Genomic DNA, 57,671 nt, shown 5'->3' with positions numbered 1-57,671 from the left:
GATCGATCTGGTCAGTGGCGAGGAGATCGCCGCGGTGGAGCAGCGCATCCGGCGGATCAATCCCACCGCCAGCATCCTGAGATCCCAGCGTTGCGACATCGACATCGCCAGCCTGCTGGACCGCAAGGCATTCGATCTCGACCGCATCCTAGAGGTTGAGCCCGGCTTTCTCGAGGAGGAACACGATCACGAGCATGATGACCACGTCACCAGCTTTTCGCTGGTCGAACGCGGGCCCATGGACCCCGGCAAGTTCCTCGACTGGTTGCAAATGACGGTCCAGGCGTTCGGCATGGACATGCTGCGGATGAAGGGGATCATCGCCTTTTCCGACGACGACGACCGGTTCGTAGTCCAGGCCGTGCACATGCTGCTGGAAGGCGACCACCAGCGACCATGGAAAGAGGGTGAGGACCGCGTCACGCGCATGGTCTTCATCGGACGCGATCTGCCCAGGGACATCATCAGTGACGGCTTTCTGAAATGCCGCGCCATTCGGCAGGCGGCCGAGTGATCAGCCCAACTCCACAAGACAGACAGTTCGTCAAGAAGGATTTCCAATGACTTCGTCGCAGACACCCAACCGCATCACCGCGGCCGCCGCCGCCATGGTGCTTCTTTTCGCTCCCGGCGCGATGGCTGACAACGATCGCGACACGAAGCAGGCCTGGCGCCTCTTCATCGCCGATCATGCGCAGCCGCTCGTTCGTGCCATCGACTTTGTCGACGGCACCGAACTCGCGCGCTACGATGTCAAGGGCCATGCGGCCCTGACCGCCAGCGCGTCGGGTCGCACCGTGTTCGCCACCCAGTCCGAGCATGACATCGTCCATGTCATCAGGACCGGGATCGACTTTTCGGATCATGGCGACCATCGCGACCTTGGCGTCTCGGACGTCGGGCTGCTGCCGCTCACCTTCGAAGGCAAGCGTCCCTTTCACGTCGTGCCGCACGATGACCATGTCATTCTCTTCTATGACCGTGGCGGCAAGGCCGACCTCATCGACGAGGCGTCGCTTCTCGAGGGCAGGGCCGTCGTGAAGACGATCAACACCACAATGCCCCATCACGGCGTGGCCGTGACGATGGGTCGTCATGTCCTGGTATCGGTGCCCGACACGGCGATCGAGACCAAGCCGGACGAACTGCCGCCCCGTGTCGGCCTTCGGGTTGTCGATGAAACCGGCCGACAGATAGGCGAGGTATCGACCTGCACAGACCTGCACGGCGAGGCCACTTCGGCGCGTCTGGTTGCTTTCGGCTGCAAGGAAGGGATCCTCGTCGCGCGGCCGGGCGGCATCGACGGACCCGAACTGGAGATGCTTGCCTACCCCGCGGAATTCCCGAAGGGCGACACCGGCACGCTTCTTGGCGGCAAGGCAATGCAGTTCTTTCTCGGCAACTACGGCGAAGACAGGGTCGTCCTTGTCGACGCGGATGCCGACGTGCCCTTCCGCCTGATCGAGCTTCCGACCCGCCGCGTCGACTTTCTCCTCGATCCGGCAACACCCCGCAATGCCTACATCCTGACCGAAGACGGCAACCTGCATGTCCTTGATGTCATCAAGGGCGCCATCGTGCGCAGCGCCAGGGTCACCGAACCCTACAGCAAGGATGGCCACTGGCGCGATCCGCGCCCGCGCCTCGCCGTCGCCGACGGGCAGGTCGCGATCACCGATCCGCGCCATTCCCTGGTCCGGATCATCGACGCCGATACCCTTGAGGAGACACGCACCATTTCGGTCGAAGGCCAGCCCTTCTCGATCGTCGCCGTCGGCGGCTCCGGCGCCGTGCACTGACGCGATGACATCCTGCTCCGGAATTGCCGCCGCGGTTCCGGAGCAGGGCGAACACCCCCCGGCGGTGGCGCAGTTCATCGGCATCCGGGGGCCTGCGCCAACTGCGATTGAGCACGACCTATCGCGCGCGCCCCGCCCATGGTCGCCTTGACCCCGACACCCCAACTGTTCACGAACAGGACCACGCGCATGAAGAAGCTCCCCGTCACCGTCCTTTCCGGCTTCCTCGGCGCCGGCAAGACGACACTGCTCAATCACATTCTCGCCAACCGCGAAGGCCTGCGGGTGGCGCTCATCGTCAACGACATGAGCGAGATCAACATCGATGCCGCGCTGGTGCGCGACGGCGATGCCAACCTGTCGCGGACAGAGGAGCAGCTCGTCGAGATGACCAATGGCTGCATCTGCTGCACCCTGCGCGACGATCTCCTGAAGGAAGTCCGGGCCCTGGCCGAGCAGGACCGCTTCGATTACCTGCTCATCGAATCCACCGGCATCGCCGAACCGCTGCCCGTGGCGGCAACCTTCGACTTCCGCGACGAGAGCGGCCGCAGCCTGGCCGACGTGTCCAGGCTCGACACGATGGTCACGGTCGTCGATGCCGCCAATCTCCTGAAGGATTACAGCTCGGCCGATTTCCTCTCGGACCGCGGTGAAACAGCGGGCGACGGCGACACCCGCACCCTTGTCGATCTCCTCGTCGAACAGATCGAGTTCGCCGACGTCGTCGTCCTCAACAAGGTGGGCACCGCCACGCCCGGTGAGCGCGATGCCGCCCGCAAGATCATCTTCGGTCTCAACCCGGACGCAAGGCTCATCGAGACCGACTTCGGCAAGGTCGACTTGAAGGAGGTTCTGGGCACCGGCCGATTCGATTTCGCAAGGGCCGAGACGCATCCGCTCTGGTTCAAGGAACTGCACGGCTTCAGGGACCACGTCCCGGAAACCGAGGACTACGGCATTCGCTCCTTCGTCTATCGCGCCAGGAAGCCGTTTGACCCGATGCGCTTTCAGGCCTTCGTCGACAGCTCCTGGCCTGGCGTGATTCGGGCCAAGGGCTTTTTCTGGCTGGCGACGCGGCCGCATCATGTGGGCGAGATCAGTCAGGCGGGCGCGTTGGTGAGAACCGGCAAGACCGGACTCTGGTGGGCTTCCATGCCGCCCGCACAATGGCCGCAGGACCAGGGATTTCTCGACATGATGCGACCGTATCTTGATCCCGTCTGGGGCGACCGCCGCCAGGAGATCGTCTTCATCGGTGCCGATCCGATGGACGAGGTCAGGATCCGCGCCGATCTCGACGCCTGCCTGATCGACAGTCCAGTCTTCACCCCCGAACTCTGGCGCGATCTGCCAGATCCCTTCGCAAGCTGGGACCGCAAGGCGGCATGACCCGGGCCTTTGCAACAGGGGATGGAATGAACCGAAATGTCGGACCGGGCGCGTCGCTGCTTGACAGACGAGCCGCACGCCTCCTAATTGCGGGTGACGGTTCCCGAGGCCAAGCCGGAGGGATTAATAGGGAACACGGTGAGGACGACCCGAATGGGGCCGAAACCGTGGCTGCCCCCGCAACTGTAAGCGGTGAGGTTCTGCCATCCATGCCACTGGTCGAAAGACCGGGAAGGCCGGCAGCACCTTCGACCCGCGAGCCAGGAGACCTGCCGTCACCAGATGCAGCAACCGGACGGGGTGTTTCGGGAAGCGTTGAGAAGCGTTCCCGCGGCCTGTCCCCTGCGCCAGCTCTCATCCTTCTCCAGCTCCGCCTGCCGAGGGGTGACATGACCGAATCAAGTTTTGCCATCGCGATCTGCAGCCGCTGCGGATCAGGCACCCGTCCGGGCGCCGAACTCGCCGCCCGCCTTGCGTCACCCGGCGCCGGCAAGGGATTCCGCGTCGAGAGCGTCGCCTGCTTCGCCGGATGCGAGCGGCCGCTTGCCGTCGCCTTCACCGCGCCGGGCAAGGCCTCCTTCCTGTTCGGCGACATCGATCCGATCGAGGATGTCCCGGCATTGCTGTCGTTCGCCGAACTGTACCGCGGGCTGGATGACGGCTGGTGCCGGGAAAGCGAAAGGCCCGCGGGACTTCGCGGCAAGACCCTGGCGCGGATTCCCTTCATCGCCGGGCTCGGCCAATGACCGTCCCCCTTCTGTCCGCAAGTGCCCTGGGGTTTTCCACCGCGGCCGGCGAGCCGATCCTCCAGGACATTTCGCTCGACATTTCCGTCGGCGACCGGCTGGCGATCATCGGGCCGAACGGCGCAGGCAAGACGACCCTGCTGCGGCTCCTGAGCGGCATGGCCCTGCCCGGCGCCGGCTCGGTCAGCCTGCTGGGCCGGCCGATCGCCGCCATGCCTCCCTCCGAGCGGGCGCGCATCGTCGCCGTTGTCGGCCAGTCCGACCAGCCTGATCGCCGCATCGAGGTGCGCGATTATGTCGAACTGGGCCGCATCCCGCATGCCGGCCGACTCTCCCGCAGCGCCCATGCCGCACTCGTTTCGGAAGCGCTGGAGCGCACCGGGCTTGTCGCCCTGGCAAACCGCGAGATGGGGTCGCTGTCGGGCGGCGAGCGCCAGCGCGCCCAGATCGCCCGGGCGCTCGCCCAGGAGCCCCGCATCCTGTTTCTCGACGAGCCGACCAATCACCTCGATCCGCGCGCCCGAGGCACGCTCCTGGAACTGGTGGCCGAACTGGACCTGACGGTGATTGCGGTGCTGCATGACCTGCACCTCGTGCCGCGTTTCGCCACCCAGGTCGCGGTGCTGCAGCATGGCGGCCTCGTCGCCTACGGGCCGGCACCCGAAGCTCTCTCGCGCGCCACCGTCCGATCCGTCTTCGGCATCGACCTGCTGCGGCTTCCCCATCCCCACGAGGACCGCGAGATCACCGTTTTTGACATTCCACTCACCACTGACATCGGAGCCAATCACCCATGAAGACCAGGATCCTTGCCTTGTTCCTTTCGCTCGGAGCCACCTCCGCCCTTGCTTTCCCGGTGACGGTCGACAATTGCGGCACGCCGCTGACCTTCGACAGCGCTCCGACGAGAGCGGTGGTCCAGGACATCAACATGTCGAAAATGGCGTTCGCGCTCGGGCTGCAGCCGTCGATGGTCGGCGTCACCGGCATCAGCGGCTGGTACAAGCTGGATGACGAATTCAAGCGTCTGCAGGGCTCCATCCCGGAACTTGCGCCGAAATACCCGACCATGGAGAACCTGCTGGCGGCCAATCCCGATTTCTTCTTCGCCGGCTGGTACTACGGCATGAAGCCCGGCGGCGACGTGACTCCCGACACGCTCGCCCCCCACGGCATCAAGACACTCGTGCTGACCGAAAGCTGCGTGCATCTCGACAAGGCCCGGCCGGCCGCTTCCATGGAGCTGCTGTTCGGCGACATCGACAAGCTCGGCAGGATCTTCGGCAGGGAAGCTGAAGCAGCAAAGCTGATCGAGGGCTGGAAGGCCGAACTCGCAAGCATTGAGGAGAAAGTGGGCAAGGACACGGGCAGCCGGGTGTTTCTCTTCGATTCGGGTGAGGACAAGCCCTTCACCGCCGGCAAGTTCGCCATTCCCACCGCCATGATCGCAGCCGCCGGCGGCCACAACATCATGGCCGACATGGAGACGAGCTGGGGGACGACCGACTGGGAGACGGTGGCGACGCGCAACCCGGAATTCCTGGTGCTTCTCGATTACCAGGACGACACCGGCTACCTGAAGCTCCTGAACTTTCTCAAGTCCCATCCGGCGATGAAGGAAACCGACGCGGTCAAGAACGAGCGCTTCGTGGCGCTGCGCTACGAGGAACTGACCCCCGGTCCGGACAATGTCGCGGCCATCGGCAAGATCGCCAGGGCCCTGCACCCGGAAGCCTTCTGAGCGTGGACCGCCGCTTTGCTCTCGGAGTCACGGCGGCCATTGCCGCCGTGACGGTTCTGGCCTGTGCCTCTGTCGCCTATGGCCCGACCGTCATTCCCCTCTCGCAGGTCGTGCAATCCATCGCCCGGGCGGTCGGCTGGATTGAGGACGGGGTGATCACCCCCGTCGACCGGATCGTCGTGGACCTCAGGCTGCCCCGCGCCATCCTGGCGATCGCCGTCGGGGCGGGCCTCGGCGTCATCGGCCTGCTGCTGCAGACGGTGACGCGCAATGACCTTGCCGATCCCTTCCTGTTCGGCCTCTCGGCGGGCGCGGCGGCCGGAGCCGTCGCCGTCATCACCCGCATCGGCGATCGCCTCGGAGTGCTCACACTGCCGATTGCCGCCTTCGCCGGCGGCATGTGCGCAACCGCGGTGGTCCTGGTCCTGATCCGCCGCGCGCAGGGCTACGGGCCCGAGCGCCTCGTGCTTGCGGGGCTTGCGGTCTCCTTTCTGTTCACCGCGCTGACCAATTACCTGGTCTTTTCCGGCGACCAGAGGGCGGCCCATTCGGTGCTGTTCTGGACGATGGGCGGGCTTGGCCTTGCCACCTGGCAGAACATCGCCATCGGCATTGTCGGCGCGGTATTCGTCATCGGCTATGCCCTGCTGCGTCACCGCCGGCTCGATGCGCTGCTCGGCGGTGAACAGACGGCCGAAAGCCTCGGCATCTCCGTCGCACGCCTTCGCAACATGACCTTCCTCGTCGCCAGCTTCTCCACCGCGCTGCTGGTCTCCATCACCGGCGTGATCGGCTTTATCGGCCTGATGATTCCGCACATGGCCCGCGCCTTCGCCGGACCGCTGCACGCCCGCCTGACGGTGGCCTGCGCACTCCTCGGCGCAGCCCTGCTGCTCGGCAGCGATCTGCTGGCCCGCACGCTGCTGCCGCCTCAGGAACTGCCTGTCGGCGTGGTGACGAGTTCCATCGGCGCGTTCTTCGTCGTCGCGACGCTCCTGCGCCGGACGCGGTAGGACGGCTCCGGACAGCGGCCCGGCAGGCGGGGCGGCTCCCTGCGCCGGACAAAGCTGTCCGTGACGGCAGTGCCGTCGCCACAGCATCTCCAGACGAAGTCAGTCCTTCATCCTAGACCTGGTTGAGCCGCCGGTAGGCGCCGTTCCGGCTCATCAGCTCCTCATGCCGGCCATCCTCGACGATGCGGCCGTTGTTGAGCACGATGATGCGGTCGGCCTTGGCGATGGTGGCGAGCCGGTGGGCGATGACCAGCGTGGTGCGCCCCTTCGACAATTCCGCGAGCGACAGCTGGATCGCCTTCTCGGTCTCGGTGTCGAGCGCCGAGGTGGCCTCATCAAGGATCAGGATCGGCGGGTTCTTGAGAAAGATGCGGGCGATTGCCAGCCGCTGCTTCTGTCCGCCCGAAAGCTTGGCGCCGCGCTCGCCGACGATGGTGTCGATGCCGTCGGGCAGCGCGGCAATGACATCCTCCAGCCGCGCCCGCCGCGCCGCCTCGACGATCTCGGCCTCCGAGGCACCGATGCGGCCATAGGCGATGTTCTCGCGCACCGAGCCCGAAAACAGGAACACGTCCTGGCTGACGATGCCGATCTGGCCGCGCAAGGAGTTCAGCGTCATGGCGCGGATGTCGGTGCCGTCGATGCGGATCGAGCCGCCGGTGACATCATAGAAGCGCGGCAGCATGGCGCAGAGAGTGGTCTTGCCCGCGCCCGAGGGACCGACAAAGGCCACCGTCTCGCCCGGCTCGATCGACAGGTCGAGATCTTCGAGAATCGACTGCCCCGCCCTGTAGCCGAAGCGCACATGGTCGTAGCGGATGGCGCCGCGGAGATCGCCGCAGGGTCGGGCGTCGGGGCCGTCGGCGATGTCGGGATGGGTGTCGAGGAACTCGACATAGCGGCGAAAGCCGGCGATGCCCTTGGGATAGCTCTCGATCACCGAGTTGATCTTGTCGACCGGCCGGAAGAAGACATTGACCAGCAGCAGGAAACCGACGAAGCCGCCGGCACTGAGCTCCTCCTGCATGACGAAATAGCTGCCGGCGACCAGCACCACCATCTGCACGAAGCGCATCGAGAGGTAGCTCAGCGTCGTCGAGGCCGCCATGATGCGGTAGGCGTCGAGCTTGGTGGAGCGGTAGCGCTGGTTGTCCAGGTCGAACAGCCCGCGCTCGTGATCCTCGTTTCCGAAGGCCTGGACGACGCGGATGCCGCCGACATTTTCCTCTATGCGCGCGTTGAAATCGCCGACCCGGCCGTAAAGGGCGTGCCAGTTGCGGGTCATGCGGCCGCCATAGCGGGTGGTCAGCCACGCCGTCAGCGGCAGCACCAGCACGGTGATCAGCGCCAGTTCGGTGTTGACCGACAGCATCAGCAGGAGCGCACCGATCAGGGTCATGATGGCGATGAACAGATCTTCCGGCCCATGGTGGGCGACTTCGCCGATCTCCTCGAGGTCCTTGGTCAGCCGGCCGACCAGGTGGCCGGTCTTCTGGTTGTCGAAGTAGCCGAAGGACAGCTTCTGCAGGTGATCGAAGGCCTTGCGGCGCATCTCGGTCTCGATGTTGATGCCGAGCATGTGGCCCCAATAGGTGACCACCGCCATCAGCCCGCCATTGACCAGATAGATCAGCATCAGCCCGGCCGACGCCATGGCCACCACGCCCCACTGGCCGGTCGGCAGCAGCACGTCGATGAACAGCTTGACCGCGATGGGAAAGCCGAGCTCCAGCAGGCCCGACGTGACCGCCGAGCCGAAGTCGAGAAGGAACAGCCGTCGGTGCGGCCGATAATAGGCAAAGAATCGGGAGACAAGCGCGCGCATCAGGTAGCTTTCATCAGGTTTGCCTGCAACGGCAGCCGGGATCAGTGCAGGCCCGGCTCGTTGGTGGTCAAGCGGCGCCAGCAGGTTGCAATCACGTGATTCTTGCCGCCGAAGCCGCGGTCCTCGCGCCGCTTCTGCCGGATCGCGGCGGCCTCGTCCCGCTCGCCGGCCATCCGGATGCCGCGGTCGTCGGGCGCGTCACGTGCGGATGACCGCTTCGAGACAGCCCGTCATACCAGCCCTCCGACTGTTGCGCGATGGCCACGCGATTGTCTGCCGCTGCAAAAAGCGGGGAGCGGCTCGCGCCGCTCCCGTTGCCCTGGTTGACTATAAGATGATTACAGGTGTCAAGTTACCATTTCTTCGACAGCTTCAGCGTGACGGTGCGGCTTTCGCCATAGCCGCATGTCAGCAGTCCCTGGCAGCCCTTGACGTAGACGGTGTCGAAGACATTGGCGACGTTGAGCGCGGCGGTCCAGTCGTTCTTTTCGAAGCGAATGGCGGCATCGACCAGCGTGGCCGACGGCACCTTGGCGGTGTTGTCGACGTCGGCCCAGGATTCGCCCTGATGGCGGATGCCCGCGCCGAGGCTGAGCCCCTCGAGATTGCCCTGGGTCACCGAATAGTCGAGCCACAGCGAGGCCTGCAGTCCGGGGATCAGCACCGGCGACTTGCCGATGAGGCTGGCGTTGGTGTCCCGGGTCACTTCCATGTCAGTGTAGGAGGCAGCAGCGAGGATCTTCCAGTTGCTCGTCAGATTGGCCTTGGCTTCCAGTTCCAGCCCCGTGGAACGGACCTCGCCGAGCTGCTCCTGGCTGGAAGGCGGCCCTGCGACCGTGACGACGACATTCTGCTTGGTGATCTGGAACGCGGATGCCGTGACCATCCCGTCGAAGCCCGACGGCTCATATTTCACCCCGGCCTCGAACTGGTGGCCGGTCTCGGGGACGAAGGCGGTGGTGGCGCTGACGCCGATGATCGGATTGAAGAAGGTGGCGGCGCTCAGATAGGGGGTCACGCCATTGTCGAATTCATAGGCCAGGCCGGCGCGGCCGCTCAGGGCTGAATCGTTGGACGTGTAGCTGACCCCAAGGCCCGGTTGCGAGTCTGATTCCGTGTCGACATAGTCATAGCGGCCGTTCAGCGTCGCCAGCCAGCCGCCGCCGAAGCGGATCTGGTCCTGGACATAGGCGCCGATCTGCTGCTGGGTCAGCGTCTGGTCGAGATAGACGAAATTGGCACCCTGCGGCTCGCCATAGACCGGGTCAGTGACACTGATCGGGGTGGCGCCGCAGCAGGCCTGGACATGGTCGAGGCGGTAGTACCTGTAGTCGATGCCGGCAAGAAGCGTGTGGCTGGTGGCGCCGAGATCGAACCCGGTCTCGGCGCGGTTGTCGACGGCAATGCTGTCGACGTCGCTTGTCGCATCGAAACCGATGCGGTTGAATTCCGTTTGCGTGTCGTCCGTGTAGCCGTAGGTGTAAGGCCCGGACTCGGTCTTGTGCAGCGTGCCGTAGCGGGCGGACTGGCTGAACTTGATGCCGTTGTCGAATTCATGCTCGAACTCGTAGCCGACCATCTTCTGGGTCACCTTGCCGCTGTCGATGTCGGGCTCGCCGTAGAAGGCGTCCCGGTCGATGCGGCCGAAACTGGCGTCGACGACAGTGCCTTCATAGGGAAAGAAGCCGTTGCCGACGTGAACCTGGTCGAGTCCCGAGAAATAGCCGTAGACGGTCAGGCTGGTGGCGGCGTCGGGCGAGTAGGTGACCTGCGGCATGACGAAGCCGCGCAGGTCCTCGGAGAAATCGCTATAGTTGTCGCCGCCGCTGACCTTGCCGGTGAGCCGGTAGGTCAGCGTGCCCTCCTCGTTGAGCCTGCCTGAGGCATCGAATCCGGTGAACGCGTTGAAATCGCTGTTGACGCCGATCTCGGTGTAGAAATAGGGCTCTCCGGAGGGCCGCTTGCGCACCATGTTGACGATGCCGCCTGGATTGGCGCCGCCATAGAGAACCGAAGCCGGGCCTTTCAGCACCTCGATGCGTTCGAGCGCCAGCGGATCGATCTGGAAGCCCCCGAAGCCGTAGCTGAAAAGGTTGAGACCATCGAGGAACACGCCGGTCTGGGTGGCGTCGAAGCCGCGGATGTAGAACCAGTCCGTGTCCGGATCGGTGCCGAAGGGCTCGGCCGTGACCCCGGGCGTGTAACGCAGCGCCTCATCGACCTTGTTGACCACGCCGCGGTCGGAGAGTTCCTCGCCGCCGACGACGGAGACCGATTGCGGCACCAGCTTGAGCGGCGTTGCCGCCTTGGAACCGGTGGCGGTGGCCTTGGCGACGTAGCCCTCGACCGGCCCGGCGCCGTCCTGCTCCGCCGCCACGCCACCCTCGACGGCAATGCGGTCAAGCCGGGTGACGCCGGCGTCCTGCGCCGCGGCCCACATGGGCAAGGCAAGCGTGGCGATTGCGACGCCGGCCATCAGCATCGCCCTCATCCGCGGTTGTGTGGTGGTTTGCTGCATTGATCTGTCTTCCCCGGCCCAAGGGTGCGAACCGCCGCAAGGCGGCCCGAACCGTGTGTCTGACTTAGAAGATGAGTATCTATGTCAAGTTTATAGCTTCGGCTTGTCGCGATCCCCGGAAATTGAACATTCTTGGCGATTCTTCGTCTTTCGGGCGTTTTTGGTAGCGCCGCCAAGACAGCGCCTTGCTTCAGTCGGTGCGCGACTTCTTCCAGTTTGCCGGCGTGGTGCCGACGGTCTTGCGGAAGACGCGGGTGAAATGCGCCTGATCGGAAAATCCGGTCTCGGCGGCGATCCCGGTCAGCGGCAGATCCGCCTTCATCAGCATCGTCTTGGCGCGTTCGATACGAGCCTGCATCTGCCATTGATGCGGGGCCATGCCGGTCGAGGCCTTGAAGGCGTGGCTGAAATGGGATGGCGACAGGCCGGCGAGCGCGGCGAGCTCACCGAGCCGGATGTTGCGCAGGCAATGCTCCTCGATGTGGCCGGTGGCGCGGCGCAACTGCCAGCCGGCAAGCCCGCCGCGGCGCCGCGGCGGCGGCGGCGCCAGTTGCATCAGGTCGATGAACAGGGCCACCGCCAGTCCGTCGCCATAGAGGTCATGGAGCGGCTGCGGATTGGCGCATTCGGCGGCGATCAGATGCGCCAGGCCGAGAAGCCGCGGATCGGAAAACATGAGCCGCGGCGTGGAAAGCCGGCGTGCATCGAGATCCTGCTGCAGGCGGGCGCCGAGATGATCGACATTGAAATGAACGTCGAGATGGCGGGCGAACTCGATGTCGAGCGCCTCGGCCCACAGCTCCATCTCGGCCGGAACATAGGAAATCGCCTGCCGGCTGTAGTCCTGCACCGTGCCGATGTCTTTGGGAGATATGCGGATGTTGCAGTTTCGGCCGCCGCGCGCCTCGAGCATGACGAAAAGGCGCGGGTCGGCCGAGATATAGCGACCACCGGCGGACGGGGCGCAATCCACGCTCCAGACATCGGCGACGATGCCGTTCCAGCTTCGCCGATGAAGATCGCCGATCACCGAAAACCCCCTGATGTCGTTGTTCATTCGCGGCTGGAATGTCATTGCGGCAGCTGCCATGGAGCGTGGCTCCCGGGAGACGATCCCGAAAGATTAAACTGGTGTCTATTTATCATGTTTTATTAGCGCAGCAGTCCCGACATTGCAAATCGATCGGTGCGGCGCCGCGGCGGGGGTGCAACCCCGACCGTTGCGGCCGCGCGGAACGGCGTTTTGCACACCCTGTGTCAGCATGCATGTCCTGGACCGAGACCGCTGCGCGCGTCCGTCGATATGCAGTGGCTCGGGTGTCCGATCGGAACATCAGCGCCGATCGGGTTCCCGGCGGGGCTCCTGCTCTCGGCCTGCCACAGGATCGCGCCGCGGATCCTCCGACAGACTGCCGAGCGACTGGCTGATCTGGTCGGCGGTGTCGCGAAGCATCAGCAACAGTTCCTCGCGGCGGGCAAGGTAACGACTGGTGAGCGTGCCCAGATTGACCGCAGCGACCGCCTCCCCGCCGGCGTCGAAAAGCGGTGCGGCGAGGCCGGTTGAGCCTGTGACGAACTCTTGGTCGTTGACGGCGTAGCCGTCGCGGCGGACCTTTATGAGCAGCCTGCGGATCTGATCACGGTTGGTCACGGTGAACCGCGTGTAGGACAGGAAGGTGGTGCGGGCCAGATATGCCTCGACCGCTTCCTCCGCGCCGTGGGCAAGCAGGACGCGCCCGATGGCCGTGCAGTAGGGCACGATGGCCGAGTCCATGTTGACATCGTAGCGCACTGGATGGTGGCTCACGCACTTGGCCAGCCGTCGGATGTCGCAATTGGCGTTCATGGTGGCCAGCAGCACGGTCTCGCCGCATCGGTCGCGCAGTTGCTGCATGAACGGCATCGCCAGCACCACCAGCGGCTCCTCGTTGCGCCGGAACGGAAACCCGCGGCGGCTTGCTTCCACGAGAATGTATTTGCCGGCACTGTTCTGGACCACGTGCCCGCGCGCCATCAGCGTCTGGAGCAGGCCATGGGTGCTGCTCTTGGGAAATCCCAGATCGCGCATCACCTGCGACAGCGAGACCCCGTCGCGCAGCGTCGTCATGTATTCAAGGATATCCAGGATTCGGCCGGCGCTCTTGACCTCGTGGTTCATATACGTGAACAAACTCCCCATTGTTGCCCGGTATTTATGCTCATACCATCCTGCCTAGATTGTAGCCAGACGTGAAGCGGTTTCCCGTTCCATTGCGGGTCTCTCCTTTGCCCATAGCGAATTGCGAGCACCGGCCCCGATGACAGATGCGTCTCCCGACAAACCGTGGCTCTGGCCCGAAAAGGCCTGGCGCAAAAGCATCGGCAAGGTGCGCGCCGGCCGGTCGCTCAAGCCCGGGATCTGGAAGAACGGGGCCCGCATGGCAGTGGCCCTTTCGTTTGACGCCGACCACGAAACCATAGAACTGCGCAACGGCGCGCGGTCCATCGGCCGCATGAGCCAGGGCGAATACGGCGCGCGCGCCGGAATGCCGCGCATCCTGTCCCTGCTCGACCGATACGCGGTGCCCGCATCGGTGTTCATGCCGGCGGTGGCCGCGATGATCCACCCCGAAGAGGTCAGGACCGTTGTCGGCGCCGGCCACGAGCTCGCCATCCACAGCTGGATTCACGAGTTCAATTCGACGCTCGACGAGGGTACAGAGCGCGACCTGGCGCTGCGAGCGGCCGATGCGTTGGAACGTGTGTCCGGCATCCGTCCCGTCGGCATGCGCACCGCATCCTGGGATTTCAGCCCCAGCACGCTGAAGATCGCGCGCGAGATGGGCCTGATCTATGATTCATCGCTGATGGCCGACGACGAGCCCTACGAACTGCTCGAGGACGACCAGCCGACGGGCATCGTGGAAATTCCGGTCGAATGGATCCGCGACGACGCACCCTATGTCAACATGGACCGCATGACCGGCGCCCGCCCCTATGGCGCGCCGACCATGCTGCTCGACATATTCCGGCGCGAACTGGAGCTCGCTTACGAGGAAGGCGGCCTGTTCCAGCTGACCATGCATCCGCACCACATCGGACACCGGTCGCGGATCTTCATCCTGGAGGAGATTATTCGCCTGGCGCAGTCGAAACAGGATGTCTGGTTCACGACGCATGCCGAACTGGCAGCCTACTGTGCGGCGGAAGCCGGACTCACGACACCGCAGACCCCTGACTTTCAATCGTAAAATCAAGAGAATGAGGGAACGAACATGACCGCTGTAAGAACCACGCTCACCGCACTGGCCTTCGCGCTGCTGGCCTCCACCGCCCTGGCGCAGTCGGCCAAGACCACGCTGACCATCGACCTGCCCAACGAGCCGGCAACACTCGATCCGCATCTGCAGTGGAACACCGACAGCTACTCGGTCTACCGCAACATCTTCGACAATCTGCTGACGCGCGACGTCTCCGGCGAGATCGTCGGCCAGATCGCCACCGAGTGGACCTATCTCGACGACACCACCATCGAGTTCAAGATCCGCGACGACGTGAGCTTCCAGGATGGCACCAAGCTCACCGCCGAGGACGTCGCCTACTCGATCCTGCGCATCATCGACCCGGCGCTGAAAAGCCCGCAGCTGTCGCAGTTCAACCAGATCGACACCGCGGTGGCGACCGACGCCACGACCGTCAAGATGACCACCAAGTCTCCCTACCCGGCGCTGCTGGCGCAGCTCGTCAAGCTGTCGATCGTTCCCAAGGCCTACATGGAAAAGGTCGGAGCCCAGGAATTCAACGTCAAGCCGATCGGCAGTGGCCCCTATGCGCTGGGCGAATGGCAGAAGGGCGTGCAGACCGAGCTCAAGGCCAATGACGGCTACTGGCGCGCCAAGCCGCCGTTCGAGACCGTCGTCTTCCGCGCCGTGCCGGATGTCTCCACCCGCATTGCCGACCTGAAGACCGGCAAGGCCGACCTGATCCGCGACCTCTCGCCTGACCAGACCGACAGCATCAAGGAGACCGAGAACACCAAGGTGCTCTCGGTTGCCACCGAACGAGTCGGATACATGTACATCAATGCCCAGGCCGGTCCGACGACCGACGTCCGCGTGCGCCAGGCCATCGCCTATGCCATCGACCGCAGCGCCCTCATCGAGGCGCTGCTGCAGGGCTACGGCGCCCAGGTCAACATCATCGGCGCGCCGCCGGTGTTCGGCTACACCGACGAGGTTGCCGGCTATGACTACGACCCCGACAAGGCGCGCGAACTGATCAAGGAAGCCGGCGCCGAGGGCGCCAAGCTCGAATTCCTGACCTCGCCCTCCTACAGCCGCGCCCTGGTCGAGGCCATCCAGCAGATGCTCAACGATGTCGGCTTCGATGTCTCGATTTCGGCCAGCGACCAGGCCACCTTCCTCAAGCGCCGCCAGGGTAATCCGGAAAATGCCGGCTCGCTGGCCTTCGGCGCCTGGTCGTGCGCCTGCCAGGACGCCGACGGCATCATCTTCCCGTTGTTCCGCAGCGGCAGCCAGTGGGCGAAATACGCCAATCCGGACTACGACGCGCTGGTGGATTCCGCCCGCTCGACGCTGGACAAGGACCAGCGCATGGCCGACTACAAGAAGGCCTATGAGATCCTGCGCGAAGACGTGCCCGGCCTCGGCCTCTACCAGGCGTTTGCGGTCTATGGCGCGAATGCGAAACTCAACTGGGAACCGACGGCCAACGAATCCATGTTCATCATGGACATGAGCTGGCAGCAGTAACCCCTGATCTGGAGAGGCCGTCATGCTGAGATATGTGGGTGAGCGGCTTCTCCAGGCGATGATTGCGATCTTCGGCGTGCTGACGATCGTCTTCATCGTGATGCATCTCTCCGGCGACCCGACCCTGCTGCTCGTGCCGCAGGGCGCGTCGGCGGAGATGATTGCCGATCTGCGTCGCGAGCTGGGGTTCGACCGGCCGCTCTGGGTGCAGTATGTCGGTTATCTCAACGATCTCATCCATCTCGATTTCGGCGAATCGGTGGTGCAGCGTGTGCCGGCGATCGACATTGTCGCGTCCCGCCTGCCCTACACGATCCAGCTCGCCGCCGGCGCGCTCACGGTGGCCATCGGCGTCGGCATTCCGGCGGGCATCCTGATGGCCACCCGGCGCGGCGGGTGGCTTGACCGGGTGCTGACCGCGGTCGTGGTCACCGGCCAGAGCGTGCCCACTTTCCTCTCCGCCATCCTGCTGATCTTCGTCTTCGCCGTCACGCTTGGCTGGCTTCCGGCCTCGGGCATCGGCGGCCTCTCCAATCTGGTGATGCCGTCCATCGCGCTCGGCGCCCTGTCGATGTCGACCTTCGCCCGCATGACCCGGATTTCGGTCGCCGACGAGCTGAGCAAGGACTATGTCCGCGCCGCCCGCGCCCGCGGGTTGCCGATGCCAAAGATCATCGTCCGTCACGTGCTGCGCAATGCCTCGATCCCGGTAATCTCGATCGCGGCGCTGGAGATCGGCAACCTGCTCGCCGGAGCCGTCATCATCGAGACGGTCTTTGCCTGGCCGGGCATCGGTCAGCTGGCGATCCAGTCGATCCAGGCGCGCGACTTCCTCATTGTCCAGGTCATCGTGCTGCTGATCTCCTTCGTCTACGTGATCACCGCGGTGCTGGCGGACTTCATCTACGCCATCGTCGACCCACGCATCCGTCTGGCCCGGTGAGGAGATGACCCTGGCAACCCTCTCGACATCGCTCAGTGCCCGCTTCCGACGCATTCCCCTGCCGATCCTCGCGGTGATCGCGATCCTGATCACCATGGTGCTGCTGGCGGCGCTTGCGCCCTGGATCGCACCGGCCGATCCGTCCCGGCAGGACCTGTTTGCCCGCCTCAAGCCACCGGGCTTCGTCGGCCGCAGCGGCATCACCTACTGGTTCGGCACCGACGATCTCGGCCGCGACCTGCTTTCGCGCGTGCTCTATGGCGCCGGCGTGTCGCTCGGCGTGGCGCTCCTGTCCGTCATCGTCTCCACGCTCGTCGGGGTGTCGCTCGGCATGATCGCCGGCTGGTTCCGCGGCTGGGTCGAGGTGGTGATCATGCGGCTGGTCGACATCATGATGTCTATTCCCGCCGTGCTGCTGGCGGTGCTCACCGTGGCGGTTCTCGGGCCGGGATTTCTCAAGCTGGTGCTGGTGCTGGGCCTCACCCGCTGGCCGCGCTACACCCGCGTCGCCTACGGCCAGACGCTGCAGGTGGCCAACCTCCCGTTCATCAAGGCCTCCGAACTGGCCGGCGCCGGCGCCGCGCGGATCCTGTTCCACCACGTCCTGCCCAACATTGCCGGCCCGGTTCTGGTGGTGGCGACCGCCGAATTCGGTCTGATGATCCTCACCGAAGCTGGCCTGTCCTTCCTCGGTCTCGGCATCCAGCCTCCCACGCCCAGCTGGGGATCGATCATGAGCGTCGGTCGCGAATATGTCGAACGCGCCTGGTGGATCGTGCTGTTCCCCGGCCTGTCGCTCTTCTTCCTCGTCTTTTCCGTCAATCTGCTCGGGGACTGGCTTCGCGACCAGCTCGACCCGCGCTCCCGTACCCGCTGAGGCCCAAATGCAATTTGCAGACAAGACTGTCGTCATCACCGGCGCCGCCGGCGTCTTCGGCCGCTGGATCGCCGCCCATTTCGCCGCAGAAGGCGCCACGCTCTGCCTCTCCGATCGGCGCGGCGACGCGCTTGAGGCGGTGGTCGGCGAGCTCGGGCTGGATGCGGACAATACGCTGCGGCACGTCACGGAATTGACCGATCACGCCTCACTCCTCGAACTCATCGAGCTGGTGCGCATGAAATGGAAGGCGCCCGACATTCTTGTCAACAATGCTGGCATCTACACCAAGTTCGGCTTGCTGGAGATGAGCTTCGAGGACTGGGACCGGGTCAATGACGTCAATTTCCGCGCGCCCTTCGTGCTGACGCGGGAAATGGCGAAGCTGATGATCGCCGAGAACCGCAGGGGCTCGATCATCAACATCTCCTCGGGTGCGGCGCGCCAGATGCGCAACGGCTCGGTGCCCTACTGCACCTCCAAGTCGGCTCTCGAGCGGCTGTCGAAGGGGTTTGCGCTCGAGCTCGCGCCGCACGGCATCCGCGTCAACGTGGTCGAGCCCGGCTTCGCCCCCGGCAGCTCGGTCAGCACGCTGTCGGACGACTATGTCGCAAGCATGCTCAAGCGAATTCCGCTTGGCCGCTCCAGCGGCCCGGACGATGCGCCGAACGCCATCGGCTTTCTGTGCTCCGACAAGGCGAGCTTCATCACCGGCGCGGTGCTCAGCGTCGACGGCGGCAATTCCATCGGCACGTTCGAGAGCGGCCAGCTCGGGGCGACGCCCGGAACCGCCGCGATCCGATGACAGGCAGGACCGCCATGCATGAACCGATCCGCCCGCTGCTCGACGTGAGCGACCTCACCGTGGACATCGACGGCGCCAGGGTGGTCGACGGGGTATCCTTCACCGTGGCGCCCGGCGAGGTGATGGCGCTGGTTGGCGAATCGGGCTGCGGCAAGTCGCTGACCGCCTTCGCCATGCTGGGACTGCTGCCCTCGGTGGCGCGGCGGACCGAGGGGCGGATCCTGCTCGGGGACCGAGATCTGGCGACCTTCAGCGAACGCCAGCTGCGCAAGGCCCGCGGCAAGGACATCTCGATCATCTTCCAGGAGCCGAGCGCCTCGCTCGATCCGCTGGCCAGCGTCGGCTCGCAGATCGCCGACGCCTACCGCATCCACACCGGCGCCAGCCGCGCCGATGCCTTCGAGAAGGCCCGGCAGATGCTGGTCGATGTCGGCATTCCGGATCCCGACCGGCGGCTCGACCAGTTCCCCTTCGAGCTCTCCGGCGGGATGTGCCAGCGCATCATGATCGCCATCGCCCTGATCTGCGGACCGCGCGTGCTGGTGGCCGACGAGCCCACCACCGCCCTCGACGTCACCATCCAGGCGCAGATCCTCGACCTGATGAAGAAACTCGTGGCCGACCACGGCACCTCCATCGTGCTGATCACCCACGACATGGGCGTGGTCGCCGACATCGCCGACCATGTGGCGGTGATGTATGCCGGCCGTATCGCCGAGATCGCGCCGGTGCAGGACCTGTTCGACCACCCGGCCCATCCCTACACGGCGCTGCTTCTGGCCAGCGTGCCGCGTCTCGACGTGGCGCCGAAGGCGGATCTGGCCACCATCGAGGGATCGGTGCCCACGCCGCAGGAATTTGGACCCGGCTGCCATTTCGCCAGCCGCTGTCCACTGGTCACCGACAAGTGCCGTGTCGAACAGCCACCGCTGTTTGCGCAGGGCTACGGGCACCGCTCGGCCTGCTGGCATATCGACCGGATTGCCGAAATCACGGGGATGCTGCCATGAGCGACACGCACCAGGTCCTCGAAATCCGCGATGTCGCGGTCCACTTCAACGGCCGGTCCGGACTGTTCGGCCGCTCGCAATTCGTCGTCAAGGCGGTCAACGGTGTCTCGCTCGACATCGCCGCCGGCGAGACCGTGGCGCTGGTCGGCGAATCGGGCTGCGGCAAGTCGACCCTTTCCAACACCATCGTCGGGCTGCAGCAGCCGGTCGAGGGCAGCATCCGCATCGCCGGCGAGGAGGTTGTCGGCGCCCGCGGCAAGGCGCTCAACGACATCCGCCGCAAGGTGCAGATGATCTTCCAGGATCCCGCTCTCTCGCTCGATCCGCGCTCGACAATCGGCGCCGCGATTGCCGAGCCGCTGATCGTTCGCGGCATCGCCCGCGGCGAGGCGCTGAAGAGCCGCATCGCCAAGCTGCTGACCGAGGTCGGCCTTCGCCCCGAACATGCCGATCGCTACCCGCACCAGTTCTCCGGCGGCCAGCGACAGCGCGTGGTGATTGCCCGGGCGCTTGCGCTGGAGCCGGCACTGGTGGTCTGCGACGAACCGGTTTCGGCGCTGGACGTCTCGGTCCGCGCGCAGATCCTCAACCTTCTGGTGGCGCTGCAGAAGCGTACCGGCGTGGCCTATCTCTTCGTCTCCCACGATCTCTCCGTCGTCCGTCACATCTGCGACCGCGTCGTGGTGATGTATCTGGGCCGCTTCGTCGAGATCGCCGACCGCGACACCTTCTTTGCCAATCCGAAGCACCCCTATACGAAAGCGCTGATGTCGGCGGTGCCGGAAGCCGATCCGAGGCTGCAGCGCTCCCGCGAACGCCTCATCCTCACTGGCGAGCTTCCGAGCCCGTCCAACATTCCCCCAGGCTGCGCCTTCCACACCCGCTGCCCGCTGGCCACGGAAATCTGCTCGCGCGTGCGACCGGAATTGACGTCGCGCGCCGATGGATCGACAGTCGCCTGCCACCATGTCTGAGAGTACCCCCATGACCGAGACCATCGCCAACGAGACCCTGACCGTCGACGGCCTCCAGTCTCCCACCGAAATCCGAATCGACCGCTGGGGCATTCCGCACATCCGCGCCGGCAGCGAGGCAGACCTGTTCTTCACCCAGGGCTTCAACGCGGCCCGCGACCGGCTCTGGCAGATCGACCTCTGGCGCAAGCGCGGCCTGGGTCTGCTGTCCGCCGATTTCGGTCCCGGCTACCTGGCGCAGGACCATGCGGCCCGGCATTTCCTCTACCAGGGCCGGATGGCGCCGGAATGGGCGTCCTATGCCCCCGACACCGAAGAGATCTGCAGCGCGTTTGCCGCCGGCATCAATGCCTATCTGGCGCTCTGCGAGGCAGAGCCCGAACGCCTGCCGCCGGAATTTTCCGTCTTCGGTACCGCGCCCTCGCGCTGGAAGCCCGAGGACGTTGTGCGCATCCGTAGCCACGCTCTGACCCGCAACGGCGTCTCCGAGATCCTGCGCGCGAACGTGATGGCGCTCGCCGGCGCCGACACCGATCTGCTGCGCACCAAGATCGAGCCGCCGGTTGATCTCGAGGTGGCCGATGGCGTGGTGCTTGCCGACATTCCGATCGCGGCACTCAGGCTGTTCAAGCTCGCCACCGCTCCCGTCACATTCGAGCCGGAGCGGCTCGAGGCTACCCTTGATAAGGCATGGGACTGGGTCGACGTCACCGATCTGGGCGATGTGGTCCGCGCCGTCAGCGAGGAAGGCTCCAACAACTGGGTGGTCGGCGGCGCCCGCACGCAGACCGGCCGGCCGATCCTGGCGAGCGACCCGCACCGCGCCCACGCCGTGCCGTCGCTGCGCTACCTCGTCCATCTCGAAGCGCCCGGCTTCAACGCCATCGGCACCGGCGAGCCCACCGCGCCGGGCGTCTCGCTCGGCCACAACGGCACCACCGCGTTCGGCCTCACCATTTTCGGCATGGACCAGGAAGACGTCTATGTCTACGAGACCAAGCCCGGCGAACCGGACCTCTACCGCCATCTCGACGGCTGGGAGGCGATCCGGCGCGTTGAGGAGCCTTTCGAGGTCAGGGGCTATGCGCAGCAGACGCTCACGCTCTCCTACACCCGCCATGGCCCGGTGCTGCACGAGGATGCGGAGAAGCGCACGGTCATCGCGCTGCGATCGGTCTGGGCCTTTCCCGGATCGGCTGCCTATCTCGGCAGCCTGAGCGCGATGCGCGCCGGCAGTGTCGCCGAGTTCGGCGAGGCACTCGGCGCCTGGGGCTCGCCGTCGGTCAATCATGTCTGCGCCGACACCGCAGGCAACACCGGCTGGTTCACCGCCGGCTTCACGCCGATGCGCGACGGCTGGCAGGGCCTGCTGCCCGTTCCGGGCGACGGCAGCCACGAATGGCAGGGCTTCCTGCCTGCCGACCAACTGCCGCGCAGCATCAATCCCGAGGCAGGCTTCGTGGCCACCGCCAACGAGATGAACCTGCCCACCGATCGGCCCGCCGATGCACCGACCATCGGCCATGAATGGACCGAGCCCAGTCGGGCGGAGCGAATCAAGGCGGTGCTCGCCGCCGACGAAAGGCATTCGGTGGCCGCGGCCTGCGCGCTGCAGACGGATGTGCATTCCCGTCCGGCCCAGGTCATCTGTTTCGTGCTTGCCGAAACGCTGGCCGGGCGCTCCGGTCTCGCCGGACATCAGGCTCGCGCCGCCGCCCTGCTGGACGGCTGGGACCATTGCCTGGCGGCAGGCAGCGGCGCCGCGGCGCTGTTCGAGGTCTGGTGGATGAAGCATCTGCGCCCGGCGCTGCTCGCCCGCTTCGCTGATGAAAAAGTGCGGCCGCTGCTCCTGCCGGGCGATGTCGACACGCTGCTCGACCTTCTTTCGGCGCCGGAAGCGAGCGCCCTTCACTGGACCCCGATCGAGCGCGACGCACTGCTTCTGGCCACGCTGGAAGCCGGCTTTGCCGACTGCCTCAAGCGGCTCGGCGCCGATCCGGAGGATTGGGCCTGGGGCAAGCTGCACCAGGCCACATTCGAACACGCCACCAGCCGGGTTCGCGCGAGTCGCGGCGAGGCCGGGGCCGCGGATTGGGACGTCGGTCCGCTGCCGATGGGCGGCAGCCGCTCGACTGTGATGCATGCCGGCTATCGGCTCGGCGATTTCCGCGTCACCGCCGGCGCCTCCGTGCGGCTGGTGATGGATGTCGGCGACTGGGACAATTCCGTCTGCATCAACACCCCGGGACAGTCCGGCGACCCGCGCTCGCCGCACTATGCCGATCTCGCCGCGGGTTGGTCCGGCGGGACCTATGTCCCGATGCTCTACAGCAACGCTTTGATCGAGGCGCAAACCGTCACTCGCATCCGGCTGCTGCCTGCTTCGAATCGTGCCGCAGGCGGTCCCGCATCTTGACCGGCCTGCTGACGGCTGCGGACATCGACGAATCCGCGCTCATTGCCGATCTGAAGGTCTGGGTCGGTATCGAGAGTCCCACGCCGGACGCCGCCGCGGTCAACCGCATGGTCGCTCATGTCCAGGTCGCCGCCGCAGGCCTGGGGCTTGCAAGCGAGCGCATCGCCGGCACGATGGGCTTCGGCGACACGCTCATCGTGCGCGGCGGGGCCCGGTCGACGCCGGAGAGGAAGGGCATCCTCGTCCTCGCCCATCTCGACACCGTGCACGCCGCCGGCACGCTCAGTGCGGAGCTGCCGCTCCGTCGCGAAGCCGACCGGCTGTACGGGCCGGGCGTCTACGACATGAAATCCGGGGCGCTGATGGCGCTCACCGCGCTCGGACTGGCCCAGGCGCGCGAACCGGCAGGCATGCTGCCCGTGGAGATCCTCTTCGTCCCCGACGAGGAGATGGGCAGCAAAAGCTCGCGCCCGGTGATCGACGCACTTGCCCGCAGCGCCGGCTTCGCGCTCGTGATGGAGCCCGCCCGCGACGGCGGCAGCATCGTCACCGCCCGCAAGGGTGTGGCGATGTACGACATTGCAGTCCATGGCCGTGCGTCCCATGCCGGCATGCGCCCCGGGGACGGGCGCAGCGCCATCCGCGAGGCTGCCCGGCTGGTGCTGGCGCTCGAGGATATGAACGATCCCGACCGCGGCGTCACAGTGACGGTCGGCACCATTCAGGGCGGCACCGGGCGCAACGTGATCCCGGCCGAATGCCGCATGCTGGTCGATGTCCGGCTTCCCGACGCAGCCGCAGCCGACGACATTCTCGGGCGGATCGAGGCGCTGGGCTCCGGCGACCCGGACATCCGACTGGAGATCTCCGGTGGTCTCAACCGGCCGCCCTTCCCGCCATCCGAGGCCGGCCGGCAGCTCTTCGAGCACGCGCGACAGCTTGCCTCCGATCTCGACATGGAACTCAAGGGGGTCGCCACCGGCGGCGGCTCGGACGGCAATTTCACCGCCGCGCTCGGCGTGCCGACGCTCGATGGCCTCGGCGCGGACGGCGCCGGCGCGCATACTTTCAAAGAGCATGTCCTCGTCTCAAGCCTGGCGCCGCGCACCGCGCTGCTCTCCAATCTGCTCATGACCCTGAGATTGGGCTGATGCCGCTGGGCGGGGCGGGTGTGGATTGCGTCCGCGCATGCAGGTGGAAACTGTGTTCAACAGTCATTGAAATATGAAAAATTAACAATGCTTTAATGATTCGCGATGCTCTTGTAGGGTTGTAATGGAGGCATCATGCACGCTCTTTCACGACGAATTTTCCTGCAACGGTCCGCGACGGTTGCCCTCCTTGGCGGCGGTGGGCTTTCCCTGTCCTCTCCACGCACGGCATTCGCCGCCACCAGCGAAGTCACGCCGGCGGTCTCGCCGCTTGGCCTGGATGACGATCTCGCCAATCCCGCCGAACTGCGCAGCGTTTCCGGCCGCCTGAGAGCAAAACTCCACATGGCGGTGACGGAGGTGGAACTGCCTTCGGGGCCGGCGAAGCTGCGCATCTTCAACGGCCAGTTGCCCGGCCCGACCTTGCGCCTGTCCCCCGGCGACACACTCGAAGTCGCCTTCGAGAACCGGATGCCCCCAAACCCGGACACAGACCAGGTGGTCACGAACACCCCCAACCGCTTCAACACCACCAATGTCCATTATCACGGCTTTCATGTCAGCCCGCGCGGCAACAGCGACAATGTCTATCTGAACATCGATCCCGGCCAGCATTTCAATTACGTGGTCAAGATCCCACAGGATCATCCCGCAGGCAATTACTGGTACCACCCGCATCGGCACGGATCGGTGGCGGCCCAGGTAGCCTCGGGTGCGGCAGGCATGGCGATCATTGGCGGCGCACTCGACAGCGTGCCGGAAATCGCAGCCATGGTCGAACGCGTCATGGTCGTGCAGGCCCCTGTTCCCGGTCTCGAAAAGCTGCTGACCAGCGAAGAGCCGATCTGGGCATTGGATGCAGAACGCAACTTCCTCATCAACGGCAATTACCGCCCGCGCATCTACATGCGCGAGGGCGAGATCCAGCACTGGCGGGTGCTGCACGCCGGCGACGCGCAATTCCTGCCGCTGACCGCGGAGGGCCTGGAACTGCACGAAGTCGGCCGCGACGGCAATCCGCTGCCCGAGGCGGCCCAGGTCGATAAGGTCGAACTGGCGCCGGGCAACCGCGTCAATCTGCTGGTCAAGGCGCCGAAAGTCGGCACCTACGAATTGCATCGCCCGGCCTTCAGCCAGGGCAAGCAGCCGCTTCCCGATATTCTTCTGGCCGAAGTCATTGTTTTGGCCGCCGATGACAGCCGGGTTGCAGCCGACGTGCCGTTCGGGCGCGACCTGCCGACCGGGCCGTTGCCGAAGAACAGCATCCTGACCGACATCACCGATGAGGAGATAACCGGACGCCGGCAGTTCATTCTTGGTGTGTCCGAGGTCAAGGGGTTCTTCCACGACACCGAATTCACCATCAACGGCAAGCCCTTCGATCCGCGCCGCGACGACGTGGTCTCGAAGGTCGGAGCCGTGGAAGAGTGGACGCTGGTCAACACCACGCCCTTCCCGCATCCGCTGCATATCCACGTCAATCCGTTCCAGCTGATGGATGTCAACGGCGTGCCCGATCCGCGCAAGCCCTGGCTGGACACTGTTCCCGTGCCTGCCGCGGGCACGGTCAGGTTTCGCACACGGTTTACCGATTTTTCCGGTCGCTACGTCATGCACTGTCACATCCTGCCGCATGAAGACACCGGCATGATGATCAATGTGAACATCGAGGATTGAGCATGCATCGGATTTCCGCCACCGCCGTCCGCCGGCTGGTGCTGACGTTTCTCATTGCAGGCTCCGCCCTGCCGGCACGAGCGGACGGCCCAGCCTCGCCGCCCGACCGGGCGTCGCAATGCTTTTCGTGTCACGGCGCCGACGGCAATCCGAGCCTGTCTGCCGTGCCCATCATCGCCGGTCAGCAGCCGGAATATCTGCAGGACACCCTCAACGCCTATCGCAGCGGCCTGCGCGGCGGCGGGCGTGCCATCGTCATGCAAGAGATCGCCAAGGATCTGAGCGATGATGACATAGCCGCACTGTCGGCCTGGTTTGGAGATCAGAAATGAAGCGATTTCTCAAGAATTCGGTGTGCTTTGGCCTGCTGGCCCTGGCACCCGTGGCCGCCTTCGCCGACGAGCTGATCTATTTGCCCGACGCCGGGGGCATGGAACTGTTCAAGGGCGCAGAGCTCGACGCGCCCTATTTCTCGCTGGCCAGCTATCTCGACAGCGAGCACATCCTCACGTTTTGCGGACCCGCAACCATTGCAGCTGTTATGAACAGCCTCGGCGGCGACCGCCCGGTGGCGCAGCGGCTCTATCCCTGGCCGTTCTTCAACCAGGAGAACATCTTCAGCGCGGAAAATGAGAAGGTGAAGTCCTATCCGATGGTCGAGCATGAAGGCCTGGTGCTGAGCCAGCTTGCCCAATTCTTCACCAATCTCGGCGTCTCCGCCGAGTTCAGGCATGCCGATGAATTCGACGAAGCAGGTCTTCGCGATACGGTGAAGAAGGTACTCGCCGATCCTGCGAAGCGGCTGGTGATCAATTATTCGCGCAAGCCGATCGGCCAGAAGGGTGACGGCCATATCTCGCCGGTCGCCGCCTACGATGCGGACACCGACCGGGTGCTGGTGCTCGATGTCGCCAAATACAAATATCCGCCCGTCTGGATGACCATTGCCGATCTCTACAAGGCGATGGCGACCACGGACACCGGTTCCAACAAGCTGCGCGGCCTTGTGGTGGTGACGCGATGAACATCAGCCGCCGCATCTTCATGGCGGCGATGCCGCTGCTGCCGGGGGCTGCACGGGCGCGGGTGCTCGGCGGACAGGATGAAGCCTTCGCCGAGATCGCCCGCCAGATCGGTGGCGTTTCCTCAGTGTCCCCCTACCTGATAGAGGCAGCAGAGTACGAGTTCGACCTGGCCTACGGGCAGGCCGCCAAGGTCGAATTTGTCCGCGCATTCGGCAGCGGCGCGCTCGGAGACAGGTTGGACCAGGCCAATCCGGCACTGAAGGCGCAGGCTGCCTTTGTGGCGCTGTTTCTCTACACCGGCGAAGTGACGCGCGACGGCGTTGTCAGCGCGAAATACTATCCCTGGTGCCTGTCCTGGCAGGCGGTGACCTTTGCAACGGCGCCCGGGGCCTGCGGCGGCCCGGGCTTCGGCCATTGGGAAAACGCTCCCCAGCCGGGAGCCATGTGATGCGCGCTTCCGTCGTCGTCATCGGCTCCGGCATGGCCGGCGCCCATCTGGCCTATACATTGGCACTGAAGGGCGTCGATGTGCTGGTGCTCGAGGCCGGTCCGCGCCGCGATCGCGCCAGCAATGTGCGAACTTTCTACGACAATCCGGTCAAGGGGCCGCAATCGCCTTATCCCAGTGTCGCCTCCGCGCCGCATCCGGAAGACGGCAAGTATGACGATTTCTACGTCCAGGGCGGCGCCGACAAATTCATCGGCGCCTATCTGCGGCTCTATGGCGGCACCAGCTGGCACTGGACCGGCTTTGCCGACCGCCTGCGCCCGGCCGACTTCCGCATGAAATCCGACTACGGCGTGGCCGAGGACTGGCCGATTGACTACCAGTCGCTCGTCGGTTTCTACGAGGAAGCCGAGAAGCGCTGGGGCGTGGCCGGCGATCCTGCTTTCGACTGGGGCGCGCCGCGCGGCGAGACGCCCTACCAGATGCCGCCGATCCCCCACAGCTACATGGATCACCAGGTGATCAAGGCGCTCGACAAGTTGGGCCTGCATGCCGGCCGGTTTTCGCATGCGCGCAATTCAGAAGTATTCGACAGCCGTCCCGCCTGCTGTGGCAACAACACCTGCGTGCCGATCTGCCCGATCGGCGCCAAATATGATGCGTCGGTGCACGCGGAGAAGGCCGAGGCCGCGGGAGCGCGCTTCATCACCGATTCGCTCGTCACCTTCATCGAACTTGCAGCGGACGGCAATGTCAGCCGCGTCAAGGTTCGGCGTCCCGATGGCGAGACCTTCTGGGTCGAAGGCGATGTCTTTGCGCTGTGCTGCCATGCGATCGAGAATCCGAGACTGCTTCTGAACTCGAAGCAGGACGGCGCCCAGAACGGCGTTGCCAATTCATCGGGCGCGGTCGGCCGGTACCTGCTGACCCAGGCCAATCAGGACGTCTGGGCGATGATGCCCGAGCCGGTCTATCCCTATCGCGGCCCGCAGCAGACGGGCGGACTTCTCGAACTCCGCGACGGCGAATTCCGCAGCGAATATGCGGCGGCCGGAACATCGTTCATGAACAGCGGCTGGTCAGGCAATTCCGACGCCACGGGGCTTGCCAGGAAGCTGATCGCCAAGGGCATGACCGGAGCGGAACTGGCGCGCCAGGTCAACCATCAGGTTGCCCGCCATCTCCGGCTCAATTCCTCGGCCGAGGTGCTGCCGGACTGGAACAACCGGATCGAACTGGCCGACGTCGCCGACAGTTCGGGCGTGCCCAAGCCGAAGGTGACCTTCCGGATGGACGACTACACAAGGAACGGGCTTGCCAAGGCGATGGAGGTCAATCGCCAGATCTTCTCGGCGATGGCCGCAAGCGACGTCGAAAGCAACGATCCCTATCTCTCCAACGCCATCATCGGCGGCACGGCGCGGATGGGAACGGATCCCAAGACATCGGTCGTCGACACCGATCTCGTCGCCCACGACCACCGCAATCTCTACATTCTCGGATCCAGCGCCCACGTCACCGCCCCGGTCAATGCACCGTCGCTGACGATCGCGGCACTCGCCATCCGCGCCGCCGGCCGCATGATCAACAACCTCGGGAAATGAGACCAGCATGAAACGGTTATTAGCGCTCCAGGGTCTGATCCTGGCGGTCTTCGTGCTTCTCGGGAACGGGTTGCGATCGATCAGCACCACCACCGTATCGGTGTCGCAAAGTGAATTCGCGAGTTTTCTCAACATCTCGGTCGAGAAAACCGACGTGCTCATCGAACTCCTGCTCGGCGGCGCGGTGATCGCGCTTGCTGTGGCGCCCTTCGTGCTGACTGTGCGCAATGCCAGGAAGGTGGCGGTGATCTTCGCCATCATCACCACGATCTGCTACGCCATGGTCGGCATCACCATGCTGCTCGACCCGGCACTCGATGTGCGCGAGATCGTCGTCATCGCCAGCTTCGCCTTCAGCGGATTTTCGGTCGCCTTCTTCGCCCCGCTGGCGCAGCTCGCCATCAACGGTGAGGAGGATCCGGCCACGCGCGCCCGGCTGACGACTGTCTGGATATCGGCCCAGCCGATCGCCTTCCTGCTGACCCCACAACTGGTCAAGTATGTCGCCTTCGATATCGGCACCGGCAATTACTTCCTCATCCTGGCGGCGATGCCGATGGTCTTTCTCCTCTTCATTCCCTTCGTCTTCGGCAGGGCCGAGGCTACCGCAATTGCGTCATCCGCCCCGCCGGAAGCAGCGCCCGCATGGAAGCGCGTCCTGCCGCTGGTGATTGCCATCTTGGCCTTCGAGGCGTGGACCGCATCCAATTCATTTGTCGGCATCGCCAGCCCGATCAGCCTGGCATTTCTCGGCCTGTTCATCCTCATCTGTGTGGCACTCTATTCAAGGCAAAAGCATCTCACCCGCGGCGCGGCGGCCGTCCCGCCACTGGCGGTGTTTCTGTTGGGCATGCTCTTTGTTCTGGAAATACCGACAACTGGCTTCTACGACACCGCCTATCTGGTACGGCATCTGTGTTCATCGGACCTGATCGACAACCGTGCCACGCTGGCCGCTGCCAGCCAGATCCTTGCGGTCTTTGGCACGGGCGCGGTGCTGGTGCGCAATCCGAACTGGGGCATCAACATGCTGGCGCTGTCGCTGCCGCTCCTGCTCGCCGGGATGGTCGCGATCTATTTTTACCCCTACCAGGACATCAATGTCAGCCTGTTCTACGTCTCCAAGGTGCTCTCGAGCATCGGCATCGGCATGGCGACAGCCTCCGTGATCGGCATCGTCGCCGGCATGGCGGCGCAGAACAGGATCATCGCACTCGCGCCCGCCTTCATCATCATGTTCGGCACCGAAGCGGGAATCGAAATCCTTGAAGTGGTCTTCCAGTCGAGCAAGCTGGCGGGGCTGGAAACAACCCATGCCTATCAGGCGGTTTTCGCGGTGCAGATCGCGGCCGTGCTGGTGGCGATCGGGCTGATGCTGCGCTGGACATGGAGCCGCGGAGGCCTTGGTCATGCCGTGGCGGAAGCCGCGGCATAGAGTATTTCCGGCGGGAGCGGGCTTCACCTCCGGCCGAAAAACAGTGAATCAGAAATACAGAGCGCTTCGCTAACTGAAACGCCGCGCTCCGGGCGGGAACCCCTGAATGAGGCTCGGCTGACGCGTAGGTCAGCGCACCGCGCGCAACTTTGCCGAGGGAACCCACCGTGCGGCCTTGCCATCGGGCCGCCGATCGGTGATGTGCCGGCCGGATGGGACAGCCGCGATTGCGATCTCAGACGACGTAGCTTCGCAGCCGGCTGACCTAAGCCGCGTCCTTTTCCCTCGTCCAGAGCACCGGAAAGAGCGGATGATCCATCGGCGCGCCGGCAGGCAGGGCATCCTCCAGTCCGGGAAACGCGGGCGAAGTCTTCCACTGGCGCGGGGCGTGACGGATATCGTCGCCGAGGAAGCGGACGGAAAGGACCCGCCGCCGTCCGGCGCCGGCGCCCGCGGCCGCATGCAGCGTCAGCATGTGGAAGAACACCGCGTCGCCTGGCTCGAGATCCCATCCGAGAATATTATGGTCGCTCCGATCGGCATCGATATCCGGAAGCTCGGCGAGCGCGCCATCGGGAAACCATTTCGCCTCGTTGGACAGGAACGACCGCGGCATGAGCCAGGGGCCTTCATGCGTACCGGCCACGAATTCGAGTGTCGCGGCCCGGGCCACCGGATCCATGGGCGCCCACATGCTGCAGTTCTGCCGGCCTTCGATGTTGTAGTAGGGCTGGTCCTGATGCCAGGGTGTCTTCTGCCGCGTGTTGGGCTCCTTGACGAGAAGATGGTCGTGGTAAAGACGAACCTGAGCGGTCTCCATCAAGAGCCCCGCCACGGCAGCCGCAGCGGAATTGAAGATGAAGTCGTGATAGTGGCGATTGGTCCGCCAGTTGCAGAAATCTTCGATGAAGTAGCCCGGATCGTCGGGAGAACTGGCGACATTGGCCCTTTCGCTCGGCACGGCCATATTCTCATCGATCCCCATTCGGCCGGTCTCGACTTGCTGCGGCGTGAAGAGCTGGCGAACGCAGACCGCGCCGTCGCGGCGGTAGGCTTCGAGTTCCTTGGGGCCGACGAGCGCTTTGGCCCGTTCGGTTGCATGTTCGGCGGTCATGACAGGCACCGTTTGTCTCCTCTGCGTGGTTGATGAGCGGAAGCCTAGGCTGTTAACCTATAGGTGAAAATTAAAACTTTCCGAAAGTTGCATAGACAATGCCTATACCCTTCACTCTTCGCCAGCTCGAATATTTCATCTCGGTCGTGGAGCACGGCAGCGTCACCGCCGCCGCAGCGGCGCGGCATGTCTCCCAACCCTCCATCTCCGTCGCGATTTCCGATCTCGAGGAAGTCATCGGTCAAAAGCTGTTCCTGCGCCGAGCCGGACAACGTCTGGCGATCAGCGAAGCCGGCCGTCGCCTCCTGTTGCGGGCGCGGAGCATGCTGGCCCAGGCCGCGGACATTGCCGGCGAGGACGGGCGCTGGCTCGAGAGCAATCGCCTTTCGATCAGCTGCTTTCGCGATATAGGGCCGATGTATCTGCCCAGATTGCTGACGCGCTTTGCAAAGACCAATCCCGGCGTCGAATATCGGATGATCGAGGGCGACCTGGCGGAAATCCGCGCCCAGTTGCTTGATGGTAGAAGCGAGATCGCCATTACCTACGCCACCGGCCTTGCGGGCAGCGAGATCGAGTTGGAGCCGATTGACGCGCTCGAGCCCTATGCAATGATGGCAGAAGCGCATCCGCTCGTCGACCAAGGCACGATCCCACTCGAGGCGCTGCGCGGCGAGCGGGTGATCATCGAGGATTTTCCGATCACGCTCGACTATTTTCTCGGCATTTTCCGGGCACACCAGATCGAGCCCGACAATGTCCAGAAGGTTTCCAGCTTCGAGATGCAACGCGGCCTCGTGGCCAGCGGCTGGGGGGTCGGGCTTTCCTGCGTCCGGCCAATGTCAGATCACAGTTACGATGGCTCGGTGCTTGTCTGCCGGCCACTGGCCACGCGCGAGGATAGCCAGAAGATCGTCGTGGCGCACCTGGGCCTGGAGACGCTCTCCGGCGTCGCCCGCCGCTTTCGGCAAAGCGTGCTGGCCGCGGCGCCCGCCTGACTGCCACGCCGTCTCCTCATGTCATCTTCGCGGCTTCGGCCCGGAGCATATCCGCCATTTCCTGTACCAGACGTGATTTCTTTCGCGGCGGAAACAGAAGCAGGGTCCGAAAGCTGATCGCAGGTTCGAACGGCCGGATGACCAGGCCGCGTTCCACGTATCCGACTGCCGTGACCGGATCGGCGATCCCGCAGCCGACGCCTTCGAGCACGAGCGCGCAGACCACCGACGAATAGGCGGTTTCAACGATCACCTTCGGCGCAACGCCATGCTGGGCGAAAATGGCTTCGGCCTCCTGCCGCGTCGTATCCTCGGGCGCAAGCGCGACGAAGTCGATACTGTCAAGATCCTCGGGCCTGATGAGCTGCTTGGCGATCAACGGGTGGTGCGGCGGCAGCGCGATGGCTGCCGGTACATTCACGAACGGGGCCACCTCGATACCGGTGGTCTCGACCTCGTCGGCCGTGATGGCGATATCGACCTGATTGGCGGCGACCATGTCCCGGATGACGGAGGAAGCCGCCACCGTGAGCGTGACCGCGATGTCTGGATGCCGCTTGCGGAAGCTGGCGATGGCGCGCGGCGTGATGTTCGTGCTGAAGGCCGACAGGCAGGCGACCCGGATATCACCCGACCCATAGTCACGAATGCGCGCAGCCGAACTCCTCAGCTTGGCGATCCCCGCCAGCGAGGCCTGCACCTCGCGGTAGAACAGCTGTCCCTCGGCGGACGGCGTCAGCCGTCCCTTCTCGCGATCGAAGAGCTTGAATCCGATCGACCGCTCCAGCGTCATGATGGCCTTGCTGACCGCCGGTTGCGACATGCCGAGCACCTCCGCCGCCTTCGACGTGGTGCCGAAGGTCATCACCGCCTGGTAGGTCTCGATCTGTCGAACATCCATTTTCAATCCTATAACCAAACCGAATAGAATGCCTATTCATTAATGTTAGACAGAATAGGTATGGGCATGTCAACTTTCTCCTCAATCAAGGAGAATGTCCGCATGCATGACGAAACGCGTTGCGTGGTCCCTTCCCCGGTCAGCCTGGACGGCTTCGACAGCCTGACAGTGCCGATCTACCGGGCGTCAACCATCCGTTACCCCGACGCGACAGCTTTCGCCTCCCGCTTCGAACGCGACGCCGACAGCTATGTTTATGGCCTCTACGGCACGCCGACCCATCGTCATCTCGAGTTCAAGATCAGCGAACTGCATGGCGGTGCGCGCACGGTCCTCGCCCCTTCGGGCCAGGCAGCGATCACCATGACGCTGCTGTCGATCCTCTGCCACGGCGACCGCATTCTCATCCCGGACGCCACCTATGGTCCTGTGCGGGATTTCGCGGTCAATGAGGCCAGGTCGCTCGGCATTGAGGCGGTCTTCTACGACCCGATGGATCTCGGCGCGCTCGCCGGTCATCTCGAGCACAGGACGCGGCTTGTCTGGGTCGAATCTCCCGGCTCCATCACCATGGAAATGCAGGATATGCCGCGGATCGCGGAGCTCGCCCATAACGCCGGGGCGCTGCTGGGATGCGACAACACCTGGGCTTCGCCGCTCAATTTTCGCCCACTCGAGAATGGCGCGGATATCGCAGTCGAGGCTCTCAGCAAGCATTTCGGCGGGCATTCCGATATTCTGATGGGCTCGGTCACCGTCCGCGACGAGGAGCTGGGCCGTCGCTTGAAGGCGGCCTTTGGACGCCTTGGCATCGGCGTCTCCCCCGACGACTGCGTTCTGGTTCTCAGGGGGATAGAAACGCTCGCCGTCCGCCTTGCCCGCGCCTCCTCTTCGGCCCTTGCGATCGCCGAATGGCTGGCGGACCATCCCTTGGTAGACAGGGTGTTCTATCCGCCACTGCCATCGGACCCCGGCCATGCGATCTGGCAGCGCGACTTCAAGGGCGCCTGCGGCGTCTTCACCTTCACCGTCGACTCCTCCGTCGCCGGGCGGATTTTCGCCGCGCTTGACGCCTTCGAACTGCTCTCGATCGGCGCATCGTGGGGCGGCACCCGCAGCCTGATCGCGCCCGCGTCGGTGAAGAGCCAGCGAACGGCCGTGCCCTGGACCGGCGCCGATCACCTTCTGCGGATTAGCCTCGGCATGGAGCATCCGGACGATATCCGCGCCGACCTCGAACGGTTTTTCCGCGCGCTCTCAGCACCGGATTCGAGCGGAGGCATCGCCGTGGGAATTTGATTGCGGCTTGGAAGGGATGATCCGGCACCCAACGACCGGTCACCCCGACGGCAGGCTCATTCAGGCGGGGGGCGACGTGGCCTCCTCCCGTCCTGCAAAGGGAGGACTTCAGATCCTGTGGCCACCAAATCATGTAAGGGGAATGACAATGACAACTCGACATAAATGGATGACCGCTGCATCGGCAATCGCGATTTTCATGATGACAAGCCTCTCCGGTCCGGCAGGCGCAGAGGGGTACGACACCTCGGGCATCAAGGTGGACAAAGAACTTGCCGCCCGCGTCCCCGAACGCATTCGCCAGGCGGGCGTGCTCGTGGGCGGATCGGACAACAACTACGCCCCCTGGGAATACATGGCCGGCGACGATGGCCAGACGCCCGAAGGGATCGACATCGACATCGGCAATGCGATCGCCGCCAAGCTGGGACTGACATACGAATCGCGCACCGCCCAGTTCACCACCATCATTCCCGCGCTCGGAGCCAATTACGATATCGGCCTCAACGCGTTCTCGATCACCGCCGAGAGGATGAAGGTCGTCAACTTCGTCTCCTACACCGAAACCGGCAATGAATGGGTCATCCGCGCCGGCAATCCGGACGGCTTTGATCCGGTCGACATCTGCGGCCGCAAGATTGCCGTCCAAAGCGGAACCGACCATGAAAAGAAGCTGCACATCGTCAATGAGGATTGCGTGGCGTCCGGAAAGCCGGAAATGGAATTCCTGCCCTTCCAGAACCAGACAGAAGCGGTGACCCGGGTGGCGGCGGGCGGAGCAGACGCCACCATGACCGGCAGCGCGACAGCCTACTATGCCGCATTCAAGTCGGATGGCGTGCTTGAAACCGTGACCCCTGTGGGCGACACGCTCAACTTCCGGGGCCTGAACGGCATTCCGGTGGCCAAGGCAGACATGGAACTGACCGAACTGATCGCCGATACGTTGACCGCGATGATCGAGGACGGGACCTATGGCGCCATTCTCGACGCCTGGGGCATGAGCGGCGTCGGCATCAAGAAGATCGAGATCAACCCCGATCCGGAGCATTGACGTGACAAAAGACGACATCAATGAGCTGCAGGATGGGCGCCGACCGAACGCGGCGGCACCCTGCAATGTCGATGTCGTGCAGAACCGGGTGGTGCAAAGGCGCCACCCGGGACGCTGGCTGGTCGCCATCCTGATCGTGATCATCGCTCTGCAAGCCGGCCAGGGCATGGCAAACAACCCCAATTTCCATTGGGATACCTATTTCACTTACCTGTTCTCCCCCTTCGTGTTGCGCGGGGTGGGCTGGACGCTGCTGCTGACCGTCGTCTCGATGGCGATTTCGATCCCCCTCGCCCTCGCCCTCGTCATCATGCGCGAGAACGAAAATCCGATCCTTCAGGGCGTAGCCTGGTTCTGGGTCTGGTTCTTCCGCGGCACACCGATCTATACGCAGCTTGCCTTCTGGGGGCTGTTCGCGGTGCTGTTTCCGAGGATCTCTGTCGCGGTCCCTTTCGGACCTGAGCTTCTCTCGGTCGACAGCCGCTGGGTCGTCACCCCGGCCGTGGCGGCCATCGCCGGCCTGAGCTTCAATGAAACCGCCTATCTGAGCGAAATCTTTCGCGCGGGGTTCCGCGCCATCGATCGGGGCCAGACAGAGGCCGCCCAGGCGATCGGCATGACGAAGCCGAAGATATGGACCCGCATCCTCATCCCCCAGGCGATGCGAATCATCATCCCTCCCACGGGCAACGAGACCATCGGCGTGCTGAAGCTGACTTCGCTGGTCCTTGCAGTTCCCTTCACGCTGGATCTGACTTTCGCCACCAATGCGATCGCCAACCGCACCTATCTCCCGGTTCCGCTCCTGCTGGTGGCGGCGACCTGGTACCTTTTCATCACCTCCATCCTGATGGTCGGCCAATACTACCTTGAACGCCATTACGGCCGCGGCCACGACATGCCGAAGGAGGGTGTAAGATGATGAGCAACAGCACACACACGCTCAGCGTCGAGATGGACAGCGTTCACAAACACTATGGCCAATACCATGCCTTGCGCGGGGTCGACCTGAAGGTCGCCAAGGGTGAGATTTGTGTAGCGATCGGCCCATCCGGCTCCGGCAAATCGACCCTGCTTCGATGCGTCAACCAGCTCGAATCGATTTCCGGCGGCCGCGTGAAAATAAACGGCGAGCTCCAGGGCTACCGGGAACGCGACGGCAGCTTTTATCCGCTTTCGCCGGGGCAGGTTTCCCGCCAACGGCGGCGGACCGGAATGGTGTTCCAGCGTTTCAACCTGTTTCCGCACATGACCGCCCTGCAGAACGTCATCGAAGGGCCGGTGCACGTCAACGGGGAACGGAAGGCGGAGGCGCGCCAGCGGGGTCTTGCCTTGCTGGACCGCGTCGGATTGGCCGGTCTGGGCGACAGATATCCCGCCCAGCTCTCGGGTGGCCAGCAGCAGCGCGTGGCCATTGCACGGGCGCTGGCGATGGAGCCGGAAGTCATGCTGTTCGATGAACCGACCTCGGCGCTCGATCCGGAGCTGGTGGGCGAGGTGCTCGAGGTCATCAAGTCACTGGTGAGCGCCGGAATGACGATGATGCTCGTCACCCATGAGATCGGCTTTGCGCGGGAAGTCGCCGATCATGTCATCTTCATGGATGAGGGCGTGATCGTCGAGGAAGGCAGGCCCTCGGAGCTCCTCGGCAATGCCCGGGAACAGCGGACGCAGGCATTTCTCTCGAAGGTCCTGTGACAGGCATGGAAGACAAGGCTTCAATCGACGACGTTCTCCAGCAGGTGGAGGACGGTCTGGGCGGCTCCATCGACCGCCTGATCGCGCTTCTGCAGATACCCTCCGTCTCCAGCGAACCCGCGGGAAGCGCGGCCATCGCCGCCTGCGCTGACTGGCTCGCCCACCAGCTCCGGGACATCGGGCTTCAGGCGGATGTCGTCGCAACCGAGTGTCACCCCATCGTCATGGCGCGATCCGAGCGCAAGCCGGACCGTCCCACGGTGCTTTTCTACGGGCATTACGATGTCCAGCCCCCTGAGCCGTTGGCGGACTGGGATACGCCCCCCTTCGAGCCGGCGCTCAAACAAGAGGATGGCCTGACCCGGATCTACGCCCGCGGCGCTTCCGACAGCAAAGGGCAGCTCTGGACCGTGATCGAAGCCTTGCGGACCTGGAAAGAAGCCCGCGGCGGTTGGCCGGTCAATGTCACCGTGATGCTCGAAGGGGAAGAAGAGTTCGGTTCGTCGAGCCTTCCGGCCTTCATCGAATCCCACAGGCAGACCCTTGCCTGCGACGTGGCCTTCAACAGCGACAGCGAGATGTGGTCTCCCACGCGACCGGCGATCACCACCAGCCTCAAGGGCCTTGTTCACGAGAAAGTCACCATCGTCACCCCGCACGGCGACCTCCACTCCGGCCATTTCGGCAATGTGGCGGCCAATCCGCTGCGCATTCTCACGAAAATTCTCGGCGCGATCCATGATGACGACGGCGTCGTGTCGATCGACGGATTTTACCACGGCGTCGAGTCGGTTTCGCCCGAATTGCGCGCCCAGTGGGAAACGCTTGACGTCACAGAGGCGCTCGCCGGCGTATCGATAGAGGGTGGCCCCGATGAAGGCGGCCTCGGGCCGATCGAATTGATGTGGGGCCGTCCAGGGATCGACATCAACGGCATCTGGGGCGGCAATACCGGTCCGACGGAGCGCTCGGTGCTGCCGGGCACCGCATCGGCCAGGCTGACGTTTCGCCTCGTCGGCAGGCAGCAGCCCGAACGCTTGCGTCTACTGTTCCGCGCATTTGTCGAGGACCAGCTCCCTGCAGGATGCCGGGCGGAGTTCGAGGGTGAATATGGAACGGCGCCGGTCTCGATGAAGGAAACCGGTCCCTATATAGGCGCCGCGCGGCGGGCGCTCGATGCCGAGTGGTCCGAGCCCGCACTGATCAAGGGAACCGGCGGAACCGTTCCCGTCGTCGGTTGGTTGTCGGCGGCGCTCGGGATCGACTGCGTGAGCTTCGGCTTCATCCTGGCCGGCGATGCCATCCACGCGCCCAACGAGAGGTTCGATACCGAGCGCCTGCGCAAGGGCATTCGAAGCTGGGTGCGACTGCTCTCCGAACTGGCACCCTGACAACAGGCGCTGCGGCCTGGGATCCCGCAGAGGGTCGAACATGTGGGACGTCACGGCAGTCCGCCTCGGCGCCACGGAAAGTGCAGCGTTCGCCGAGATTGATTCGTGCGAACGCAGAGTCCTGGGCGCGCAACCCCTCCACGCGTCCGGTTCGTCGCACGGCGACAGCGGCGGCGCGGTCGTTCCGCACCGGGTGGGACGAAGCCGAATCAGGGCCGGCAAGACGAATCGTGACAGACTGTCATCTTGGCGCGGCTGGGTTCTTTCATCGGCGGTCAGGAGGCAGGGGCTCGATGAGCACAGCTGTGAATTCTATTCCGTTATCGGGTGGGGGCAAAACGAGCTTGCCCTGCCGCGCGTTAACCGCAGGCTCTCGGAAGCGATTCTGGCCTTGACCTTATCGTGCCGATCGCGACTCCTCTTACGCCCGGGGCTTCGCGGGGGATTGGCGACCTTTCGGCAGTCGTCTGAATCCCGCTTTCAGATGTCTTGAACACAGAAAGCCTCCCTGCGGGAGGCGTTTGCGGTGACTTGTTTGGTTTGGTCTGGCTGCGGGGGCCTGATTGCACAGAGGCTTGTTAGTTGCTTCGCCCTTGATGGGATCTGAAGCGGCGCCAATGTCCACTGAATGGATAGAGTCTGATCTTGCTCGGGACCGCAGCTTCACAACTGCACGCTGCTACGTCTGGCGAACAAGCGAACCCAGACCTCCGGCCAAGGGCATGGAGACCGCAACAGATGCGGCACAAATGGCGACGGCAAACGCAATGGCTTTCGCTCCGATACGAGAGAACTCGGCAAAATGGCCGGTGGCTGTCACTGAACAGGGTCTCCTTTGCAAGGAGAATTGGGGCCGGCAGTTTCGGCCGACAATTGGGATGTGACGAAGCTTATGAGCGGTGCGGGCGTCAATAGAAATTCAGATGAAATACATCGGTCAAAGTCACTGGTTTCAGCCGATGCACTTTCAAGTTCTGGTCTCAAGAGTGGCAGCGCTTGGGGTTCTGGCACCTGCGTTTGACCACTGATGGTAGCGAGCGCTGACGCAGTCGTATCGGCAAGTGTGTAATTTCCAGCGTCAACGCCACCAAGCGACAGGCCGGTGATCCGCACTGTCTTGCCACTACCGGCGCTGCCATCTGAGAAGGTGCCAGAACCCGTCGCTACCGTCAGCACATCGCCAGGGATCACTTGAGTGAAGCTCGCCGAAGCAGTATCCAGCGTCGCCGCCGTCGTGCCGTCATAGGCTTTATCGAATGCGACGATGCCGGTGATCGCCGAGATCACCGCCCGGGCGATGTCGGCGGTCGTGGCGGCCGTGGTCGAAGCCAGCGTGTAGTTGCCTGCGTCGGCCCCGCCGAGGCCGAGCCCGGAGATCGCCACGCTCTTTCCTGTCCCGGCGTTCTTGTCGTTGAACGCGCCGGTGGCCCCGGCTACCGCGAGATCGTCGCCCGAGATCATGCCGCTGAAGCCCGCAGAGGCGGTATCCAGCGTCGCTTCGGTGGTGCCGTCATAGGTCTTGCCCGAGGCCGCGATCCCGCTGATGGCAGAAATCACCGCCTTGGCGATATCGGCCGTGGTGGACGCAACCGTCGAGCCGAGCGTGTAGTTGCCTGCGTCGGCGCCGCCCAATGTCAGTCCGGTGATGTCAACGCTCTTGCCGGTTCCGGCATTCTTGTCCTCGAACGCGCCCGTGCCGCCTGCCACCGTCAGCTCGTCACCCGAGATGATGCCGGCGAAGCCGGCGGAAGCGGTGTCCAGCGTTGCGTCGGTGGTTCCGTCATAGGTCCTGTCCGAGGCGATGATGCCGCTGATCGCCGAGATCACCGCCCGGGCGATGTCGGCGGTCGTGGTGGCGAGGCTCGAGGCCAGCGTGTAGTTGCCGGCATCGCCGCCGCCGAGGCCGAGCCCGGTGATCCCCACCGTCTTGCCGGCTCCGGCATTCTTGTCCTCGAACGCGCCCGTGCCGCCTGCCACCGTCAGCTCGTCGCCCGAGATGATGCCGGTGAAGCCTGCGGTGGAAGTGTCCAGCGTCGCTGCCGTGGTGCCGTCATAGGTCCTGTTCGAGGCGACGATACCGGTGATGGCAGAGATTACCGCGCGGGCGATGTCGGCGGTCGTGGTGGCCGTGGCGGCGATCGCATAATTGGCGGCGTCCGCGCCCGACAGCGAAACCCCGGCGAGCGTGACGGTCTTGCCCGTGCCGGCATTTCTGTCCGCGAAGCTCGCCTCGGTGCCGGCGAAGGTCACGTCGTCCCCCGAGACCAGTCCGGACAGCGTTCCGGCGTCGGCGATGGTTGCATCGGTGGTGCCGTCATAGGTCTTGTTCTCGACCGTGAAGCCCGCCAGCGTCAGCAGCGCCCTGGCGATATCGGCGGTCGCGGTGGCCGTGGTCGAAGCCAGCGTGTAGTTGCCTGCATCGGCACCGCCGAGGCTGAGCCCGGAGATCGCCACGCTCTTGCCTGTCCCCGCGTTCTTGTCGTTGAACGCGCCGGTCGCGCCGGTTACGGCGAGATCGTCGCCCGAGATCATGCCGGTGAAACCCGCAGAGGCGGCGTCCAGCGTCGCATCGGTGGTGCCGTCATAGGTCTTGTCCAAGGCCGCGATCCCGGTGATCGCAGAGATCACCGCCCTGGCGATGTCGGCTGTCGTGGTGGCGACGCTCGAGGCCAGCGTATAGTTGCCGGCATCGCCGCCGCCGAGGCCGAGCCCGGTGATCCGCACCGTCTTGCCGCTGGCGGCGTTCTTGTCGTCGAATGCGCCGCTGGCGCTCGCCACCGTCAGCTCGTCGCCCGAGATGATGCCGGTGAAGCCTGCGGTGGAAGTGTCCAGCGTCGCTGCCGTGGTGCCATCATAGGTCCTGTTCGAGGCAACGATGCCGGTTACGGCGGAGATCACCGCCCGGGCAATGTCGGCCGTCGTCACAGCAGTGGCGGCGACCGAGTAGTTTGAGGCGTCAGCTCCCGAAAGCGAAATACCGCCGAGCGTCACGGTCTTGCCGCTGCCGGCGTTCCTGTCGTCAAAGCTTGCGCCGGTGCCGGCAAAGGACACGTCGTCGCCGGAGATGAGCCCCGTCAAGGCACCCGCATCGGCGATGGTCGCCGATTTGGTGCCGTCATAGGTCTTGTTGTCTGCGGTAAAGCCCGCCAGCGTCAGCAGCGCCTTGGCGATGTCGGCCGTGGTGGTGGCGGTGGCGGAGATCGAATAATTGGCCGAATCCGCACCCGACAGCCCGATGCCGACAAGCGTCACTGTCTTGCCACTGCCGGCATTCTTGTCGGCGAAGCTCGCCCCTGTGCCGGAGAACGAGACGTCGTCGCCCGAGATCAGCCCGGACAACGTGCCCGTCTCAGCGATTGTCGCCGCTGTGGTCCCGTCATAGGTCTTGTTGTCCGCGGTGAAGCCTGCCAGCGTCAGAAGCGCCCTGGCGATGTCGAGCGTGGCGGTGCCGCCGGTGAGCGTGTAGTTCGAGGCGAGCCCGGTGCCGTCGGCAAGCCCGAGCGTACCCAGCGCAATCTCCTTGCCGGTGCCCACATTCCTGTCGGCCACCGATCCGGCGCCCGACAGGATCAGCGCCTCGCCATTGGCGAGGTTGCCGAGCGTCAGCGCGCCCGCGCCCACCGTGGTGGTGCCGTCATAGGCGCGGCCGCCGGAGAGATCCAGCACCCGCTTGTTGACGGTGACGGCGCCGCTGCCATAGTCGACATAATAGTCCGCGGCCGTGCCGGTCGCGTAGCTCAGTGTGACAACGCCGCTTTCGCTGAAAGCGTGGCTGCCGGCATTGGTGCCGGTGGAGAAGGCGAGGCCGACATTGTCGACGCCTATGCCGTCGAGCGTGACGCCGTCGGTCGGCGCCACGTCGCCATACGTGCTGATAACGTTGCCCGACAGCCGGACATAATAATCATAGACCGGATCCGCGGCGAGCGTGCGCAGCACCGGCGCACCGCCGGACTTGAGCTTGCCCCACACCGAAGAGAAATCCCAACCGGCGTCCATGAAGCTGAAGGGATTGTTCATCGCTGCCGTGGTCAGGCCGGTGGCGCCGCAAACCCCGAATCCGCAGGCCTGTGCCTGGCCGGTGGTTTCCAGATCCCAGAAGCTCAAGTCGATGCTGCCGTCGAGCAGATAGCCGGACAGCCCGCCGACATTCGTGCCGCCGCTGCTGACCAGGCCGCTGGCATAGGTCTTGCTGATCGTTCCGTCGCGGGCAAACCCGGTCAACCCGCCGACGTAATCGCTGCCGCTGACCGCGCCGCTGGCATAGGCATCGCTGATCGCGCCTGCATTGGCGACACCGGCCAGTCCGCCGACATAAATTCCGCTGCCCGTGACCGTACCGCTGGCAAAAGCCCTGCTGATGATGCTGTCATAGGCATATCCGACCAGACCGCCAACAGCCTGATGGCCGCCGACCGTACCTGTGGCATAGGCGTCGGTAATCGTGGCCTCCTCGGCATATCCGACCAACCCGCCGGCATCATTGTGCCCGCTCGAGCTGACCGCACCGCTGGCATAAGCGTCGCTGATTTCATTCGCCTGGGCAAAGCCGACCAGACCGCCAACCTGTGTGCTGCCTCCGACCGCGCCGGTGGCGTGCGCATCGCTGATCGACCCGCCATTGGCGTAGCCCACCAGGCCGCCGACGCTCGAGCCGGTGCCGGTGACCGCGCCTTCGGCGTAGACGTCGCTGATTGCGACGCTATCGGCATAACCGGCCAACCCGCCGACCTGGGTGTCGCCGGTGACATCACCGCCGGCATGCGAGCTGGTCAGCGTGCCACCGAAAACCAGGCCAACCAGTCCGCCAATCTGGCTGCTGCTGCCGCTCACGCCAGTGGCAACAACGGCACCCGTCGCGTATGCAGCGCTGATGGCGCTGTCAAAGGCGCGGCCAACCAGCCCGCCGATACCCTGGTTGCCGCCAACACTGCCTTCCGCATGTACATCGCTGATCGTGACAAGGGCTGCACCGCCGACAAGTCCACCGACCTGGTCCTCGCCGGAAACGTCGCCGCTGGCATGCGAACCGGTGATCGACCCGCCTTCGGCATAGCCGATGAGGCCGCCGATGCTGGCGCCGCTCACGGAAGAGACCGTTCCAGTGGCATAGCCATCGCTGATGGTGACACCGCTGGTTCCGCCGACAAGCCCGCCGACCTGGGCGTTGCCGGTGACGTCGCCCGTGGCATGGGTTCGGGTCAGCGTACCGCCCGTGGCAACGACGCCAATCAGGCCGCCGACATAGTCGCCGGTCCCGTCAACCGCCCCCTCGGCATAGGCATCGTCGACCGTGAGGTTGGCGCCGTAGCCGACCAGGCCACCGACTGTCGCTCGGCCGCTGACGGTGCCGCTGGCATGGGCATCGGTGATCGTGACCTCATCCGCTTGCCCGACAAGACCGCCAACATTGTCCACACCGCCAACCGCGCCGCCGGCGTGGGAACCGGTGATCGAGCCGCCGACGGCATAGCCGATCAGCCCGCCCGCCTTGTTGGCTATGGAGGTGACCGAGGTTGTGGCATAGGCATCGATGATGTCGCTGTCATCGGCGCGGCCGAGCAGCGCACCGACCTTGGAACTGCCAAGGATCGAGCCGCCGACCAGGCCGACATGGCCGATGCTGGCACCCGAGGCATAGCCGAACAGGCCCACGAAGCCGTCGCCGGCCCGATTGATGCCGAGGTTGGAGATGGTGTGGTCCCGGCCATCGAAGCCGCCGGTGAATCTGGCTGCCAGATCGCCGACGGGATCGAAGCCGCTGCCGGCACCGGCCGAAGTCGCCCACATGTCGGAACGGCTGCCATCGCTGAAATCGTTGCCGAAGTCGATGTCGTTGCCGAGCAGATAGCTCGCCGACAGGTCCATCGCCATCAGCTGCAGCTGATGCGTGTTGGTGATGGTGGTGGAATATTCCGAGCGCAGGAACGGCCGCGTCGAACCCTCGATCATGAACCAGTCATTGGTGAAGTCGAAGCCCGCATAGGCGGCCTGGGTCAGAGCGCCGGCGGTGGAGAGACCGGTGGCACCGGTGCAATCGCCCGAACCGCAACCGGCAGACTGACCGGTCGTGTCCATGTCCCAGAAACTATCTGCGATCTCGACCGAGGATGTCGGATCGGACACATAAACTTGCCCAATCAATCCACCCGACTCGGTGCCGCTCACCAGGCCGGTGGCATAGGCGTTGGCAATACCTGTAACGTTGGTGCCATGATCTTCTGCACGCCCGACGAGGCCTCCGACAATGGTGTCACCGCTGACGGAGCCTGTCGCATAGGATTGGGTGATCCTCGAATTTTCCAGCCAGCCGACCAGACCGCCAACGTTTTCACTCCCGGCAACCGTGCCGGAAGCATAGGAACCATCTATGCTGGTCGCATTGTGCGCGTGGCCCACCAGGCCTCCGGTCGAGACCGCTCCACTCACGGCTCCCGTAGCGTAGGAATTGACAATCTCGGTAGCTTGCGTTTCTCCGATCAGGCCGCCCGCTGTGCTAACCCCGGCCGTCACCGCAGCCGTGCTATGGGAATTGATGACCCGGGTGCCTGAATCGGCAGCGCCGATCAGCCCGCCGGCATCCCAGTTGGCCGCTGTTACCGAGCCGGCGGAGTGGACATTGCTGAAGGTACTTCGGCCAAAGCCAACCAGCCCGCCAACTCTCGAGATGCCGCTGACGGTGCCGATTGAATAGACATTGCTGATTTCGGTGTCAGAAAGATGGCCTGCTAGCCCGCCGACATCGTAGTTTCCAACAATAGAGCTGCCGACCAGGCCAAGGTTGCGGATCGGCGCACCATTGGCGACGCCGAACAATCCGACAAATCCTTCGCCGGGCCGGTTGATGGTCAGGCCGCTGATCGTGTGGCCGAGCCCGTCAAGACTGCCCGTGAAGTTCGTTGACGGATCCCCCAAAATGATAGCCCCCGCATTGCCGAGCGGATCAAAGCCGGCGCCGCCGTTCCAGCCTGCTGTGGCGGACGCGTCGATGTCGGCGCCGAGCACGAAATGCCCGGAGAGATTGCCGCTGATGCCCTGCAGGTCGGCGCCGCTGGTGCTGCCTTCGGCGCCAAGCCCGGTGAGCACCGTCCAGGTGACGGCCGCATCGGTGCCGCTCTTTGTCTGAAACAGGCTGCCCGAGGCGAGATTGACCGGCGCGTTGATGGTGTAGCTGCCGGTGCCCGTTGTCTGGCCGTATTGCAGCACCAGACCGTCGCTTGCGGTCGTGCCGCTTGAGGTCAGGCTGGCATTGATGGCGATGTCGTTGTCGGCGCGCAGCGTCAGCACATGGGCGTCCCACGACATCGCCGCGTCGACGGTGATGTTGCCGGGTTCCGCGCCGGCGCCGCCATTGTAGGTCGAGACCGTGACGTTGCCGCTGGCAAGGCCGGTCTCAATCGCTGCGGCAGACGCCGCGTCGATGAGAATGTCGATCGGATCGATCAGCCAGTGGCCGCCATCGGTGTCGACCTTGAGATCCCTGTCGAGCGTCACCTTCGCCGCCGAGGTCTCCACGGATCGGGCCCTGAGCCTGCCGCCAGCCTTGACCTCGCCTGTGTCCATGTCGGCAAGCAGCAGGATGCGGCCATCCCTCGTGCCGATCGAACTTGCCTCGATCGTGCCGGTGGTGTTGACCACGCCCTTCCTGGCCGCCGAGGCGCCCTTGGCCGTGAGGATCGCCACGCCGCCATCGGCGGCGATCACGCCCTTGTTCTCGACCAGCGTCGCCATGGTCGACTCCGTGACCTCGACCGAGAGCAGGCCGTCTCCATCGAAATCGAGCAGCACGCCGGTGCCGGCCGCCAGCGCCGTGTTGCCGCGGATCGTGCCGGTGTTGGAGACATTGGGGGCAATCAGCGCCACGGTTGTGCCCTCGATGGCGCCCGCATTGCTGATCGCGCCGCCGGTGCCCGAGAACTTATAGTCGCCGGACAGGAAGTCCGCGTCGCCCAGCCCCAGCGTCGCGGCGACGAAGGCGCCGGTCTGCACGCTGCCGCCGGCGCCGATGGCAATGCCGTTGGGATTGATCAGGAAGACCTGGCCATTGGCGTTGAGGCTGCCGAGAATCTGGCTCGCCGACTGCCCGGTGACGCGGTTGAGCGCCACCGAGGACGAGCCGGGCTGGTTGAAGGTGACGGAGTTGCCGGCGCCGATGGAAAAGCCCTGCCAGTTGGCGATCATCCGGTCGGAGGACTGGTTGATCACCATGGCGCCGCCGCTCGAGGCGATGGTGGCCGCTCCCGACACCACCTGGCCGCCGGTCGGCAGCAGGTCCTGGGCATGCAGCGGCTGCGTCAGCATCGAACTGCTGACCAGCACCGCGAGCAGGGTGTTGACCGCCCGGGTCAGCGAGAAGTCGGGAACAGTGTGGCAGGCCGACCCAGGCCCGGAACTCATCGTGCCTGATGTGAGCGCTCCCGGCCGCTGCCGGTTCCTGCGCCGCCCACTCTTGCCGCCACCGCCGCCGCGGGCGCATTCCGGCACCACCACGAGGCGCCCGAGGATCTTCGACCAGATGTGACGATAAAGTCTGTTCATGTCCGTATCCTCAGAATTTGATGGAGCCCTGCAGCCAGAACTGCTGGCTGCTGGTGCCGCCGTCGGCGTTCTCGCCGGTGAGCGCGGAGCGGCCGGGATTGTCGCCGAGTCCCGCGGCCCAGGAGACCGAAAGGTTCATGGCATCGCGGGCCCAGCGTGCCGACAGGCCGGCGCTGGCAAGCGAGTAGTCGTTGCAGCCGCAGGCATTGACGCTCGCCACGCTGCCGGCGTTGCGGTTGAGCCAGACATGGCCGGCGTCGAGGAAGCCGGCCAGTTGCAGCTCTCCCCAGGCCTCGGGCAACGGCGTGTCGTAGCGCAGCTCCAGCGTTCCGACCGCGCCCATGTCGCCGCGTCCCTCGCCCACCGGATAGCCGCGGACGCCGCCGGGGCCGCCAAGCGAGAGATCCTGCGAACTGTCGAGATTCGTGCTTGCCCACTGGCCCGAGACGCTGCCGAACAGCGAGAAGGCGCCGGGCAGTTGCTGCAGCCGCGAGACTCGCGCGTCGAGCACATGAAAGTCACCCTGCGTCTTCAGGCTTGCCTGATCGATGGCGAGCGCGCTGGGCTCGCCCGACAGGTCGAGATCGCCATAGGTCCAGCCCAGCGACCAGTTGCCAAGCCCGCCGCCAAACATTGCGTCACGGCGTTCGCCGTCGATGCCGAGCCGGCCGGAGACTAGGCGCTTGTCCTGCAACCGGCCAAGCAGGCTGTCATCGACGAGCGCCTTGCCGTTAAGCGCGGTGGAGAGCCAGACATTGAGATCACGCGAGCGGACGAGGCTGTAGGACAGTTCCAATCCGGCATAGTGGGCGTAGCCTTCCAGCCCCAATGCCTTTCCGACATCATCGATGTTGGCATAGTCTAGATAGCCGTAATTGGCGTTGATGGTGAAGTCCGTTGTGCCGATGGGCAGGCTGAAGCCGAGCTGGCCGAAACGCTGGCCTTCAGACACGGTTGATGTCAGCTGCGTCCGGTCGCCATAGCCGCTGAGATCGGTGATCGTCACCATGGCGCTGGCCTCGGCCCGACCGGTAGAGGCGGAACCCGCATTGTCGCCCCAGAGGCTTGCCGACAACAGCGGCGCCTGCTCGACGCCGATCACCAGCCGGCTCGAATGCGGCGCGGCGCCCGACATCAGACGTGCCCGCGCGGTGACGCCGGCATGGTCGTTCATCCGCAGCAGGGCCGCCTCCAGGTCCGGCTTGGTGACGCTTTCGGGATCGACGCGGCCCGCGAGGATGGCTGCAAGCCGCTCGCCGCGGGCGCGCACGGTGCCGTGGCGCTCGAAGTCGCTCGCCTCAAGCACGCCCTCGGCGATCTCGACCGTGACGACACCCTCGGTGATGTCCTGGGGCGGCAGCACGGCGTAACCGAGCATTCGGCCCTGCTGCTGGATAGCCATGGTGACCGCATCGGAAATCGCCCTGATGCCGGCGATGCCCAGCCGCTTGCCCTCGACGGCAGCCCGGATGCGCGCCCGCCCGGCTTCGGGCAGCAGCGCGAGCTTGCCTGAGAAGCGCAAATGCTTGACCACGATGGTCCGGCCGCTCTCGGTGCCGGCAATGACAATCCCGTCGGACTTGGGCGACGCCTCTTCGGTTGCAGGCAACCGCGATGGCGCCAGCGCCGACTGACGCTGTTGCTGCTGGTGCAGCAAGGAGCCAGCGTCTTGCGCCAGAGCAGGCACCGCCAAGCCGGCGGACAGCAGGCAGGTCAGGACAGAGATCGGTTTCCTCAAGATTTGCACCCCTTTGAAGCATTTCGCGGCAGCCTTTGGGGCGATTGCAGCGGCTTCAATTCAATTGCAGCAACGATGGGATCCAATGCCGGCGTCACACCCGCTTCTCCGGTCCATGCATCTTCGCTCATACTACAACGCGCCTCTTCGCTTGCCGTTGTCGTGGAATGCACCCGGAGGTTCATTTTGTGCAGGAGGTCCATATTCTCCAGGCAACCGCGGCGGAGCTGCCAGCAAACGCCCGGGCCAAGCAATCGTCGGTCTCCCGCAGACTGGCGGACCAGAACGTCTTCCCGGTCAGGCCGCTGCGGCCTAGACCGGCCAAGTCCGCATGTCATTCCAGGGGCACAATCCATGCTGGAACGGCCCGGTGCCCGCAGCTGCCTTCAACGCATCGAGCGCAGATGGACGACAGATATAAGGTAGCCCCTCAACTTGTCGGCCAGATCTTCCATCGGGATATCCAGCGCAAATGCCGATTGCCTGCGATCGCCCTTGTAGAACTGCAATGTCCTCAAGATCAGCCGCTTTTCGGTTTCAGCCACCGAGCAACCCACCAGGACATCGACCGCATTGTCGAGGACCCGCGGGGCGAGATCGTCGAGGCGACGGGAAATCTGGCAGACAATATGGTCGATCAGCCGGTCGATGCTGGCGGTCATGACCACACAATCATCGGAGGCCAGGCACTCACACATGATGAAATATCCCGATTCGGGATTTATCTGCACGGTCAGCAGCACTCCGCTGCTGCTCTGGATGAGCAGCTTGGGCGATCTGGCGCTCTTGCAGGTTTCGATCTGGATTCTTCCGTCGAGGGGCGGCTCACCATAAAGTCTGATGAGTTCGGCGGCGAGAGCATCAAGTCTTGCACAGTCTGGCGACTGTTCCTCATTGGCACTCCGGCATGGCCGTGGCTGAGCCGACATCTGGTCCGCTTCGCCCTTTTTCCGGCGACCAAATCTGCCCTGGATCACGGTGGGCCTGTTCATCGGCCGGGCCGTATCTTCCAGCCGACACAGGCGCCGGCAACGCTGCCGAGTACCACCGCGACTGTGCCCATGAACTCGCCGCGCGCCATAAATCCGACAACCGCACCGGAAATCGCAGCAATGCACATGGCGATGATCACATCGCCGCGATAGGAATCTTCGATGACGTCTTCCGTAGGGTTGAGGACATTGTCATCCATGATCGACTTCCCTTCGAGATCACCAGCCACTGGCCGGCAGTTTCGATGGAAGCACCCGGCAACGGAAGGGCTGAGGGTGCTGTCCGCTTGTCGGGATGTGCAACTTTCGATCAGGCCCGCATTTGAAAGCTGTGAGAGGAGAGGTCTCTGCCCGCTTCAGCGGCATACAGCTGCGCAGCTGCCGGCAGCGGCGGCAGCTGCGGCCATGCCATTCGAGATGCGGACACAATTGCACAAAACGACAAGCCATCTGCCCGGAGTGCAATTCCGCTTGACCTGAAAATCGTCGATCATCTGACCGTCGCCAACAACGACAGCGGCCACGCCAACCGAGACCGGCGTGATCGCCAAGATTTTGATGACCAATAAATGATTGAAAGATTTACTCTATCAATTTTTCAAGCAGCGCTGCCCTCGTCTTGATCCGGTGACTTCGACCGGGATCAAGGCGGGGGCAATTTATATCTCCGGCGAGCCCCGCGCGGCTGCCTGTCCGGCCCGACCGGACCCCAACTCCCGACTCCAAGATCGAGCCACGCTGCAGACCAGAACTCGCAGGCGAACCTCTCACGACACGATAATGGGAGTGCCATTTTCCACGTGCCGGCCAAGGTGAATGGCATCCTGATTGATCATCCGGATACAGCCGGAGGACATCGATTTTCCTATGCTCCACCATTCCGGCGTCCCGTGGACACGATAGAGCGTGTCGGCGCCACCCTGATAGATGTAAAGAGCGCGCGCGCCGAGCGGGTTGCCCAGTCCACCGGGCATGCCCTTGCTGTAGCGTTGCAATTCCGGCAGCCGCTCGATCATGTCCCCCGGCGGCGTCCAGCTTGGCCACGCCTTCTGATGGCTGATGATGCCCGCCCCGGTCCAGCTGAACCCGTCGCGTCCGACGCCAATCCCATATCGGAAGGCCAATCTGTCGGATCGGACGAAATAGAGGTGATGCTCCGCGAGCCGGATCACGATGGTGTTTTCCGGCATGTCCTCCGATGCACGAACCAGCGTTCGATGAAATTGCGGCTTCAACCTGCCGAAATTGACTGCCGGAACGTGGATTCCATTGTCTTGGGTTGCCGCATAGACCAGGCGCGGATCAAATGCCGCATCGAGATCTGGCTGTCCGTCTCGCTGCCGGCTTTCCGCGCTGGCCGACCTTGCGCCGCAGACCAGCCCTTGCGCCGCAGCGGCGACGGCGACGCGCAGAAACCGGCGGCGATCGCACTCTGCCAGCCACTGCATTGGCGCGCCTGGACACCGGGTCATGCTGCGATGTCAATGACGCCTGCGGTGATCCTGCCCTGCAGAACCTCCCGCACGCGGACTGCGCTCACCGGTTTGGACAGAACGTGACCTATTCCCGTCTCCTGGAGCAGGATGGCCTCCCCTTCCGCAGCCGGGCACAACATCCCGATAATTGCGATCTCGTCCGACGGATCCCGCCACAGCGCACGGAAGGTTCGGCAGGCCTTCATGACCTCATGGGTCGGCAGGCTGAGATCCACCAGCACCAATCTCGGCTGAAACAGTTCGCACAACGCAGCCGACTCGTTTCCCGAACGCGCGACCCGGAAACTGTAACCCATGCATGCGCATGCATAAGACAGGATGATCAGGTCGACTTCATCCGTTTCGACGATCAGCACATCGATGCAGCTGCGCTCAGGCAGGGGCGGGCTTCCCCTTTCCATCGGCAGGCCAGGTTGCTCATCCGACGGCAGGACAAACCTCCAGCCATGATCAATGATCCGCCTGAGAACAGAAAGGAATGGATTCAATTGAAGCGGTTGTGCCATGTCGATTTCCCAGTTCCTGTCAAATCGCGCTGCGTGAATTCAATGGTGTGCGCGGGCCGGCGAAGAACAGTCGACGGCCGCTGCCGGCCTTCCTGTCCGTCGGCGGCCCGTTCGTCCGCCGTCGCGACGGCCGCCATCAGAATTTGCCGACAACGTTTGTGAAAACTCCGCCGTCATCAAGCGTCAGATCACTGAGGTCATCGCTGAAGCGACCGAAGTTGTAACCCGCCCCGACTTTGAAATTGTCCCCTATGTGGCGGTAGATTGCTGCCAGAGCGCCATAGTCGGCGGTCTTGGCGCTCGGCATGTAGAGGACCCTCCCCTCAACCAACGCATCCCAGTTCCTGACAATGTGAAGATCTGCTCGCGCAGTCGCCAGATAGGCAATCGAGGCCTGCCAGTCCGGATAGACATCGCCCCCGCGGACCTCGCCAACGCGCAATCCGTGCTTCGTCCCGACAGTGAGCCACGGATAGAGGTCATAGGAAAGATCGGCCGACAGGATATGGCTCCGCTGTTGCAGCGTCTCGCCTGTCGTGGTTGCCGAGGATATCTGGTTCGAGCCCGGCACGTCGTAGAGATAGATGTATTTGAATAGCCCGTTGAAGCGGTCATTGTCGACCGGCCTGTAAGCCGCACCGGTCGTCAGCTTGAGATAGGTGCCGTCATCATACGTGCCGGATTTTGATTGAGAGGCCATGAGATCCAGGCCCCCCAGCAGTCGCCAGTTCGGGCTGCTGTTGATGGTGAAGCCAGATGCCAGAAGATAGGTGTTTCCGTCACGCGTATCGTCCTGCGAGTCCTCATGCCGCAATTCGGTCCGGACATGGCCCCGAAAACCGGTCGCTTCATTGTTATAGCTGACCGAGCCGGAAATACCCTGGCGGGTGAAATCCGAACGTTCCTTTGCTGTGGTCGGATCGATCGTCGTGTCGTGGATCGAGCCTGTCTGCACTCCGCCATCGATCGTCCATACAGTGTCCGGCGTATACGTGATGCCGTAGGTTTGCGTCAGTGACCGCCGACGCCCGTACAGATCGAGGCTGCTGCCGGTGTATGCCGATGCGAGCTCGGTGACCTTCTTGCGGGCGCCGAAAACAATGGCGCCCCCGTCCGTTCCGGACAACTCGTTGGCGGCATCAAGGCTGGAGGCGCGATCGGGATCAAGGCGATAGCCGACGGAATAGCTGTCATCGGCAGTGGGCTTGTATTCAAGCCCGGCAAGTCCGCCCATGCCGCTCGTGCCACCGGAAATCTCAGCGGATGCCCCGACCTTTTCGGTCAGCTGGATCTTGCCGCCGACCCCGGCCCTGTCGTTTCGCGCAATATCCCCGTTCTGCTGCACTGTTGCCTGCGCAAACGCGTAGACGGAGCGGTCGTCGTCAATTCGATAGTCGGCTCGCAGGCCGCCATCCATTCTCGAACCGTCATAGCCGGACTTGCCTGCCAGGATCGCCGACGGCGATACGATCGCGGTACGGGCGGCGCCCGCCGTCAGCTTCAGCTTTTCGCTGAGCGCCCAGCTCACCCCGGCGTTCGTGTCATCTCGAAGCTGGCCATCGCCAACCCGAAGTTGGTCATGGCCGATGGATATGCCGATCTTGTCGGTTATATCGAACTGACCGCGCAGTCCCCAGCTCTTCCGGTCATCCGTCGTCTGTTGGCTCTCAGTGGAAAAGCCCTTCGGCCTGTCTTCGTAATAGCCTGAGACGGACCCCTTGATCCGCTTCACCCCGATATCCTCAAGATCAATGGTTCCCTTCAGGCGCCACGCGCCGACTGCCTCGTCCAGTGTGCCGATCTGATCGCCAGCAGAACTCGAAAGCCCGCCGTCGGTTGACGTCGTGCTGGTGAACCCAAATCCCTTGGAGCGCGCGATTTCGGCTTCCAGAAAGGACTTTTTCGAAAGCTGGAGGCGAAGATCCGCACCCATGGCTTCATAGTCGCTGTCGCCGGTCGTATCTGTCATGCCGGTAACCCCGATGCGGACATGCTCGCCAAGCCAATGCTGGGCCCTGCCGCCATAGGCATAGCTGTCGGTGTCCGACACCAGAGGGGTGTATTCGTACTGCACCACCAGATAGACATCGAGGCCGCCCAGCGCACTCTTGCGCACCGCTTCGGTCGTCATCGTTGATGAGGACAAGGCGTGAGCCAGCATCACCAGGCCCTGGCTGTAGTTCACCGTGTAGTCGTCGCCGGCAACCAGCGTGGTTGTCTGCAGCAGGTTGCCCGTCAGCTTGTCGCGGATCTCAACGGTAACCGTCTCCGAATCGATGGCGACGTCCTGGCGCTTGAGGAAATAGGCTGAACCGCCTGTAGCCAGGAACTGATCCTTCTGCGGAAGCGTGCCGCCCTGCGCGGCATAGACGCTCGCCTCACTGCGCCGCTCTCCATAGGAGGTGACCTCCTCGGACCGATAGACGGCGCTTGCCCCATAGAGGCTGCGGCTGGATCCGATGAACGTGGGATCGGTGACTGCTGTCCTGAAATTGCCCCACATGACATGGCTGTCGCCGCGCTCGAGCCGGACATAGAACTTGCCATCGGTGGGCGCATCCTGCGAGGCGGTGGAATCGTCGCCGTAGACCGGATAGTAATCTTCCGGATCAATCCGGTTGAGGACCTGTTCGGCGTCCTTGGAATCAAGCCCCTTGAACAGGTTTCCGATCTTATCCTCGCGGGTGTCGCCGGAGGCGGTGAGAAGATACCGCCCCTTGATCTTTCCCTTCAGATAGAAGGCCAGCCTGCCCTTGGTGTAGACACTGTCATAGTCGCCATCACGCACCGCCTCGATGCCGCTGTCCGCGAAACGCTTGCCGATCGTCAGATCGGCGATGGCCACATAGAACCAGTCATTCTTCGGAATGTTGATGTCCCGCGAGAAGGCAAGCCCGCCGCTTTTCGAGGCACCCTTCAACGCCACGTCGACTGCATGATCGCCTGGCGGAAGGATCCGTTGCACCACGAAGGACTGCTCGGGATCAAGCGGGATCGTCTCGCCGAATGCTTCGATCGAATAGCCGACAGGAACGTTCCGGCCGAAAACCGTCACGGCGCCGCCATATACCGGAATGTTGCGCAGGGCGGTGCGATCCCCCGCCATCCCGGGTGCCACGGCCACGGTCTTCGCCGCCGCATCGAATGCCTGGCTGCTGCGCGCAATCGTCAAGGGTTGCGTTTCGTCGTAGCGTCCCTGAGCATCGTAAACCCGCAGAACATAGTCGAAGTCCGAGACTGTGGATTCGGGCATCACCCAACTGGCTTCACCATTGACGGACACCGGCAAGACGAAGACGGGTTCGACCGGGTTGACGCGGCTCGAATTCCGGATGCGAATTTCGGCTCGATCAATGAATGCCGGATAGTTCGATGTCGCCAGAAACCGGACGGTTTCGCCGGTCTGATAGGTCCGGCGTATCGGTGTTGTCGAGACATTGAGCAATGTCGTCTGGTCCAGGCCGTCGAACTTGACCTGAATATCGACGGCACTGAGGTCGACATCCGTCTTGCGTTGCCGATCGACCGGCTTGGCCGATTGGGCGGTTCCGAGGGCCGGCGGCCCGCGGCGGCCGCTTTCGTCAACCACCTCCCCGTCGACGCTGATTTGAAAAGGGATGCTCCCCTCGTCAGCGGCGCTCTCATGCTCGGTGTTCTCGCCCACAGCAATGTTGCCGACCGCCGAATTGTCGAGTGCCTTGCCGCGGACGTTCCAGCCACACCCCACACCGGCACAGCTGGCAGACGTAACGGCGGACTGAGCCGAAGCGGACGAACCACCCGCCAGAGCGGCACCGATCGCCACACCGAGCAGAAGCAATTGTGGTCTTCTCCGGCAATTCGACAGGGATCTCAAATCCACACCGCTGCTCACAATGATGGTCATTGGCCAATCTCCACAATTTTCTCGAATTCCAGGCGATACGGTCCGCCCTTCCGTGCCCAGAGCGACGAGATCTCCTTTTGGAGAGCCCGAAGTCTTTGGGTGGCGAGTGTCTTGTCCGCATGGCTATCGATGTAGCTAAGACGGACCAGTGAGGGCTCTTCGGTCAGAATCCTGATCAGCTGCGGCAACTGGCTCAGCCATTGCGGCTTCAACTTCAGGCTGGTGCCCTCGAATGCCTGGTCATTGAGATCAAGCCGGACCACGCGCCCGATGGCCGCCCCGAAATTCAGTTTGGTCATGTTGCCGGCGGTCAGCCGAACCACCCTCGGATTCTCGGTGGTCAGCCGGTATCCCGTCGGCAGCGTCCGTGTGTCCAGCTTCAGGATGAAGTTCGATCCGATGCGCTGGTCGGGCAGCATGGCGCAGGGCACGTGATAGCGGCCATGCTTGTCGGTGATGATCAGATTGCCGTTGACAGTCGCCAGACGCACTCCCGGCAGACCCAGTTCGCCGGGATCCTGGTAGCCATTGTGGTTGCTGTCATCGAAAACCTTGCCGATGACTTCCGAACAATCGAAGATCGCTTCTGCAAGGACGACCACTTCCGCTGGCGCATCCGGCCCCACCGGGTCACCGTCAGGATCCAGCGCATTGGCATAGTTCACGTGGGTTCCGGGCGTGACAGTGCTCAGGACAAGCAGCCGCAGCCGGATTTCCCGCTCCTGGCCAGGGGCAAAGACGACGCCGGGGAATGACAGGGTGCGGCCGGCAATGGTCGGCGTCGCTGCGACGCCATCTATTGTGGCAGTGTCGGCGATGTATCGGAACCCGGCGGGTATCCGGTCAGTCACGGTCAGCGTGACACCGGAATTCGCCGCGTTGTTGGTCACCGTGATCACGTAGGGAACTGCGTCGCCGCGCTGAACCTGGTGCATTTCAGCCCGCTTGCGCACCGTCACATCGGCATCTCCCGGCGGATTGATCGGCGTGATGACGCAATAGGGCGGGGGATTGAAGGGGTCGCAGGGTGGCGGTGGATTGTCCGGATCCTGTGGCGTTTCGAACGTCAGGTTCACGACCTCGGTCAGTCCCACCGGCAGCGCGGCCTTCAGGGTCACGGAGACCTGTCTTGTCACCACGCCGCCGACCGGGATCGTGTCGATCGTCCAGGTGGTGATGCCTGTAGATGCATCGGACACGCCGCCGTCGCTGCTGCTGATCGAAGCGATGGCATCGACCTGGAGGAACCGGTCGGTGAGACGGTAATCGTTCACCGCCGCTCCGCCCGTGTGTGTCACGGTGACCTCGTAGACGAGCGTCTCGCCAGGCTGGGCAACTTCGTCCTTGACGGCGCCGATCTCGTCGACAAGCTCCTTTGTCGGAACGACCGATCCCTGCGGCGGATTGCTCACCCGGCAGCGCTCGATGCTGTCGACCAGGCAGAGATTGACCACTTCGGTCACGCCGTCGGGGAAGCTGTCGGCGGCCTTGACCGTGATGGTGAGCGTCACCGTGCCGCCCGCCGGCACCGTGCCGGTCCAGACCAGCTCGTGGTCGGCGGTGTTGGAGGTGTCGAAGCTGCCTCCGGCGCCATTGTCGCTGGCTGCAACAAAGCTGGTGTTGGCGTCGAACCGGTCGGTGACCACATAGCCGGTGACATCACTGCCGCCGCTGTTGGTCAGCACCATATCGTAGGTCAGCGTCTCGCCGGCCTGGACGATGCCGTCGGCGGGCAAATTGCTCTCGCCGCTCAGCGTCTTGGCCACAGTGACCTTCGGCGGTGTCGGCGGGTTGACCTCGCAGGGCGCGCCGGTGACCGCATCGGTGATGATGCAGTCGTTGACGACGCGGTTCCGCACCTTGGTGATGCCGTCCGGGATCGGGTCCTTGAGCGTCACCAGGATGGTGCG

42 protein-coding genes, 1 pseudogene and 1 riboswitch (1 of these 44 running past the window's edge) are annotated in these 57,671 nt (G+C 64.2%); of the genes and pseudogenes, 28 read left to right on the top strand and 15 right to left on the bottom strand.

Going from position 1 to position 57,671, the window contains the following annotated elements:
• The 7 genes from DFR52_RS23210 to DFR52_RS23180 all read left to right on the top strand — a co-directional run.
• Nucleotides 1–514 carry the 3' portion of a CobW family GTP-binding protein gene (locus tag DFR52_RS23210; RefSeq protein ID WP_110034470.1) on the top strand. The gene continues 476 nt to the left of window position 1, outside the view, so 514 of the gene's 990 nt are visible here — the last part of the coding sequence; the start codon falls outside the window, past its left edge; the stop codon is at nucleotides 512–514.
• Between the two features lie 46 nt (nucleotides 515–560).
• A complete protein-coding gene (aztD, locus tag DFR52_RS23205; RefSeq protein WP_110034469.1) occupies nucleotides 561–1,799 on the top strand; it encodes a zinc metallochaperone AztD in 1,239 nt (412 codons plus the stop codon).
• Nucleotides 1,800–1,988: 189 nt separating this feature from the next.
• On the top strand, nucleotides 1,989–3,191 hold the full coding sequence (locus tag DFR52_RS23200; protein WP_110034468.1) for a GTP-binding protein: 1,203 nt from the start codon (nucleotides 1,989–1,991) through the stop codon (nucleotides 3,189–3,191).
• An 80-nt stretch (nucleotides 3,192–3,271) separates the two neighbouring features.
• Nucleotides 3,272–3,482, top strand: a riboswitch (cobalamin riboswitch).
• A gap of 98 nt (nucleotides 3,483–3,580) precedes the next feature.
• Nucleotides 3,581–3,937 carry a DUF1636 family protein gene (locus tag DFR52_RS23195; RefSeq protein ID WP_110034467.1) on the top strand — a complete coding sequence of 119 codons (357 nt, stop codon included), beginning with the start codon at nucleotides 3,581–3,583 and terminating at the stop codon, nucleotides 3,935–3,937.
• Nucleotides 3,934–4,734 carry an ABC transporter ATP-binding protein gene (locus DFR52_RS23190; RefSeq protein WP_110034466.1) on the top strand — a complete coding sequence of 267 codons (801 nt, stop codon included), beginning with the start codon at nucleotides 3,934–3,936 and terminating at the stop codon, nucleotides 4,732–4,734. Before DFR52_RS23195 ends, DFR52_RS23190 begins: the two co-directional genes overlap by 4 nt.
• On the top strand, nucleotides 4,731–5,678 hold the full coding sequence (locus DFR52_RS23185; RefSeq protein ID WP_110034465.1) for an ABC transporter substrate-binding protein: 948 nt from the start codon (nucleotides 4,731–4,733) through the stop codon (nucleotides 5,676–5,678). Before DFR52_RS23190 ends, DFR52_RS23185 begins: the two co-directional genes overlap by 4 nt.
• A gap of 2 nt (nucleotides 5,679–5,680) precedes the next feature.
• Nucleotides 5,681–6,691, top strand: a complete 1,011-nt coding sequence (locus DFR52_RS23180) for a FecCD family ABC transporter permease (protein ID WP_110034464.1) — start codon at nucleotides 5,681–5,683, stop codon at nucleotides 6,689–6,691.
• 112 nt (nucleotides 6,692–6,803) lie between these two features.
• Here the strand turns inward: DFR52_RS23180 and DFR52_RS23175 are convergent, their stop codons facing one another.
• From DFR52_RS23175 to DFR52_RS23160, 5 genes are all read right to left on the bottom strand, one after another.
• The gene (locus DFR52_RS23175; RefSeq protein ID WP_110034463.1) at nucleotides 6,804–8,516 is read right to left on the bottom strand and encodes an ABC transporter ATP-binding protein; all 1,713 of its coding nucleotides are present in this window, start codon (nucleotides 8,514–8,516) and stop codon (nucleotides 6,804–6,806) included.
• A gap of 41 nt (nucleotides 8,517–8,557) precedes the next feature.
• Nucleotides 8,558–8,689: a hypothetical protein gene (locus DFR52_RS25025; protein ID WP_280954203.1), complete on the bottom strand. Its 132-nt coding sequence runs from the start codon at nucleotides 8,687–8,689 to the stop codon at nucleotides 8,558–8,560.
• Between the two features lie 179 nt (nucleotides 8,690–8,868).
• Nucleotides 8,869–11,034, bottom strand: coding sequence for a TonB-dependent siderophore receptor (locus tag DFR52_RS23170; RefSeq protein ID WP_110034462.1), 2,166 nt, complete (start codon nucleotides 11,032–11,034; stop codon nucleotides 8,869–8,871).
• 190 nt (nucleotides 11,035–11,224) lie between these two features.
• The gene (locus DFR52_RS23165) at nucleotides 11,225–12,109 is read right to left on the bottom strand and encodes a helix-turn-helix domain-containing protein (RefSeq protein WP_110034461.1); all 885 of its coding nucleotides are present in this window, start codon (nucleotides 12,107–12,109) and stop codon (nucleotides 11,225–11,227) included.
• 258 nt (nucleotides 12,110–12,367) lie between these two features.
• Nucleotides 12,368–13,192: an IclR family transcriptional regulator gene (locus tag DFR52_RS23160; protein ID WP_110034460.1), complete on the bottom strand. Its 825-nt coding sequence runs from the start codon at nucleotides 13,190–13,192 to the stop codon at nucleotides 12,368–12,370.
• Between the two features lie 139 nt (nucleotides 13,193–13,331).
• Here DFR52_RS23160 and DFR52_RS23155 point away from each other — a divergent pair, with 139 nt between their 5' ends.
• From DFR52_RS23155 to DFR52_RS23085, 15 genes are all read left to right on the top strand, one after another.
• Nucleotides 13,332–14,264, top strand: a complete 933-nt coding sequence (locus DFR52_RS23155) for a polysaccharide deacetylase family protein (RefSeq protein WP_110034459.1) — start codon at nucleotides 13,332–13,334, stop codon at nucleotides 14,262–14,264.
• A 24-nt stretch (nucleotides 14,265–14,288) separates the two neighbouring features.
• The gene (locus DFR52_RS23150) at nucleotides 14,289–15,785 is read left to right on the top strand and encodes an ABC transporter substrate-binding protein (protein WP_110034458.1); all 1,497 of its coding nucleotides are present in this window, start codon (nucleotides 14,289–14,291) and stop codon (nucleotides 15,783–15,785) included.
• A 22-nt stretch (nucleotides 15,786–15,807) separates the two neighbouring features.
• Nucleotides 15,808–16,728, top strand: coding sequence for an ABC transporter permease (locus DFR52_RS23145; RefSeq protein ID WP_110034457.1), 921 nt, complete (start codon nucleotides 15,808–15,810; stop codon nucleotides 16,726–16,728).
• Nucleotides 16,729–16,732: 4 nt separating this feature from the next.
• Nucleotides 16,733–17,605, top strand: a complete 873-nt coding sequence (locus tag DFR52_RS23140) for an ABC transporter permease (protein ID WP_110034456.1) — start codon at nucleotides 16,733–16,735, stop codon at nucleotides 17,603–17,605.
• 7 nt (nucleotides 17,606–17,612) lie between these two features.
• Nucleotides 17,613–18,410 carry an SDR family NAD(P)-dependent oxidoreductase gene (locus DFR52_RS23135; protein ID WP_110034455.1) on the top strand — a complete coding sequence of 266 codons (798 nt, stop codon included), beginning with the start codon at nucleotides 17,613–17,615 and terminating at the stop codon, nucleotides 18,408–18,410.
• The gene (locus DFR52_RS23130) at nucleotides 18,407–19,420 is read left to right on the top strand and encodes an ABC transporter ATP-binding protein (protein ID WP_245415463.1); all 1,014 of its coding nucleotides are present in this window, start codon (nucleotides 18,407–18,409) and stop codon (nucleotides 19,418–19,420) included. Before DFR52_RS23135 ends, DFR52_RS23130 begins: the two co-directional genes overlap by 4 nt.
• The gene (locus DFR52_RS23125) at nucleotides 19,417–20,394 is read left to right on the top strand and encodes an ABC transporter ATP-binding protein (RefSeq protein ID WP_110034454.1); all 978 of its coding nucleotides are present in this window, start codon (nucleotides 19,417–19,419) and stop codon (nucleotides 20,392–20,394) included. Before DFR52_RS23130 ends, DFR52_RS23125 begins: the two co-directional genes overlap by 4 nt.
• A gap of 10 nt (nucleotides 20,395–20,404) precedes the next feature.
• Nucleotides 20,405–22,810: a penicillin acylase family protein gene (locus DFR52_RS23120; protein WP_110034453.1), complete on the top strand. Its 2,406-nt coding sequence runs from the start codon at nucleotides 20,405–20,407 to the stop codon at nucleotides 22,808–22,810.
• Nucleotides 22,807–23,961: a M20 family metallopeptidase gene (locus DFR52_RS23115; RefSeq protein ID WP_110034452.1), complete on the top strand. Its 1,155-nt coding sequence runs from the start codon at nucleotides 22,807–22,809 to the stop codon at nucleotides 23,959–23,961. Before DFR52_RS23120 ends, DFR52_RS23115 begins: the two co-directional genes overlap by 4 nt.
• A 135-nt stretch (nucleotides 23,962–24,096) precedes the next feature.
• Nucleotides 24,097–25,638, top strand: coding sequence for a multicopper oxidase family protein (locus DFR52_RS23110; protein ID WP_110034451.1), 1,542 nt, complete (start codon nucleotides 24,097–24,099; stop codon nucleotides 25,636–25,638).
• Between the two features lie 2 nt (nucleotides 25,639–25,640).
• Nucleotides 25,641–25,970 (top strand): c-type cytochrome, encoded by a 330-nt coding sequence (locus DFR52_RS23105; RefSeq protein WP_110034450.1) that lies wholly within the window; start codon nucleotides 25,641–25,643, stop codon nucleotides 25,968–25,970.
• Nucleotides 25,967–26,662, top strand: a complete 696-nt coding sequence (locus tag DFR52_RS23100; protein ID WP_110034449.1) for a phytochelatin synthase family protein — start codon at nucleotides 25,967–25,969, stop codon at nucleotides 26,660–26,662. Before DFR52_RS23105 ends, DFR52_RS23100 begins: the two co-directional genes overlap by 4 nt.
• Entirely contained in the window at nucleotides 26,659–27,111 is a 453-nt protein-coding gene (locus DFR52_RS23095) for a hypothetical protein (RefSeq protein ID WP_110034448.1), read from the top strand. The genes DFR52_RS23100 and DFR52_RS23095 overlap by 4 nt, the downstream gene beginning before the upstream one ends.
• The gene (locus DFR52_RS23090; protein WP_110034447.1) at nucleotides 27,111–28,715 is read left to right on the top strand and encodes an FAD-dependent oxidoreductase; all 1,605 of its coding nucleotides are present in this window, start codon (nucleotides 27,111–27,113) and stop codon (nucleotides 28,713–28,715) included. The genes DFR52_RS23095 and DFR52_RS23090 overlap by 1 nt, the downstream gene beginning before the upstream one ends.
• Nucleotides 28,716–28,722: 7 nt before the next feature.
• Complete coding sequence (locus tag DFR52_RS23085; RefSeq protein ID WP_110034446.1) at nucleotides 28,723–30,150, top strand: hypothetical protein; 1,428 nt, start codon at nucleotides 28,723–28,725, stop codon at nucleotides 30,148–30,150.
• 265 nt (nucleotides 30,151–30,415) lie between these two features.
• Here DFR52_RS23085 and DFR52_RS23080 read toward each other — a convergent pair whose 3' ends face one another.
• Nucleotides 30,416–31,264 (bottom strand): phytanoyl-CoA dioxygenase family protein, encoded by an 849-nt coding sequence (locus tag DFR52_RS23080; protein WP_110034445.1) that lies wholly within the window; start codon nucleotides 31,262–31,264, stop codon nucleotides 30,416–30,418.
• Between the two features lie 98 nt (nucleotides 31,265–31,362).
• Between DFR52_RS23080 and DFR52_RS23075 the strand changes: the two genes are divergently transcribed.
• Complete coding sequence (locus DFR52_RS23075) at nucleotides 31,363–32,262, top strand: LysR substrate-binding domain-containing protein (protein WP_110034444.1); 900 nt, start codon at nucleotides 31,363–31,365, stop codon at nucleotides 32,260–32,262.
• A gap of 16 nt (nucleotides 32,263–32,278) precedes the next feature.
• On the opposite strand, the gene DFR52_RS23070 is transcribed toward DFR52_RS23075, so the two are convergent.
• Nucleotides 32,279–33,163, bottom strand: a complete 885-nt coding sequence (locus DFR52_RS23070; protein WP_110034443.1) for a LysR substrate-binding domain-containing protein — start codon at nucleotides 33,161–33,163, stop codon at nucleotides 32,279–32,281.
• A gap of 102 nt (nucleotides 33,164–33,265) precedes the next feature.
• On the opposite strand from DFR52_RS23070, the gene DFR52_RS23065 reads away from it, so the two are divergent.
• The 5 genes from DFR52_RS23065 (at nucleotide 33,266) to DFR52_RS23045 (ending at nucleotide 38,605) form a co-directional block, all read left to right on the top strand.
• Nucleotides 33,266–34,462, top strand: a complete 1,197-nt coding sequence (locus DFR52_RS23065) for a trans-sulfuration enzyme family protein (protein WP_110034442.1) — start codon at nucleotides 33,266–33,268, stop codon at nucleotides 34,460–34,462.
• A 148-nt stretch (nucleotides 34,463–34,610) separates the two neighbouring features.
• Entirely contained in the window at nucleotides 34,611–35,516 is a 906-nt protein-coding gene (locus DFR52_RS23060) for an ABC transporter substrate-binding protein (protein ID WP_158285030.1), read from the top strand.
• Between the two features lies 1 nt (nucleotide 35,517).
• Nucleotides 35,518–36,438 (top strand): amino acid ABC transporter permease, encoded by a 921-nt coding sequence (locus DFR52_RS23055; RefSeq protein ID WP_245415462.1) that lies wholly within the window; start codon nucleotides 35,518–35,520, stop codon nucleotides 36,436–36,438.
• Nucleotides 36,435–37,214, top strand: a complete 780-nt coding sequence (locus tag DFR52_RS23050) for an amino acid ABC transporter ATP-binding protein (protein ID WP_210205901.1) — start codon at nucleotides 36,435–36,437, stop codon at nucleotides 37,212–37,214. The genes DFR52_RS23055 and DFR52_RS23050 overlap by 4 nt, the downstream gene beginning before the upstream one ends.
• A 5-nt stretch (nucleotides 37,215–37,219) precedes the next feature.
• Entirely contained in the window at nucleotides 37,220–38,605 is a 1,386-nt protein-coding gene (locus tag DFR52_RS23045; protein ID WP_110034440.1) for a M20/M25/M40 family metallo-hydrolase, read from the top strand.
• Between the two features lie 816 nt (nucleotides 38,606–39,421).
• Here DFR52_RS23045 and DFR52_RS23040 read toward each other — a convergent pair.
• The 8 genes and pseudogenes from DFR52_RS23040 to DFR52_RS23000 all read right to left on the bottom strand — a co-directional run.
• Nucleotides 39,422–47,143 (bottom strand): YDG domain-containing protein, encoded by a 7,722-nt coding sequence (locus tag DFR52_RS23040; RefSeq protein WP_110034439.1) that lies wholly within the window; start codon nucleotides 47,141–47,143, stop codon nucleotides 39,422–39,424.
• Between the two features lie 10 nt (nucleotides 47,144–47,153).
• A complete protein-coding gene (locus DFR52_RS23035; RefSeq protein ID WP_245415461.1) occupies nucleotides 47,154–48,752 on the bottom strand; it encodes a ShlB/FhaC/HecB family hemolysin secretion/activation protein in 1,599 nt (532 codons plus the stop codon).
• Between the two features lie 515 nt (nucleotides 48,753–49,267).
• The gene (locus DFR52_RS23030; protein WP_110034438.1) at nucleotides 49,268–49,873 is read right to left on the bottom strand and encodes a hypothetical protein; all 606 of its coding nucleotides are present in this window, start codon (nucleotides 49,871–49,873) and stop codon (nucleotides 49,268–49,270) included.
• Nucleotides 49,870–50,073: a hypothetical protein gene (locus tag DFR52_RS23025; protein ID WP_110034437.1), complete on the bottom strand. Its 204-nt coding sequence runs from the start codon at nucleotides 50,071–50,073 to the stop codon at nucleotides 49,870–49,872. The genes DFR52_RS23030 and DFR52_RS23025 overlap by 4 nt, the downstream gene beginning before the upstream one ends.
• Nucleotides 50,074–50,640: 567 nt before the next feature.
• Complete coding sequence (locus tag DFR52_RS23015) at nucleotides 50,641–51,321, bottom strand: L,D-transpeptidase (RefSeq protein ID WP_110034435.1); 681 nt, start codon at nucleotides 51,319–51,321, stop codon at nucleotides 50,641–50,643.
• Nucleotides 51,322–51,341: 20 nt separating this feature from the next.
• Nucleotides 51,342–51,875, bottom strand: a complete 534-nt coding sequence (locus DFR52_RS23010; protein ID WP_110034434.1) for a response regulator — start codon at nucleotides 51,873–51,875, stop codon at nucleotides 51,342–51,344.
• 136 nt (nucleotides 51,876–52,011) lie between these two features.
• Nucleotides 52,012–55,761, bottom strand: a complete 3,750-nt coding sequence (locus tag DFR52_RS23005; protein WP_110034433.1) for a hypothetical protein — start codon at nucleotides 55,759–55,761, stop codon at nucleotides 52,012–52,014.
• Nucleotides 55,758–57,671 (bottom strand): annotated as a pseudogene (locus DFR52_RS23000) (DUF11 domain-containing protein); the annotation flags it as partial. The pseudogene DFR52_RS23000 and the gene DFR52_RS23005, both read right to left, overlap by 4 nt.

The organism is Hoeflea marina (assembly GCF_003182275.1).
In the GTDB taxonomy this organism is placed as follows: Bacteria; Pseudomonadota; Alphaproteobacteria; order Rhizobiales; family Rhizobiaceae; genus Hoeflea; species Hoeflea marina.
This window is presented reverse-complemented; position numbering and strand designations above follow the sequence as displayed.

Bases quoted from the DNA above. Each gene is read 5' to 3' on its own strand.
- aztD (WP_110034469.1), top strand. From the start codon at position 561: ATGACTTCGTCGCAGACACCCAACCGCATCACCGCGGCCGCCGCCGCC.
- DFR52_RS23200 (WP_110034468.1), top strand. From the start codon at position 1,989: ATGAAGAAGCTCCCCGTCACCGTCCTTTCCGGCTTCCTCGGCGCCGGC.
- DFR52_RS23195 (WP_110034467.1), top strand. From the start codon at position 3,581: ATGACCGAATCAAGTTTTGCCATCGCGATCTGCAGCCGCTGCGGATCA.
- DFR52_RS23190 (WP_110034466.1), top strand. From the start codon at position 3,934: ATGACCGTCCCCCTTCTGTCCGCAAGTGCCCTGGGGTTTTCCACCGCG.
- DFR52_RS23185 (WP_110034465.1), top strand. From the start codon at position 4,731: ATGAAGACCAGGATCCTTGCCTTGTTCCTTTCGCTCGGAGCCACCTCC.
- DFR52_RS23175 (WP_110034463.1), bottom strand. From the start codon at position 8,516: ATGCGCGCGCTTGTCTCCCGATTCTTTGCCTATTATCGGCCGCACCGA.
- DFR52_RS25025 (WP_280954203.1), bottom strand. From the start codon at position 8,689: ATGGCCGGCGAGCGGGACGAGGCCGCCGCGATCCGGCAGAAGCGGCGC.
- DFR52_RS23170 (WP_110034462.1), bottom strand. From the start codon at position 11,034: ATGCAGCAAACCACCACACAACCGCGGATGAGGGCGATGCTGATGGCC.
- DFR52_RS23165 (WP_110034461.1), bottom strand. From the start codon at position 12,109: ATGACATTCCAGCCGCGAATGAACAACGACATCAGGGGGTTTTCGGTG.
- DFR52_RS23160 (WP_110034460.1), bottom strand. From the start codon at position 13,192: ATGAACCACGAGGTCAAGAGCGCCGGCCGAATCCTGGATATCCTTGAA.
- DFR52_RS23155 (WP_110034459.1), top strand. From the start codon at position 13,332: ATGACAGATGCGTCTCCCGACAAACCGTGGCTCTGGCCCGAAAAGGCC.
- DFR52_RS23150 (WP_110034458.1), top strand. From the start codon at position 14,289: ATGACCGCTGTAAGAACCACGCTCACCGCACTGGCCTTCGCGCTGCTG.
- DFR52_RS23145 (WP_110034457.1), top strand. From the start codon at position 15,808: ATGCTGAGATATGTGGGTGAGCGGCTTCTCCAGGCGATGATTGCGATC.
- DFR52_RS23140 (WP_110034456.1), top strand. From the start codon at position 16,733: ATGACCCTGGCAACCCTCTCGACATCGCTCAGTGCCCGCTTCCGACGC.
- DFR52_RS23135 (WP_110034455.1), top strand. From the start codon at position 17,613: ATGCAATTTGCAGACAAGACTGTCGTCATCACCGGCGCCGCCGGCGTC.
- DFR52_RS23130 (WP_245415463.1), top strand. From the start codon at position 18,407: ATGACAGGCAGGACCGCCATGCATGAACCGATCCGCCCGCTGCTCGAC.
- DFR52_RS23125 (WP_110034454.1), top strand. From the start codon at position 19,417: ATGAGCGACACGCACCAGGTCCTCGAAATCCGCGATGTCGCGGTCCAC.
- DFR52_RS23120 (WP_110034453.1), top strand. From the start codon at position 20,405: ATGACCGAGACCATCGCCAACGAGACCCTGACCGTCGACGGCCTCCAG.
- DFR52_RS23110 (WP_110034451.1), top strand. From the start codon at position 24,097: ATGCACGCTCTTTCACGACGAATTTTCCTGCAACGGTCCGCGACGGTT.
- DFR52_RS23105 (WP_110034450.1), top strand. From the start codon at position 25,641: ATGCATCGGATTTCCGCCACCGCCGTCCGCCGGCTGGTGCTGACGTTT.
- DFR52_RS23100 (WP_110034449.1), top strand. From the start codon at position 25,967: ATGAAGCGATTTCTCAAGAATTCGGTGTGCTTTGGCCTGCTGGCCCTG.
- DFR52_RS23095 (WP_110034448.1), top strand. From the start codon at position 26,659: ATGAACATCAGCCGCCGCATCTTCATGGCGGCGATGCCGCTGCTGCCG.
- DFR52_RS23090 (WP_110034447.1), top strand. From the start codon at position 27,111: ATGCGCGCTTCCGTCGTCGTCATCGGCTCCGGCATGGCCGGCGCCCAT.
- DFR52_RS23085 (WP_110034446.1), top strand. From the start codon at position 28,723: ATGAAACGGTTATTAGCGCTCCAGGGTCTGATCCTGGCGGTCTTCGTG.
- DFR52_RS23080 (WP_110034445.1), bottom strand. From the start codon at position 31,264: ATGACCGCCGAACATGCAACCGAACGGGCCAAAGCGCTCGTCGGCCCC.
- DFR52_RS23075 (WP_110034444.1), top strand. From the start codon at position 31,363: ATGCCTATACCCTTCACTCTTCGCCAGCTCGAATATTTCATCTCGGTC.
- DFR52_RS23070 (WP_110034443.1), bottom strand. From the start codon at position 33,163: ATGGATGTTCGACAGATCGAGACCTACCAGGCGGTGATGACCTTCGGC.
- DFR52_RS23065 (WP_110034442.1), top strand. From the start codon at position 33,266: ATGCATGACGAAACGCGTTGCGTGGTCCCTTCCCCGGTCAGCCTGGAC.
- DFR52_RS23060 (WP_158285030.1), top strand. From the start codon at position 34,611: ATGACAACTCGACATAAATGGATGACCGCTGCATCGGCAATCGCGATT.
- DFR52_RS23050 (WP_210205901.1), top strand. From the start codon at position 36,435: ATGATGAGCAACAGCACACACACGCTCAGCGTCGAGATGGACAGCGTT.
- DFR52_RS23045 (WP_110034440.1), top strand. From the start codon at position 37,220: ATGGAAGACAAGGCTTCAATCGACGACGTTCTCCAGCAGGTGGAGGAC.
- DFR52_RS23040 (WP_110034439.1), bottom strand. From the start codon at position 47,143: ATGAACAGACTTTATCGTCACATCTGGTCGAAGATCCTCGGGCGCCTC.
- DFR52_RS23030 (WP_110034438.1), bottom strand. From the start codon at position 49,873: ATGAACAGGCCCACCGTGATCCAGGGCAGATTTGGTCGCCGGAAAAAG.
- DFR52_RS23025 (WP_110034437.1), bottom strand. From the start codon at position 50,073: ATGGATGACAATGTCCTCAACCCTACGGAAGACGTCATCGAAGATTCC.
- DFR52_RS23015 (WP_110034435.1), bottom strand. From the start codon at position 51,321: ATGCAGTGGCTGGCAGAGTGCGATCGCCGCCGGTTTCTGCGCGTCGCC.
- DFR52_RS23010 (WP_110034434.1), bottom strand. From the start codon at position 51,875: ATGGCACAACCGCTTCAATTGAATCCATTCCTTTCTGTTCTCAGGCGG.
- DFR52_RS23005 (WP_110034433.1), bottom strand. From the start codon at position 55,761: ATGACCATCATTGTGAGCAGCGGTGTGGATTTGAGATCCCTGTCGAAT.